General features: G+C 51.6%; 32 protein-coding genes and 1 tRNA gene (1 of these 33 only partly in view). 20 read left to right on the forward strand and 13 right to left on the reverse strand.

Annotated elements, in window-relative coordinates; all coding sequences use genetic code 11:
• The 14 genes from MHN31_RS16520 to MHN31_RS16585 all read left to right on the forward strand — a co-directional run.
• Positions 1-207 carry the 3' end of an IscS subfamily cysteine desulfurase gene (locus tag MHN31_RS16520; RefSeq protein WP_010384016.1) on the forward strand. The gene continues 1,008 nt to the left of window position 1, outside the view, so the window shows 207 of its 1,215 coding nt (coding positions 1,009-1,215); its start codon lies beyond the left edge, outside the window; the stop codon is at positions 205-207.
• 53 nt (positions 208-260) lie between these two features.
• On the forward strand, positions 261-644 hold the full coding sequence (gene iscU, locus MHN31_RS16525; protein ID WP_010384017.1) for a Fe-S cluster assembly scaffold IscU: 384 nt from the start codon (positions 261-263) through the stop codon (positions 642-644).
• A gap of 9 nt (positions 645-653) precedes the next feature.
• Positions 654-977 carry an iron-sulfur cluster assembly protein IscA gene (gene iscA, locus MHN31_RS16530; protein WP_010384020.1) on the forward strand — a complete coding sequence of 108 codons (324 nt, stop codon included), beginning with the start codon at positions 654-656 and terminating at the stop codon, positions 975-977.
• A gap of 63 nt (positions 978-1,040) precedes the next feature.
• The gene (gene hscB / locus MHN31_RS16535; protein WP_138538734.1) at positions 1,041-1,565 is read left to right on the forward strand and encodes a co-chaperone HscB; all 525 of its coding nucleotides are present in this window, start codon (positions 1,041-1,043) and stop codon (positions 1,563-1,565) included.
• Between the two features lie 60 nt (positions 1,566-1,625).
• Positions 1,626-3,488, forward strand: coding sequence for a Fe-S protein assembly chaperone HscA (gene hscA, locus MHN31_RS16540; protein WP_125560733.1), 1,863 nt, complete (start codon positions 1,626-1,628; stop codon positions 3,486-3,488).
• Position 3,489: 1 nt separating this feature from the next.
• Positions 3,490-3,828 carry an ISC system 2Fe-2S type ferredoxin gene (gene fdx / locus MHN31_RS16545; RefSeq protein ID WP_010384025.1) on the forward strand — a complete coding sequence of 113 codons (339 nt, stop codon included), beginning with the start codon at positions 3,490-3,492 and terminating at the stop codon, positions 3,826-3,828.
• A 59-nt stretch (positions 3,829-3,887) separates the two neighbouring features.
• On the forward strand, positions 3,888-5,318 hold the full coding sequence (locus MHN31_RS16550) for an NAD-dependent succinate-semialdehyde dehydrogenase (RefSeq protein WP_239444808.1): 1,431 nt from the start codon (positions 3,888-3,890) through the stop codon (positions 5,316-5,318).
• 245 nt (positions 5,319-5,563) lie between these two features.
• Entirely contained in the window at positions 5,564-6,448 is an 885-nt protein-coding gene (locus tag MHN31_RS16555; RefSeq protein WP_138538737.1) for an NTP transferase domain-containing protein, read from the forward strand.
• Between the two features lie 43 nt (positions 6,449-6,491).
• Positions 6,492-7,565, forward strand: coding sequence for an aminoglycoside phosphotransferase family protein (locus tag MHN31_RS16560; protein ID WP_239444832.1), 1,074 nt, complete (start codon positions 6,492-6,494; stop codon positions 7,563-7,565).
• A 154-nt stretch (positions 7,566-7,719) separates the two neighbouring features.
• A complete protein-coding gene (locus MHN31_RS16565; protein WP_125560728.1) occupies positions 7,720-9,096 on the forward strand; it encodes a Gfo/Idh/MocA family oxidoreductase in 1,377 nt (458 codons plus the stop codon).
• 98 nt (positions 9,097-9,194) lie between these two features.
• Positions 9,195-9,731: a nuclear transport factor 2 family protein gene (locus MHN31_RS16570; protein WP_239444809.1), complete on the forward strand. Its 537-nt coding sequence runs from the start codon at positions 9,195-9,197 to the stop codon at positions 9,729-9,731.
• Between the two features lie 30 nt (positions 9,732-9,761).
• The gene (locus MHN31_RS16575; protein ID WP_125560726.1) at positions 9,762-10,016 is read left to right on the forward strand and encodes a hypothetical protein; all 255 of its coding nucleotides are present in this window, start codon (positions 9,762-9,764) and stop codon (positions 10,014-10,016) included.
• Positions 10,016-10,636 carry a nicotinamide riboside transporter PnuC gene (gene pnuC / locus MHN31_RS16580; RefSeq protein ID WP_239444833.1) on the forward strand — a complete coding sequence of 207 codons (621 nt, stop codon included), beginning with the start codon at positions 10,016-10,018 and terminating at the stop codon, positions 10,634-10,636. The genes MHN31_RS16575 and pnuC overlap by 1 nt, the downstream gene beginning before the upstream one ends.
• Complete coding sequence (locus MHN31_RS16585) at positions 10,623-11,411, forward strand: phosphotransferase (RefSeq protein WP_239444810.1); 789 nt, start codon at positions 10,623-10,625, stop codon at positions 11,409-11,411. The genes pnuC and MHN31_RS16585 overlap by 14 nt, the downstream gene beginning before the upstream one ends.
• A 97-nt stretch (positions 11,412-11,508) precedes the next feature.
• Here the strand turns inward: MHN31_RS16585 and MHN31_RS16590 are convergent, their stop codons facing one another.
• A complete protein-coding gene (locus MHN31_RS16590; RefSeq protein ID WP_010384046.1) occupies positions 11,509-11,691 on the reverse strand; it encodes a helix-turn-helix domain-containing protein in 183 nt (60 codons plus the stop codon).
• A 221-nt stretch (positions 11,692-11,912) separates the two neighbouring features.
• Here MHN31_RS16590 and MHN31_RS16595 point away from each other — a divergent pair.
• Positions 11,913-11,987: transfer RNA gene (locus MHN31_RS16595), tRNA-Arg, on the forward strand.
• 35 nt (positions 11,988-12,022) lie between these two features.
• Here MHN31_RS16595 and MHN31_RS16600 read toward each other — a convergent pair.
• Together MHN31_RS16600 and MHN31_RS16605 are read right to left on the reverse strand one after the other, a co-directional pair.
• Positions 12,023-12,982 carry a zinc transporter ZntB gene (locus MHN31_RS16600; RefSeq protein ID WP_125560722.1) on the reverse strand — a complete coding sequence of 320 codons (960 nt, stop codon included), beginning with the start codon at positions 12,980-12,982 and terminating at the stop codon, positions 12,023-12,025.
• Positions 12,983-13,047: 65 nt separating this feature from the next.
• Positions 13,048-13,788, reverse strand: a complete 741-nt coding sequence (locus MHN31_RS16605) for an alpha/beta fold hydrolase (protein ID WP_239444811.1) — start codon at positions 13,786-13,788, stop codon at positions 13,048-13,050.
• A 294-nt stretch (positions 13,789-14,082) separates the two neighbouring features.
• Here MHN31_RS16605 and prfC point away from each other — a divergent pair, with 294 nt between their 5' ends.
• From prfC to MHN31_RS16625, 4 genes are all read left to right on the forward strand, one after another.
• A complete protein-coding gene (gene prfC, locus MHN31_RS16610) occupies positions 14,083-15,672 on the forward strand; it encodes a peptide chain release factor 3 (protein WP_239444812.1) in 1,590 nt (529 codons plus the stop codon).
• 198 nt (positions 15,673-15,870) lie between these two features.
• Positions 15,871-17,613: an arginine--tRNA ligase gene (argS, locus tag MHN31_RS16615; RefSeq protein WP_125560718.1), complete on the forward strand. Its 1,743-nt coding sequence runs from the start codon at positions 15,871-15,873 to the stop codon at positions 17,611-17,613.
• A gap of 93 nt (positions 17,614-17,706) precedes the next feature.
• Complete coding sequence (gene pdxH / locus MHN31_RS16620) at positions 17,707-18,345, forward strand: pyridoxamine 5'-phosphate oxidase (RefSeq protein ID WP_125560716.1); 639 nt, start codon at positions 17,707-17,709, stop codon at positions 18,343-18,345.
• A gap of 11 nt (positions 18,346-18,356) precedes the next feature.
• Entirely contained in the window at positions 18,357-19,121 is a 765-nt protein-coding gene (locus tag MHN31_RS16625) for a TatD family hydrolase (RefSeq protein ID WP_239444813.1), read from the forward strand.
• Positions 19,122-19,263: 142 nt separating this feature from the next.
• Here MHN31_RS16625 and MHN31_RS16630 read toward each other — a convergent pair whose 3' ends face one another.
• The 9 genes from MHN31_RS16630 to MHN31_RS16670 all read right to left on the reverse strand — a co-directional run bounded on the left by MHN31_RS16630 (position 19,264) and on the right by MHN31_RS16670 (position 36,590).
• A complete protein-coding gene (locus MHN31_RS16630; protein ID WP_125560712.1) occupies positions 19,264-19,509 on the reverse strand; it encodes an acyl carrier protein in 246 nt (81 codons plus the stop codon).
• A gap of 47 nt (positions 19,510-19,556) precedes the next feature.
• Positions 19,557-21,329, reverse strand: a complete 1,773-nt coding sequence (locus MHN31_RS16635) for a fatty acyl-AMP ligase (RefSeq protein WP_239444814.1) — start codon at positions 21,327-21,329, stop codon at positions 19,557-19,559.
• Positions 21,326-21,811: a 3-hydroxyacyl-ACP dehydratase FabZ family protein gene (locus MHN31_RS16640; RefSeq protein WP_125560707.1), complete on the reverse strand. Its 486-nt coding sequence runs from the start codon at positions 21,809-21,811 to the stop codon at positions 21,326-21,328. The genes MHN31_RS16635 and MHN31_RS16640 overlap by 4 nt, the downstream gene beginning before the upstream one ends.
• A gap of 27 nt (positions 21,812-21,838) precedes the next feature.
• Positions 21,839-22,285 (reverse strand): hypothetical protein, encoded by a 447-nt coding sequence (locus tag MHN31_RS16645; RefSeq protein WP_125560705.1) that lies wholly within the window; start codon positions 22,283-22,285, stop codon positions 21,839-21,841.
• Positions 22,282-23,130: an alpha/beta fold hydrolase gene (locus tag MHN31_RS16650; RefSeq protein ID WP_125560703.1), complete on the reverse strand. Its 849-nt coding sequence runs from the start codon at positions 23,128-23,130 to the stop codon at positions 22,282-22,284. The genes MHN31_RS16645 and MHN31_RS16650 overlap by 4 nt, the downstream gene beginning before the upstream one ends.
• On the reverse strand, positions 23,127-24,176 hold the full coding sequence (locus MHN31_RS16655; protein WP_125560701.1) for an NAD-dependent epimerase/dehydratase family protein: 1,050 nt from the start codon (positions 24,174-24,176) through the stop codon (positions 23,127-23,129). The genes MHN31_RS16650 and MHN31_RS16655 overlap by 4 nt, the downstream gene beginning before the upstream one ends.
• A 7-nt stretch (positions 24,177-24,183) precedes the next feature.
• Positions 24,184-30,933, reverse strand: a complete 6,750-nt coding sequence (locus MHN31_RS16660; protein ID WP_239444815.1) for a type I polyketide synthase — start codon at positions 30,931-30,933, stop codon at positions 24,184-24,186.
• A 2-nt stretch (positions 30,934-30,935) separates the two neighbouring features.
• A complete protein-coding gene (locus MHN31_RS16665) occupies positions 30,936-35,273 on the reverse strand; it encodes a hypothetical protein (RefSeq protein ID WP_239444816.1) in 4,338 nt (1,445 codons plus the stop codon).
• 696 nt (positions 35,274-35,969) lie between these two features.
• Entirely contained in the window at positions 35,970-36,590 is a 621-nt protein-coding gene (locus MHN31_RS16670) for an AhpA/YtjB family protein (RefSeq protein WP_125560694.1), read from the reverse strand.
• A 120-nt stretch (positions 36,591-36,710) separates the two neighbouring features.
• On the opposite strand from MHN31_RS16670, the gene serB reads away from it, so the two are divergent.
• A complete protein-coding gene (gene serB / locus MHN31_RS16675; protein ID WP_239444817.1) occupies positions 36,711-37,724 on the forward strand; it encodes a phosphoserine phosphatase SerB in 1,014 nt (337 codons plus the stop codon).
• A 50-nt stretch (positions 37,725-37,774) separates the two neighbouring features.
• Here the strand turns inward: serB and MHN31_RS16680 are convergent, their stop codons facing one another.
• Positions 37,775-57,565, reverse strand: a complete 19,791-nt coding sequence (locus tag MHN31_RS16680; RefSeq protein WP_239444818.1) for a non-ribosomal peptide synthetase — start codon at positions 57,563-57,565, stop codon at positions 37,775-37,777.
• Positions 57,566-57,671 lie beyond the last annotated feature (106 nt).

Genomic DNA, 57,671 nt, shown 5'->3' on the forward strand with positions numbered 1-57,671 from the left:
TACGTGTTGCGCGCACTGGGCCGCAATGATGAACTGGCACACAGTTCAATCCGCTTCAGCATCGGCCGTTTTACCACTGAAGAAGAAATCGATTATACCGTTAAGCTCATCAAAGACTCGATTGGTCGTTTGCGTGAGATGTCACCGCTGTGGGAAATGTTCAAAGATGGCGTTGACTTAGATGCAGTTGAATGGGCACACCATTAAGCAAATCCGTGTATAGCAAGTTAATACTATAGGCAGGTAGTGAGGAAAGAATTATGGCGTACAGTAACAAAGTAATTGATCACGTGGAAAACCCACGTAACGTTGGTTCATTAGACAAGAACGATCCGAGTGTCGCAACGGGTATGGTTGGCGCGCCGGCATGTGGCGACGTGATGAAGCTACAGATCAAAGTATCAGGTGAAGGCATCATCGAAGATGCAAAGTTCAAAACCTACGGCTGTGGTAGTGCTATCGCATCATCATCGCTGGTTACTGAGTGGGTGAAAGGCAAGACACTTGATGAAGCAGGTGAAATCAAGAACACCGACATCAGTGCTGAGTTAGAGTTGCCGCCAGTGAAGATCCACTGCTCAATTCTGGCAGAAGATGCAATTCAGGCTGCAATTGCAGACTACAAGAGTAAACAGGCGAAGTAAGAGATAACTATGGCAGTGACACTGACAGAGTCGGCAGCAGGCCGAGTACAGACTTTTTTGGCCAACCGAGGTAAAGGCATCGGGCTGAGAGTCGGCATTAAAACGACCGGCTGTTCAGGTCTTGCCTATGTACTTGAGTTTGTGGATGAACTGGACGAAGGCGATGAAGTTTTTGAAGAAAGGGGCGTCAAAATCATCGTCGATGCTAAAAGTCTGGTTTATATCGACGGCACTGAGCTGGACTACACGAAAGAAGGTTTGAACGAAGGGTTTAAGTTCATTAACCCGAATCAAAAGGACGAGTGTGGCTGCGGCGAAAGTTTCACCGTATAATCTCTTTTGTGACTAACAACTCTAAAGCCCTGCCTTGGTAGGGCTTTGCTGTATTGGATGCGTATGCGATATTTTGACTTATTCGATTTACCGGTCAGCTATCAGGTTGACCTGGCAGCTTTGAACCAGCGTTATTTGGATCTGCAACGCGCCGTTCACCCCGATAAGTTTGCCCATCTGGGTGAGCGAGAAAAACTGTTGGCGGTGCAAAAAACGGCTGAGATCAATGATGCCCTGGCGGTATTGAAACACCCAGTAAAGCGCGCTGAGTACATGTTGAGCGAGCGTGGTGTTGATATACGTGCTGAGCAACAAACCTTGCAAGATCCGGCATTTTTGATGCAGCAAATGGAGCTGCGCGAGGCACTGGAAGACATAGCACACAGTACCGATCCAGAAGCAGAAATCGAATCCTTTGAAGCGCAGGCCAGACAATTGGAGCGGCAATACAGTGCTGGTCTGGGTGAGCTGTTGGTTAGTCAAGACGAAGCGGCTTTGCAGCGCGCGGCGGATCACATTCGCAAACTCAAGTTTGTTTATAAGTTGAAAGACGAGCTATCTCGGATAGAAGACAGCCTATTCGACTGATTCATGCGTTGTTGCTGCATAGTACAGCGACAACCAGCTTCACCAAAGTGAAAGAGCATTATGGCATTATTGCAAATTGCTGAGCCGGGGCAGAGCGCGGCACCTCATGAACATAAACTGGCCATCGGGATCGACCTGGGCACCACCAACTCTTTGGTTGCTACGGTTCAAAGTGGCGAGGCCAGAACCCTTAGTGACCTCAATGGCGATGCGATGTTGCCATCGGTCGTTCGTTATCATGGTGAGCAGATCAGCGTCGGCAAGACGGCACAGCAGGAAGCTGCACTGGACCCGGAAAACACCCTGATTTCAGTGAAACGCTTTTTGGGTAAAACGGCGCAAGACATAACCAGTAGTTATGGTCAGTTGCCTTACACCTTTGTTGAGCATCAGGGCAGCCTGGCGGTTCAAACTAGTGCAGGGCCAATCAGCCCGGTGCAGGCATCGGCCGAGATACTAAAATCACTTCATCAGCGCGCCGTTGAGAGTTTCGCTGGAGAAGACGTGATGGGGGCAGTGATCACTGTGCCTGCCTACTTCGATGATGCGCAGCGCCAGAGCACCAAAGATGCCGCTGAAATTGCAGGTCTGAAAGTACTGCGTTTGCTTAATGAGCCTACTGCTGCGGCAGTGGCGTATGGTCTGGACTCAGGTCAGGAAGGGATCATTGCGGTTTATGACTTGGGTGGTGGTACCTTTGATATTTCTATTCTGCGTCTGAACAAAGGGGTCTTCGAAGTACTGGCAACGGGTGGTGATTCAAGCCTGGGTGGTGATGACTTTGATGCGCTTTTGGTCGCTGTTTTTCAACAGCAAACCGGGTTAACGGATCTTTCCGCTAAAGAACTACGTTTGTTTATCAATAAAGCGAAGGCCTGCAAAGAAGCGTTGACCAGCTATGAAACGGTGAATGTGAAACTCCCTGTTCGCGAACAGGAATTCACCGTAACCATTACTCGTGATCAGTTTGCCGAATTGGCAGATGCCCTGGTTAAGAAAACTCTGCGTTCATGTCGTCGTGCCTTGAAAGATGCCGGCGTTGAAAAAGAAGAAGTATTGGAAGTGGTGATGGTTGGTGGTTCAACTCGCATGCCGGTGATCCGCGATGCCGTTGAAACCTTCTTTACTAAGCCGCCTTTAACTTCCATTGACCCAGATCGGGTAGTGGCCTTAGGTGCGGCAATCCAGGCGGATATTCTGGTGGGCAACAAGCCCGATTCAGATATGCTATTACTGGATGTTTTGCCATTGTCGTTAGGCCTTGAGACCATGGGCGGTCTGGTTGAGAAGATCATTCCGCGTAATACCACTATCCCGGTTGCCCGTGCGCAGGAGTTTACGACTTTTAAGGATGGTCAGACAGCCATGTCTTTGCATGTGTTGCAGGGTGAGCGTGAGCTGGTTGATGACTGTCGCTCTTTGGCTAAATTTAGCCTCAAAGGCATTCCCCCTATGGCAGCGGGTGCAGCGCATATTCGTGTCACATTTAAAGTGGATGCGGATGGCCTGCTGAGCGTTTCAGCCATGGAAAAATCAACAGAAGTACAGGCTGAGATCCAGGTTAAGCCGTCGTTCGGCCTGAGCGACGATCAGGTTGCACAAATGTTGAAAGATTCAATGAGTAATGCCAAAGAAGACATGCAGGCGCGTATGCTTAAAGAGCAGCAGGTTGAAGCATTGCGTGTACTCGAAGCACTGGAAGCGTCGTTGGCGACCGACAGTAACCTACTTAATGAGCAAGAGCTGAGCGCATTACGCGCTGCGATGGCTGAGCTTGATAAAGCACGACTAACTGCCACCGATCCACAAGCGATCAAAGCGGCAATCGAACAGGTGGATGAGGCAAGCGGTGAGTTTGCATCACGCCGTATGGATGTATCAATTAAACACGCACTGCAAGGTCAGTCGGTAGACGAGGTGTAATATGCCACAGATTATCTTTTTACCACACGAAGAGCTTTGTCCGGAGGGCGCAGCCATTGAAGCTGAATCTGGCAAAACGGTACTGGATGTGGCGCTGAAAAATGGCATCAGTATTCCTCATGCCTGTGAGAAATCATGTGCCTGTACGACCTGTCACGTGGTTATTCGTGAAGGGTTTGATTCGCTTGAAGAGAGTGATGAACTGGAAGATGACATGCTGGATAAGGCCTGGGGTCTGGAAGCGGAGTCCCGACTGGGCTGTCAGGCAGTGATTGCCGACGAAGATCTGGTTGTGGAAATACCCAAGTACAACCTTAATATTGTCAACGAAGAACACTAATCGTTGTTATCACAGGGCCGCATTATGCGGCCCTGTTCAGTTATGTAAGGAGTGCAGGTATGACGCATAACACCGAACAAGCGCATAGCTGGATTAATGGCAGTCCCTGGCAATCACCGCGGCAGTTAACGGTTGTTAACCCCGCAAATGAATTGCCCATTGCTACGGTTTCAATAGCAGATCAGTCAGCGGCCGAGCAAGCGCTGAATGCAGCGCAGGCCTGTTTTGACACCCTTAAGCAGCGCACGTCACAACAGCGCGCAGCGGTCCTGGAACGCTGGTATCAGCTTATTTTAGATAATGAAGCTGCGCTTGCAGAGCTGATGAGCAAAGAGCAGGGTAAACCGCTCAAAGAGGCCGTCGCAGAAGTCAGATATGCCGCAGGGTTTGTTCAGTGGTTTGCTGAGGAAGCTCGGCGCGCTTATGGTGAGGTGATCCCATCACATAGTCCTCATCACCAACTTACAACCATTAAACAACCGATCGGTGTCGTACTGGGGATCACACCCTGGAACTTTCCCCTGGCTATGATCACGCGTAAGGTGGCACCGGCTTATGCTGCGGGTTGTCCATTTATTCTAAAACCTTCTGAAGAAACCCCGTTGAGTGCCATTGCTCTGGCAAAGCTGGCGTTGGAGGCGGGATTTGAAAGCGCGGCATTTCAGGTTCTGGTGACAGACGATGCAGAGACGTTGGTTGCTCCTTTGTTGGCAAGTCCAGAGGTGCGAAAGCTGACCTTTACGGGGTCGACTGCGGTAGGTAAAAAGCTGCTGGCGCTCAGTGCGGATACGGTTAAACGCACGTCAATGGAGCTTGGCGGGAATGCGCCTTTCATTGTTTTTTCCAGCGCTGACGTGCGAGAAGCCGTTGCGGGCTTGATGGTGGCTAAATTCAGAAACGGCGGGCAAACCTGCGTAGCGGCTAATCGAGTTTTCGTCCATCGCGATGTCCAAGAAGCGTTTACAGCAACCTTGGTTGATGAAGTTGCTCAGTTGGTTGTTGGTGACGGCTTAGCGCCGGACACCGATATTGGCCCATTGATCAATCGCAAGGCCAAAGACAAAGCACAGCAATTGGTTGATGATGCGCTCGCTCGAGGTGCTAAACAGATCTATCAGGGGGCACCTTGTGTTGGTCATTTTATGGCTCCAACTGTGCTACAGGGGATCACTGAGGAGATGGATATTTATCATCAGGAAATTTTTGCACCGGTTGTGAGTATCATAGCGTTCTCGGATGAGCACACCGTGGTGCGTCAGGCAAATAGCGTCAATGAAGGGCTGGCTGCTTACTTTTATTCTCAGGATGTGTCGCAAATCCATCGGGTGTCTATGGCACTTGAATATGGCATGGTTGGGGTCAACGAAGGGGCGATTTCAAACCCTGTTGCGCCATTCGGAGGCGTGAAGCAATCCGGGTTGGGAAGAGAGGGAGCCAAAGACGGCTTACAGGAGTTCCTGGAAAGTAAATATCTGTGTCAGAAATTTTAAGATTAATTGTTCCGTTATATGGAACTGTTACCATGCTGATGTGAGTATGATGCGAATAGAGCTTCAGCTTTATTCGCAAAAAAAATTAAATTTATTCACTTATATCAATTTCTTATTGTCCACTCTTTTGGCTGAAATCAGCACAGCCATCAAGTACCTGTTATCTCACTTTTTACAACGGCTTTTAATTTATGTCGAAGCTATGTACACTAGCCGTTTAATTTTTGAGTGGCTGGACATTATCTATGTACCAAAGGAGAAGCCCGACTTTGGTTGTCCTGGCAGCAGGCTTGGGTACCCGGTTTGGTGGTAACAAGCAGATAGCGATACTGCCGGACTTCAACTGTACCATTATGGAGCTGAGCATTCAGGACGCATATGCAGCCGGTGTGCGTCATGTTGTGCTGGTGATTAACCATCAGGTTCGCCCTTTGATAGAGCAACAGATCTTGCCGCGGTTACCTGACGGATTACAAGTCGACTTAATTGAGCAAGCCGTCGATAACGTGCCCCCGCGTTTTGCCGGGAATGCGTTATTGCGAGAAAAACCGTGGGGAACCGGGCATGCGTTATTGTGTGCAAAGTCCGCGATACCAGGTGATGCGATTGTGATTACTGCGGATGACTATTACGGCCCAGATGCTTATAAGCAGCTTGTAGGTCATTTCGCTGAGCCGGCGCAAGAAGATATGGCTATTGTTGGCTATCCGCTTGGGCATACTTTGTCACAACAAGGTGGCGTAAATCGCGGAATATGCCAAACTCATAAAGGCAGGTTGCTCGAAGTCGTTGAATATCTGGATATTCAACATAATAATGAGGTGTTATCCGGGGTAGCACCAGATGGCAAGCGCGCTGCTTTACCAGAAACTGCGCTGGCCTCAATGACGTGTTGGGGCATTACACAGACGCTCTTAACGCAACTAGAGATTGGCTTTTCCCTGTTTCTAGAAAATTATGACAGCGATGTCAAAAGCGAGTATTATTTGCCTGATTGTATTCAAAGTTGTATTCAACAAGGTCTGCTTCAGGTCAGGGTGCATAGTGCATCTGATCGCTGGTTTGGTATCACCTACAAAGAAGAATTAAAGAGTGTCTCAGGATTATTATATGAATTACGTCACGGATGAACCTATCACCTGCCATCGTATTGAGAGCGGCAATGAGGTAACAATGAAAAATCGTGCAATTGCAGAGGTCTTATCGCAGCAATTTGGCTTGCAGGGAGAATCTGTTACGTTACGTCCGATCGGTAATGGACATATTAATACAACGATGTTGCTGAAAAATAAGCAGCGTGCTTTGGTTGTGCAAAAACTCAATACCTGTGTTTTTCCAGAGCCTGAGCAATTAGTCACCAATGCCAGAAAAATCGAGCAGCACTTAGCAAGCAAAGCCAATGACGGTGGCTATGAACTCGCCATTATTCGCCATGTACCGACCATAGAGGGAAAGTATCTTGTTCATGTTGAAGATGAAGTGTGGCGTGCATTGGAATTCATTGGTGGCAGTTATAGTGAAGACGTGGTCGACAGTGAAGCAAAAGCAAAAATTGCGGCCAATGCATTTGGTCAGTTTGCTGCGGCACTGGATGATTTCGATGCGACTCAGCTGCACCATGTGATCCCGAATTTCCACAACCTTGCTATGCGTATTGAGAAGTTTGAAGAAACACTCGAACAGGATCCTCTGGGTCGCGCAGCCTCGTGCCAGGAAGAAATTGCATTTTGCCGGGCACAATTTTCACTTGCTCAGGAAGTGGCAGAAGCTGAAGCACAATTACCGTTGAGAGCCTGCCATAATGATACCAAGATCAATAATATGTTGTTTTGCTCGGAGTCAAATGAAGCACGTGCTGTGATAGATCTGGATACGTGTATGCCTGGCTACTGGTTGTATGACTTTGGTGACATGGTCAGAACGTTCTGCTCTCCTGAGGCGGAAGATTCCACTAACCTGGCAAATGTACGTGTACGTGAAGAAATCTTTGCGGCGTTGGTGAAAGGATATAAGGGACCGCTGTCGGACAGTCTAACAGGCACCGAAAAGCACAGCTTTATACTTGGCGCGAAAGTTATGCCATTTATGATAGGTTTGCGATTTTTGACCGATTATCTCGATGGTGACAATTACTTTGCCATTAAGCATTCAGAGCATAACTTGCAACGAGCGCAAAACCAGTTTGCGCTCTATCAGGACATTGTTGCAAAAGAAGCTCAACTGAATGCCATTATTGCAGAATTGTAATCGTTTTAGATTCACAAGTTAAAGCGCCTTTTGGCGCTTTTTTTGTATCAGAGAACAAATTTGTACCGATTAAATCTCTGTTTATCGCAACGCTTTTGCAACCCAGGATACAATCCGTTAGCGTGCACAGGAAGTATCTTCGAGGACAATAATAATGACAAATTTAAATCGCCGAGATTTTCTTAAGGCGGCGGGGGTTGCCGCGGCTGCCGGAGTCGTTTCAGGCTGCGCACAAAGTAAAGTCGATCCGGTTCAGGCTACGCCTGAGCGACAGGGAAAATCAGTCATTGGATTGATTGCACCAAAGATGGACCTTGTTCGTGTTGGTTTTATTGGTGTGGGTCAACGTGGCTATGGCCATGTGAAGCGTATGAGCCATATTGAAGGCGCTGAAATCGTTGCCTTATGTGATACGCATGAAGAAGTTTTGCTGCGTTCAGCGAATTATCTGACAGAGCGGGGAGAGAAGGCCCCAGCCCTGTATCAGGGGTCAGAGTTTGCTTATCGGGAAATGCTTGCCCGGGATGATATTGACATCGTTATTATTTCGACACCTTGGCGTTGGCATGCGCCGATGGCAGTCGACACCATGGAGAGCGGCAAACACGCCTTTGTTGAAGTGCCACTGGCCCTGACGGTGGAAGAAATGTGGCAATTGGTTGATACCGCAGAACGGACTCAGAAAAACTGTATGATGATGGAAAACGTCAACTACGGTCGTGATGAGTTGATGGTATTGAACATGGTACGGCAGGGCCTGTTTGGGGAACTGTTACACGGTGAAGCTGCGTATATTCATGAGCTGCGCTGGCAGATGAAAGAGCTGGAGCATAAAACCGGCTCCTGGCGCACAGAGTGGCATACTAAGCGTAATGGCAACCTCTATCCCACTCACGGCTTAGGGCCGGTATCTCAGTATATGAATATTAACCGGGGTGATCGATTTGATTTTCTGACTTCCATGAGTTCACCGGCACTGGGCCGGGCTGCCTATGCTCAGCGCGAATTTGCATCGGATCATCAGCGTAATCAATGGCGATATGTTGCCGGTGACATGAATACGACTTTGGTAAAAACGGTCAAAGGGCGTTCTATTATGATCCAGCACGATACCACAACGCCGCGCCCCTACTCCCGACATAATTTGATCCAGGGCACCAACGGGGTGTTTGCCGGGTTCCCGAATCGCATTGCGCTAGAACATGGCGGCACAGGGTCTTTTCATAACTGGGATGAAGATATGAGTACCTGGTATGCCAAATATGATCACCCTCTGTGGCTGAAAATGGGTGCAGAAGCCGAGCGCAATGGGGGTCATGGAGGCATGGACTTTTTGATGTTCTGGCGGATGATTTACTGTCTGAGAAATGGCGAACCGTTAGATCAGGATGTCTATGATGGTGCTGCCTGGTCGGTGATTTCGCCTTTGTCAGCATTGTCTGTGGCAAACCGCAGTGAGTCTGTAACCATTCCTGATTTTACCCGTGGTGCCTGGCAAAGTGCGAAGCCATTAGGCATAGTTGGCGCTTAGTTGTGTGCCGGCACAGATCATCCTATTCGGGTATGATATAATCACTGGGCTCTTACTCGAGGGCCACTTTAGACTGATATTCATACCCGGAGGTAGATTTGCGCGGCACATTCACCACACAGCTCACTCTATGTCTTGTGTTGCTGGTAACCTTCCTGATTGCTGGCTGTGGCCTGACAGATAATACCCGAGCGTCAGCGCGCGAAACGAGTGCGCTCAGACAAGTACTCAATGACTACATAGCGACCTATCAGGCACGTCAGGATTTTGCTTTATTTTTGTCCTTTTATGCCGACGATGTTCAGCTGGAAGACATGATTTATGGCTTTGCTGTCAAGGATAAACAGGCATTGGCCGAGTTTTTTAATTGGTCTGCCGGGAATGTCAAAATTCTGGATGGGAAACAGACATATACCCTCAGCGAGGTGATCTTAGACGAGCAGCAACGTCGTGCCGTTATTCGTGGCACCTATGTGCGCTTTGAGTATGAAGGTCGGGAAATGGGCCCCTGGCGATTCACGACCGTATTACACTTTAACCCGGACAATAAGATCGCCTATCAGCAGGATTGGATCAATTACAGGCCTCGCTCGTTAACGGACGGTGGCAGCAATTTAAATTATCCTGCAAACTAACTCCTTTATAATTCTGACGAGGACACTGTGATGCAACTCTCTGTCGAGATCAGCAAATATCCATTGCATGCTGACTATATCCCTTTTATCAAAGACTTTATCGAGCGCCTGAATCAGCACCCGGAGCTGAAAGTACTCACTAATACCATGTCTACTCAGGTGTTTGGTGACTATGATGTGCTGATGGATACTCTATCTGCAGAAATGAAGCGCTCGTTTGAGCAGTTTGGCAAAATCGTTTTTGTCTGTAAATTCATCAGTGGCGACCTGTCGCCCCAATCATGATGCAGTGGCTAGCTGAAACCTTGGCTGGGTTCACTGCCATGTCAGTGTGGGAGTATCTGGCCGTGATCTTATCAGCCGCTTACCTGTTGCTGGCGATAAGGGAAAACTCATGGTGCTGGCCTGCGGCGTTTGTCAGTACTTTTATCTATACCGTGATGTACTGGAATGGTGCGTTGCTGATGGAGTCCTTGCTGAACTTTTACTATATGTTCATGGCGGTAGTAGGCTGGTGGATGTGGCGCAGTGGCAGACAGGATAAGTCTCTGGAAATCGTTTCCTGGTCCTTGTCTCGACATAGCATTATTATTTTGGGCACATTACTTGTGGCGTTGGGCATTGGTTATGTGATGGATAAGTATACTCATGCTGAGCTGGCTTATCTGGATAGCCTGACGACTTGCTTTGCTGTGGTAACCACTTACCTGGTTGCCCGTAAAGTGTTGGAAAACTGGCTGTATTGGGTAGTGATCGATGCGGCGTCTATGTATCTTTACTATCTCAAAGGCTATTACCCCACCCTGGTGCTGTTTGGTTTTTACACCATAGTGGTCTGTTGGGGGTATGTGCGTTGGTACGAAGTACATCAACAAAAAGAGGGCAAACCGCTTGCCGCGCTTTGATGCTGAGCTGAGTGCACTGATCAGGCAAGCTTTCCCCGCTCTTAGCATCAGTGCACTGCGTCCACTCAACAAAGGGTTAAGTAATAAAAATTACTATCTTGAGCAGGCGCAACAAGGTTATTTGCTTAAGCATTATTCAGGCACAATGCCTGTCCAGGCGCTGGAAGCGCAGGGACAGCTGGCTCTCCTTGGCGTGGCACAGCCTTTGGCAGGTTACCATGTTCAGACCCGGCTGGCGTTGTTTGAATTTTTACCACAACAAGATGAGCCGCTCTGCCTGAGCGATAGCTTGTTAGCAAACCTGCACACGTTACATGGTTTTGTGCGACCCCAGAGCGGGCAACTTGACCTGAGTGCGGCGCTCTGTGAGGCCGCTCTGGTGCTCGAAGGGAAGTTTGATGTGTCTGCTTTAGGTCGAAGGCGGGCGCAGTTTGAGCCTGATATCTGCTTTTGCCACAATGATTTGGTCAAAGACAATCTGCTGGTAACAGCACAGGGACCCGTGTTTATCGATTTTGAATACGCGCAATACAACGACCGATATTTTGATTTGGCGGCCTTATGTGTCTCTTTTTCGCTGTCAGTACGTGAAGGTAATCAGATGCTGAAGCGCTATTTCAGTCTGGCAGAGATCCCGTTGCCAGAGTATGCAGAGGATAAGCTACAATGCTATGTGGAAATTTACCTGCTGCTCTGTCTTGCCTGGTATCAGCAACGCGGGCTGGTCTCGTATGTTGACCCCTTACTGCTCCTGTTGAAGGCGTGGTGTCGTTAGTCGCTTCGCACAGACCATTTTGCCCGAGCATCAGTCGGGCGTTTTATTAGTCTGGTCACGAAGCAATATTGGGAAGGCGGCGTCGCTTCTGTTGCGCTTAAATGCCGCCTAGTCGTTTTGCCAGTTCTTTGTATTTTTCTACGTCATCTTTGTCAAAAATGGGTTCGCCCTGCTCATCCTGTTGTTTGGCAACTAACAGGTTTTCGCGTGCCAGTCGCCTGACGCGCTCCACTTTAACATCTAAAAATTCAGCAACTTGTTCAGTGGTCATTGGAGTCATAATACGGTCCTCTCAGGATGATGTCGTGTTAATACAGGAGACCAATTTTCCGTGTATTAACAGGTCGTCATTATTGTTATTGTTCTAAGCATAGTTAAATATCGTGAATTTCGCTCTGTGTGAAGTCTTTTTTCGAGTTTTAGACCATAAATTAAGCATATAGACAACAATGACTAGTATTTGCGGCTGGATATGATTATTATTGGCACCACTAAGATGTTGCTCTCGTGGTGAAATGGATATCACGTGGCCCTCCGGAGGCCAAGTTCTAGGTTCGATCCCTAGCGAGAGCGCCATTTTACGTCACATCTATGCTTCTAAATTCCGCATTTTATATCCATTTCCGACGTTTAAACAAAACGCCTACAGCAATGGTTAATATCACCAATGCAAGTATGAAAATTGTGAATGCCCAGGGATTCTCTGTGCCTGGAATGCCTCCTATGTTGACCCCCAATAGACCGGTTAAAAAGCCCAACGGTAAAAACAGGGCTGCGACCACAGACATTATGTACATGCGCTGATTCAGCTGCTCATTAAGCTGATTGGTAATGCTTTGTTGCAGGACCTGTGCCCGTTCAATGCTGGCTTCGAGCTCTTCAATATAGCGGCTGAGGGTGTTATTTGCCTCGCCGAGTAAGCGGCGCTGCTCAAGACTCAGAAAGTTCACCTTAGTATCAATCAAATCATAGATAGCTTGACGCTGCGGTTTGATATAGCGCTTTAAGGCGATAACCTGACGCCGTAGCAAGGTAATTTGATGGTAGTCAGGCTGGCATTCCTCTTTGTCCAGTTGCTCTTCAAACTCATCCAGCTGTTCTTCGACCTGCCATAATGTGTCCTGCATACGGTGTGTCAGGCGATCAATCAGGGCGCAGATCAGGTCGCTGATTGACTGAGCCCCCTGACCGTCCAGTAATGCGCTGTGTAGCTCTTCGATAGAAATCAACACGCGCTTACGACAAGTGATCAGCACGTTTTTATTTATAAAGCAGCGCACTGAGACCATATCTTCCGGGTTTTGCCTGGGGTTAAGGTTGACGCCGCGTAAAAACAACAGCAACCCATGACTTGCACGGGTCACACGAGGTCGGGTTTCCTCTGCAAGCAAAGCTTGCCACTCCCATTCCTGCAGAAAATCCAGCTGGCTCAAGAAATGTTGAACTGCGTCGTTTGTGTAGTCAAAGTGCAGCCAAAGCGGCACCTCGTCTTTGAGTGCCTGCGTTAAATCTGATATCGGGGTTGCGCCACCCTGGCCGTCCAGCATGAGCGCATGAAGTAAGCCTTCCATTTTATTACCTGTATACACATGAATGTGTTTATCTTTGGCCAACTTACCCACTTAGGCAAATCAAATTACAGTATTTTGTGTAGTACCTGATTGACCTGACTGATCACTTCATCACTGCATTGATTGATGAAGAAGTGGCCACCATTAAAGTAATGAATGTCAATTTTGTGTTCACTCAAATCCTGCCAGCCGTGCAGCTGCTCGGCACTGATTTCGATGTCATCATAGCCATGAAACACAGTGATAGGGCAGGGCAGGTTGACAGGTTGGGCCTGATAACACTCGGCAATTTGAAAATCAGCTCTCAATAAGGGGAGCAGTAACTCCATCAGCTCTTTGTGTTCCAGCAGCTCTTTGGGTGTGCCATTAAGTTTATAAAGCTCTTCAACAAACTCATCATGGGGCAAGTTGTAAATGCGCTTCTTGTCTGTGCTGGTGTGTGGGGCGCGGCTGCCCGATGCGATTAGGTGGCGTGGTAACGGCGCGTTTTGTTGAACCAGATGTTTCGTGACTTCAAAAATCACTCGGCTACCCAAACTGTGCCCCATGAGTACATAGGGCTTTTCGGTCAAAAAGGCCTGATATGCCAATAGCTCATCCACTTTTTGTTGCATGGTCACATGAGCAGGCTCTGCCATGCGTGCACCACGACCCGGAAATTGCAATAGCACCAGTTCTACATCGGGGTGAAGCGCACTGTTCCATGGCATATATATGGCGGGTGAGCCGCCAGCATAAGGAAAACAAAACAGTCTGAGTTTGGCATTGGGGTTTGGTTTCGGTATTACAAAAAGCTTGCTGTTCATGTTGTTATATCTTTTATCTGAAATTAGGAACTATCCTATCAGACGACCTCCAAGCAAGTCATTTTATTCAAGAAATATTCATATCCCATTTTTGGCATCGAGTGAAGCATGGGAAATTTGACCCGATATTGAACGAAATCATGACGTAACTGACCTTCACTGATTGTTAAAAGCGCCAAGATCGGCGAAAATAGTGCATGATTAAAAATGAACCCGCCGGATGACCCTGCAAAGTGTCATGCGCACACTTTGCGTAGCATGTGTGGATCCGCGTATAACCTAAAGAATTGACTAATGGCAGATCAGACTTTCCTCAATGAAATAAACAAGCGACGTACCTTCGCTATCATCTCGCACCCGGATGCGGGTAAGACCACCATCACAGAAAAAGTACTCTTGTTCGGTAAGGCCCTGCAACAGGCTGGTACAGTAAAAGGCCGTGGTTCTAACCAGCACGCAAAATCAGACTGGATGGACATGGAAAAAGAGCGTGGTATCTCAGTAACCACGTCTGTGATGCAGTTCCCGTTCAACGACAGCCTGGTTAATCTGCTGGATACCCCGGGACACGAGGACTTCTCGGAAGATACTTATCGTACGCTCACTGCCGTGGATTCCTGTCTGATGGTCATCGACGCGGCCAAAGGTGTTGAGGATCGAACCCGTAAGCTAATGGAAGTCACCCGTTTACGCGATACGCCTATCGTGACCTTCATGAACAAGCTGGACCGTGATATCCGCGATCCGATGGAGCTGCTGGACGAAGTTGAGACTGAACTGAACATCATGTGCGCGCCAGTTACCTGGCCGATTGGCTGTGGTAAAGAGTTCAAAGGGGTGTACCACATTCACCGTGATGAGACCATTTTGTATCAAACGGGTCAGGGCCATACCATTCAGGAAGTGCGCACCATTAAGGGGTTAGATAATGCCGACTTGGATGCCGCCGTCGGTGAAAGCCTGGCAGAGCAGCTGCGTGAAGAGCTGGAACTGGTCATTGGTGCCTCACATGAATTCGATAAAGAGCTATTCCTCAGTGGCGAACTGACGCCGGTGTATTTTGGTACCGCCCTTGGTAACTTTGGTGTGGATCACATGCTCGATGGCCTGACTGAGTGGGCGCCGTCACCGCTGCCGCGTCAAACAGATGAGCGCGAAGTGTGTGCAGATGATGATAAATTCACCGGATTCGTATTTAAAATTCAGGCTAACATGGACCCGAAACACCGTGACCGTATCGCCTTTATGCGTATTGTGTCAGGTAAATACACTCAGGGCATGAAGATGAATCATGTTCGCTTGGGTAAGCAAGTGAGCATCTCTGACGCCGTGACCTTTATGGCAGGTGATCGTGAACGCGCACAGGAAGCCTTTGCCGGTGACATCATCGGTTTGCACAACCACGGTACAATCCAGATTGGTGATACTTTCACTCAGGGTGAAAAACTCAAGTTCAGTGGCATTCCGAACTTTGCCCCTGAGCTGTTCCGCCGTATCCGCCTTAAAGATCCACTCAAGCAAAAGCAGCTGCTCAAAGGTCTGGTACAGTTATCAGAAGAAGGTGCCGTACAGGTGTTCCGCCCGCTGATCAACAACGATCTAATCGTAGGCGCGGTCGGTGTGCTGCAGTTTGACGTGGTAGTGGCACGACTGAAGTCTGAGTACAACGTGGATGCGATCTACGAAAGCGTTAACGTTCAGACGGCGCGTTGGGTTAATTGTGAAGACGAGAAAAAACTGGCCGAATTCCGCCGTAAGTGTGAGCAGAACCTGGCACTCGATGGAGGCGATAACCTGACGTATATCGCGCCAAGCCGGGTGAATCTAAACCTGTCGATGGAACGTTATCCGGACGTTCAGTTCCATCAGACGCGCGAACACTAAGTTAACGCGGGCCATCCGGCTTGCCTGATGGTCCCAAAAGTCATGCTTCGGGTTGATTTGGCTCTGGCGCGTCCTATAAGCTAGTGTATTCGATCCGATTGTTCGCTGACTGTTTAAAGCTGCGTTTTATTCCGGCGCCCCAAGGCGCCGATGATGTTTGCTCAGTGCCCAGGCTGGCACTGACCCAAAGGAAACACAATGAACATTAAAAGTATTCTAATTGAAAAAGCTCTGTCTGCGATGGCCGCGGCAGGGATCCCTGAAGGCACCAATCCGGCGGTAACGCAAAGCACCCGTGCGCAGTTTGGTGACTATCAAATTAATGGCGCAATGGGCGCTGCGAAAGCACTAAAAACTAACCCGCGAGAGCTGGCTCAGAAGATCATTGATAATTTGGATGTGAGCGATGTGGCTGCAAAAACTGAAATTGCCGGCCCGGGCTTTATCAATATTCACCTTAAGCCGGAGTTTCTGGCTGCGAGCCTGGAAGCGGCCAATCAGGATGCCAAGCTAGGCGTGGCTGAGCATGCTCAGGCGCAAAACGTGGTTGTCGATTTCTCGTCGCCTAACCTGGCTAAAGAAATGCACGTGGGTCATCTGCGTTCTACCATCATTGGTGATGCGGTGGTACGTGCGCTTGAGTTCCGTGGTGACAAAGTCACGCGTCAGAACCACGTGGGCGACTGGGGCACGCAGTTTGGTATGCTAATCGCACACCTGGAAGATATGCTGGCGCAAGGCATTGACCTGGAAAACGTGGCACTGGCGGATTTGGAAACTTTCTACCGCGATGCTAAGAAGCGCTTCGACGATGAAGAAGGGTTCTCGGATAAGGCCCGTGATTACGTGGTTAAATTACAAGGTGGTGATGCACATTGCCAGAAACTGTGGCAGTTGTTTATCGACACGTCCGTGAAGCACTCTGAAGAAGTGTATAAAAAGCTGAATGTGACGCTCACGCGCGATGACATTATGGCTGAAAGTGCCTACAACGATCGTCTGGCCGGGATCATCGCGCTGTTAAAAGAGAAAAACATTGCGGTTGAAGATCAGGGCGCACAGGTGGTGTTCCTGGATGAGCTGGCAAACAAAGATGGTGAACCGTCGGTGTTTATCGTGCAAAAATCAGGTGGTGGGTTCTTGTATGCCACGACCGATCTGGCAGCGTGTGATTATCGCTCCAACGAGCTGGGCGCTGAGCGCATCCTGATCTTTGTGGATGCCCGCCAGAGCCTGCACTTTAACCAGGTTGAGCTGACTGCACGCAAAGCGGGCCTGCTGCGCGACGAAACCAGCTATGAGTTCTGTCCGTTTGGGACTATGATGGGCAGCGACGGTAAGCCGTTCAAGACCCGTACAGGCGGTACAGTCAAGCTGGCTGAACTGTTGGATGAAGCGGTTAGCCGTGCCAGCGAAAAACTAGCCGACCGTGCGTCTGAGCTGAGTGCAGAAGCACGCGCTGAAATCGCCCGCAAAGTGGGTATTGGCGCGGTGAAATATGCCGATCTGTCGAAGCACCGTACCAGTGATTACATCTTCAACTGGGATACCATGCTGAGCTTCGAAGGCGCAACCGCACCTTACTTACAGTATGCGTATACCCGTGTGCGCAGTATTTTCCGCAAAGCCGGAGTAGACAGCGCGGCGCTCAGTGGCAGCATCAACATTGTAGAGCCACAGGAAAAGGCGCTTGCGCTGAAACTCCTGCAGCTTGAAGAAGTATTGGATCTGATGATCGGCGAAGCTACACCTCACGTACTATGTGGATATCTGTACGAGCTGGCGAGTCTGTACATGACCTTCTACGAAGCTTGTCCAATCCTTAAAGACGATGTGTCTGCTGAAGTACGTGAAAGCCGTCTGTTGTTGTGTAATCTGGTTGCCAGAACACTTCACACAGGTCTGGAACTGCTGGGCATCGAGGTGATGGAGCAGATGTAAGTCCTGCGTGAGATCATGTAATGCATGCATCACGTTATGTTAGACTGAGGCCGCACTAATGCGGCCTTTTGTGTTATGTAAGGAATGACCACCATGAAACTTGATGATATTCGTCGCGAATATACTAAAGATGGCCTCTCCCGCGAGAAGCTCGATGACAATCCCATAGTGCAGTTTGAACACTGGCTGCAACAAGCCGTGGATGCAAACCTCAGCGACCCGACCGCCATGGTGGTGGCCACGGTGGATGAGCAGGGTCAGCCGTCACAGCGGATTGTGTTGCTTAAACAGGTAGACGACAACGGTTTTGTCTTTTTCACCAACACCGGGTCGCGTAAGGCACAAGAGCTCAAAGGTAATAACAAGATTTCATTGCATTTTCCCTGGCACAATCTGGAGCGTCAGGTGATAGTGTATGGTGAAGCCGAACCGCTACCGACAGCTGCGGTGGCTAAGTACTTCCTCTCCCGTCCAAAAGAAAGCCAGCTTGCTGCCTGGGCTTCAGCCCAGTCGCGTCCGGTCTCCTCTCGTCAGGCCCTGATGCAGACCTTCAACAGCATGAAAAGCAAGTTCGCGAAAGGCGATATTCCGTTGCCGGACTTCTGGGGCGGGTACTGTGTTAAACCTCATCAGATTGAATTCTGGCAAGGGGGAGAGCATCGTTTGCATGACCGCTTTATGTATCGTAAAGATGCCAATGGGCAGTGGCAGGTTGAACGCCTTAACCCTTAGTGCCATATCCCATGCGCTTCATTGATACCCATTGCCATCTCGATTTTGAAGAATTCAGAGACAGTTTGTCACACCATCTGACAGAGGCGGAGGCACTGGGTGTTGGGCAGTGGGTGGTGCCTGGGGTAACGTTGAAGCAGTGCCGCACTTTGCCTGCTTTCGCCCAGCTGCACCCGGGCGTGCACATCGCCTTTGGCCTTCATCCTTACTTTATGGCACAACACAGCGCCACGGATATGCTTGACTTAGCGGCGCTTGCCCATTTGCATCGTTCGCAGCTGGTGGCGATTGGTGAGTGTGGTATTGATGCCATGGTCGATGATGTTACTGCGCAGCAGCACTTGTTTCGTGAGCACATAGTGCTGGCCAATGACCTCCGTCTGCCGCTGATTGTCCATCATCGCAAAAGTCATCACCTGCTGGCCAAGGCTTTTAAACAGTGCCCCCCTCAAAACGGAGGTGTTATTCATGCCTTCTCTGGCTCATTGCAAGATGCGCAGAGTTATCTGAAGCTCGGGTTTAAACTCGGTGTGGGTGGCACCATCAGTTATCCGCGAGCGGCGAAAACCCGTACAACCCTGGCGCAAGTTCCGTTGCAAGCATTGGTGTTGGAGACAGATGCACCATCGATGCCGTTAGCGGGTTATCAGGGACAGCCCAATGTGCCAAAACGGGTGGTCGAGGTGTTTGAACAACTCTGTACTATTCGGGATGAATCGCCCGAAAAGATAGCGGAAACTCTATACAATTCGTCGCAATCATTGTTTAGCTGCTGAGCAATGCTCAGTTAAATTGCGCTCCTGTGTTGAGAGCTGAGCTGTTGGCAGGGGGGGGAAAGAATGTAGTGACGTCCATTCTTTCCCTATACCACTTTACATCATTAGGTATGCGATATTGTTAAGTGGCAGTGTGCGCAGACTACACTGCGCTTTCGGTTGTTGTCAGTTCTTCACCGAGTGCTGCCAGGGTTTCGAATTCCATCACCCAGTCCAGCTCAACACTTATGTCTAACTGCTCTTCCAGATATTCACAAAACTCAACCACGTCAATGGAGTCTAAGCCCAGTAATGCGATATCGTTTTCAAGATCCTGCTCAGAGAAGTCACTTTTGACGTTCTCTTTACCCCAACTGATGATCAGTGTACGGATTTGTTGTAATGTCATAGTATGTCCTTTAGTTAAGTCAATGACTTGATATATGGTTGTTTCTATTAATATTCAGTCCAGCTCGCAACGAGGTCCAATTGCTGCTCAATAAACTGAGATTTACAGCTTTGGCGGCGTATTTTGCCACTGGAAGTCATTGGAACGGATGAGGGAGATACCAGCGCAATTGCATGGACCGGGATCGCAAATTCTTTGTAGACGGCAATCCGAATTGCTTCAAACACTTCGTTGTAGTCGCTTTCTCTGGCATGCAAACGGTTGAGCTCATGGACTAAGACCAGTCGCTCTTTGTCATCTTTATAGAGAGATGTAGCGGCACAGCGACCAGGCTTTAATGCAGCATGGGCAAGTTCACTGCACGCTTCTATATCCTGAGGGTAAATATTCCGCCCATTGAAGATCAGCAGATCTTTTGAGCGGCCTGTGATGTAGATATTGCCCTGGTATAAAAAGCCAAGATCACCGGTGTTGAGGAAGTCTCGCTCATCAGAGGAGTTTGCCAGGCGATTTTTGAAAGCTCTGGTCGAGGCGTTTTGATTTGCCCAATATCCCGGTGCATTACACGGACTGGTAAGCCAGATTTCTCCTATGTGCAATTCATCATGTTTTGTCTGGGTATCCGGACAAACAATGGCGATGGAGTTTTCGATGAGTGGTGTGCCGCTGGCGACCAATACGATACTCTCTTCATTTTGCGTTTGAAGTGGCACAATCCGTCCCTGTTCATAGCTACTTCTGTCTGCATGCAACAGAACTGGCTCCGAAGCTTCTATCGCACCACTGATGATCAATGTTGACTCTGCGGTGCCATAGCATGGGTACAGTGCATCGGCTTTGAACCCACAGCGTTTAAACCTCTCTGCAAATTGTTTGAGCGTGCTGGCTCTGACAGGTTCGGCACCATTGAATGCGACCTCCCAACTCGATAAGTCGAGTGTTTCCAGCTCGCTATCAGTGATCTTATCGACGCACAGTTGATAAGCAAAGTTGGGGGCACCAGATACCCGAACTCGATAATCTGAGATGGCTTTAAGCCACCGATAAGGTTTTTGTAAAAATGCATTGGGAGCCATAAAAATAAACGGCTGAGCAATATAAATGGCCTGCATGAAGTTACCGATCAGGCCCATATCATGGAAGAGTGGCAACCAGGACAGGTACACCGAGTTACCATAATTACGGAACCCTTTTTTGAGCAGGAGTTGATTCTCTATCAGATTATCGTGGGTCAACGCCACCCCTTTTGGCGCACCAGTTGAGCCGGACGTATATTGTAAAAAGGCGATGTCGCTACCTTGTGTGACCACCGGAATAAAGTCAGAGCGCTCAGGGTGGGAGGCGAGTGTCTCATAAGACACATATTTACCGAGCGTGCTCTCAAAGTGCGTCGCTTCATGCTTGTGAAGCCTGGGGAGTAGCTTTTCGATGGACACAATGAGCTTGCAGTCTGCATTTTCAACAATGCTTTGCATACGCGTCCACTCACTTTTACGTCGACCGGGGATTGGTAAGGGGATCGAAATCACCCCGGCGTACATACAGCCCAAAAATGCCACCGCGAACTCGTAGGAAGACTGAAAAAGCAGTATGACTCTGTCATCTCTTGCGACCTGTGCACGTAAGCCGCATGCGAATTGCTGGGCCTGATCATGCAACATACGATATGTCATCGGAGTTTGTTGTTGCTCCCCGTCTTGTAAAAAGACCAGTGCGGTATCATCTGCATTTTTGCTAGCTCTTTTAGTTAAAATATCTACGAACGTAGGCAACGCATCGGGTTGATAGGAGGTTGCTGGCATTGTCGTTGAATCAATCATACAGTGTACTCAATATCCGGGTTTGAAGTTAAACATTGGCGTAGTTTGTTGTGGCGCTCTATGAGCAGCTGTTTGGCATTGTCTGTGGGGAAGGACAGTACCTTCATTCTAAGCTCTGCACTTGCACAGAGTTGCTCGTTATTGAATAAACGGACATCGCACAGAGAAAAGCCGCGCTCGCATTTTGTGAGTATCGCTTCACAGCGCAATTTGTCCCCAGGCTGAACAATGCCTATGAACTTACCTTTATTTATCTTTGCCAGAATGGCCATGGCTTCAAAGTTGTTGTTGACCATAGTGAGGTGGCCTGCGGCTTGCGCCATTACCTCGGTCAACAGTACGCCGGGAAAAATAGGGGCGTCTGGAAAGTGTTCTTCAAATAAAGGCGCAGTGCTTGGCACCGCGCTGTACGCAGTTAAGCTGCTGCGATCATCCGAAACAGAGGTTATCTCATCCAGCATCAAGAATTTTTCTATGTTCATTGACGTTTCCTTGTTAGTGTTCGGGACTTATGCGGCCGCGGCAGCTGCAAATCCGTTTGTTTGCTCTTTTTTCGCTTTGTAATATAAAGTCAGCTGTACTGAACTCCAGAAAAACTCAATCAGGATGAATAAGTACAGAATACGGCTGGTATCGAAGGCAAATACATAGAGGCACATTAAGCTGCCGTAATACAGTCTGAGGTAGCCATCGCACATGCCAAAAATGGGCTCCCGTTTGACGATCCTCAACGTCGACCACATGATGGCGAAGCCACCAAATAAATTAGCAAATAGCAAATGAAAGCCTGAAAACTGAGGGTAATCTCCTGTGGCACCAAACAGAGTGTGTGCTTCCTGTAAGGGGCCGGCAAGATACCAGGCCGTGAGTATTGGTAAGGCAAACATACCAGCTGCGAAGTAATCGTAAATGGCGCTGTATAGCTGGGCCTTGGAAAGTTTCTGAGTTGCGTTCATGAATAAGTTTCCTTCGAATTAAAGTGTGTGAATGGCACGACGCGTGTTGAGCTTGCCGGTAATGCCAGTGCTTTTGATAAAATGTGCAGCAAAGCATGCGATGAAGTGTGAAACATAAAAAAATGTCCCCCTTTCAGTCGGTGGTTGATACACGATTGTCGGGTGAGTCGATGCCACATAGCCATGTCGTGCGGCATTGCCAATTGGTCTTCGGTGCCTGCAATGGTGGTTATCGGTATGTTGATCTCCGGATGTGCACCATGTTGCACGAAGTGCTGGCATTGATGTAAATCAGGTCTGAGCACACTCAAGTGCCCCTGCAGTTCCTGTTCAGATACATCAGCCATCCATTTGGGATCGGATCTGCGCAAGATGTTCATCAATTCGCCGTCCGACATTTCCTGCCAGCGAAAAGTGTGTCGTGTTGGTGGACAGCATGCCAAAGCAAAAAAGTGCTGTGGCAAGGCCATGCCGTTTTCAGCCAAGTGGCCAATAACCGCATAGGCCAGCAACGCGCCCATGCTGTAACCGACAAATGCAAAAGGCATGTTTTGCTGTTCGATGAGCTGGGAGAGCGGTGCCAGATACGCATCGAAGCTATCCGCAATTTGCTCTGTTGCCCGTTTGCCTCGGCCAGGTAACTGCACACATACCAATTCTATATGTTCAGGTAACCTGTTTCGCCAATGGTAAAAAGCGCTCACATCACCGCCGGCAAAAGGAAAGGCATATAATCTCAGCGTCGCCGCCGGATTTTGGCCCAACCCGACGAACCATTGGTCAGCCGGTGAGGGCCTCGGCTGGGCTGGCAAGCGGGTTGGCTGTTCGAACAGCAATTGGTTCATAAATAGGCTTCCCGCTTCTGAGTCTCAGGAGCAATACAGGTTTTACCTTCTTCTGAGCGCATCCATTCACGCGTTAACTCCATGCCTGCTTCAAAGCTGACCCAGCTTTCGAACCCCAGTTCTGATTTAGCTTTATGAATTGGAAAGCCTTGATTTCTGCTGAGCAAGTGCACGGCATGGCGCGTTAGCAGCGGGCGAGACTTGATATTGAGCAACGCATAGACTTTCTCCATCAGGTAGCCAAAGCCAAAGGCAAGGCTCGCGGGGACTTTCATACACTTCCAGTGTTGAGGTTTAAAGCATTGCCCCATCCCCTCTACAAAGTCTTTCCAAGAATGCTCACCTTCATCCCGGATATTGTATGCCTGTCCTGCTGCGGCTGGTATATCAGCCGCACGTAGCATTGCCTCGGTAAGGTTGCGCACATACACTAAGCCTGCATGAGAATGTCCCCCATCTAGCAAGACCATTTCTTTATTTAGCATCAGGCGGCTTATTTCTACTACCCATTCCATGGATCTGGGACCGTATACGGATGCGGGACGAAACACCGTCACCGGCACATCACGCTCTTGAACTGCGCGCCAGATCACTTCTTCACCTTCGGCTTTACTGCGGTTATAAGGCAGGCCAATATTTTGCGGACCATAGTCTTCCGACACTGGCGACTTAGGGTAACCGTATACATCAGATGTACTGATGTGGATCAGGCGTTCGGCGTCAGAATGTTCCAGCGCAGCCAGAACGTTTTCTACACCACGGATATTGGCAGCAAAAAATGCGTCATCAGCAGCCCAGTCAGAGGAGAGACCGGCACAGTTATAAATCACTTTGACGTTTTGCGCCGCTGCGATCAGGGTTTCCCGATCTTCCAGTGTGCCATAGACAATATCAACCGGCAGGCCTTCAAGCACTTTGCATTTTGGCGATTGGCGCACAAGAACGCGCACTTTTTTGTTCGCCTCTAGCAAAGTATGCACCATGTGATTGCCGATAAAACCTGTTGCCCCGGTAACCAGGGCGTCATATGTTGTATTTGAATCCATTATTGCCTCATACACTTTCTGTTTCGGGTAATTGTTCTGTTTTAAGTTGGGTTATTTCACTCAGCAGGGATTGCAGCGCAAATTCCAGTTCTTCACGGGTATGCTCAACGTTCATAAAGAAACGCAGTCGACAACGATGCTTTTCTACTGCTGGGTAGCCGATAGGCATAACATTGATGTGTTTCTCGCGCAGCCGGGCAGACAAGAGCATGGCAACTTCCCACTCCCCGACAATGATTGGGATAATGGGAGAATGCGTTGTTGGGCCGCAGTCAAACCCAAGCTCCTGTGCCCTGGCGAGGAACCAGGCTGCGTTGCTCTTAAGTTTTTCCAGACGCTCAGGCTCGCGTCTTAGCACCCGGATTGCTTCCAGGGCCGCGGCAGCATTCGCTGGGGTGATACCTGTGCTAAAAATAAGCAATGGCGTGGTATATTTCAGAAATTGAATGAAGTTTTTGGACGCCGCAATGTAGCCGCCGCAACTGCCGAGTCCTTTACTTAAAGTCCCCATCCAGATGTCGACGTCACTTCGCACTACATCGTAGTATTCACCAGCGCCGGCGCCGGTTTTGCCGAGTACGCCAATGGAGTGAGCCTCGTCTATCATCAGCATACAGTTGTGTTGCTTCTTAATACGGATAAACTCTGGCAGATTACCAATATCACCGTCCTGACTGTAGACTCCCTCAATGACTATCAAGACGCGGCGATAATACTTGCGGATTTTGCTGAGGATCTTGTCTAGTTCGGCCCAGTCATCATGGCCAAATGAACGACGTTGCGCACCAGATAGCATCGCGCCGCGTACCGCACAGTCATGGATCCACTGGTCATGGATCACCAAGTCCTGTTTGTCCATAATGTGTCCAATCACAGCCACACTGGTGCTGTGACCACTGGCAAATACCACAGAGGCCTCACAGCCCAGGTAATCGGCAATTTCGGATTCCAATTCATGATGCAGTGGGGTTTCGCCAAATAACAGAGGCGTTGCAGAAGGAGATGTACCGTAGTGTGCAACGGCCGCCTGAGTAGCTGCGATGACTTCCGGGTGGTTAGATAAACCAGAATAGTTAAATGAGGCAAAGTTCAGCACGTCCACATCATTCAGGGTTGCCCGGCCAGAGTTAAGTCCCTGATGGATCCGTCCATAGGGGTTTTCGCCAATTGCATTGATCATGTTGAGACGTGCGATGTGAGTCTGATACTCCTCCGATTGTTCAAAGTCAGTTTCCGGGACAACGGTATGTGACTCCTCGGTCGCTTTTGCTTGGGCTGGCGCTTGAGCCTGCCAACTCATCGCGGCATTCGGTAGTGACGCTGTTACCTGAGTTGGATGAGGATTTAGCTGCGCATCAACAATTGCCACTAGCTCAGCCACACTTGGGTCCTGTTCTAGTTGTTCCGCTTTGAACTGACTTAGTTCGGGCCACGTTTGTTTCAGTTGTTTAGTGAGCTGTTTCACCATTAATGAATCGAGCCCCAGCTGGCTATGCAATTTATCGTTATCATGAATGTCGCTTGGTGCACAGCCCGCGATAGAGGCAAGCAACGACACCAATGTTGCATGGCTAGACTCACGACTAACTTGCGCAGCAGGAGCCGGCTGCGTTATCGCAGTATTCTGAGAAGAGGCTGCTTGTGCTTGTACCTGCGTGGCAGTCATGGCATGCGCCGTAGATTGAGGCTGACCTGCAAGGCTTTGTAGCACGGCAGACTGAGATTGGAATAAAGATAAAGCAGCCTGCATAAGCGAGCTTTCCTGGCCGGCTGGTGGGGTAGCTGGCCTCGTTTGGGCTACAGGCTCAGCTGTTTCTGGCTGATTCCAATACGAATCTCTGTCAAATTGGTACGATGGCATATTTATACGTTTTCCTGTTGAGTGTGAGTGTGGGGTCGTTGTTACCGGGTATCCGAGTTGCCACAGTTTTCCCAATGAAACCAGCTGCGCTGAATACGCATCCTGACGTTTTACAATGGACGGGAAGCCGTGAATGGATTGACTATTAATTTGTGCTGTTTTTAAGGCGAAATTAAGCAAAGTCCGTCCTGGGCCCAACTCAATAAAAAGTTTGCCCTGGTGCGCTAAGGCCCTTTCCACAGCACGTTTGAACTGAACCGGTTCCCTCATTTGTCTGGCCAAATACGCGCCATCGGGTCGCTGAGTGAGTATCTCAGAGGTGACCGATGAGATAACCGGAATGGCGGGTTTGGCAAACTCGAACTGCTCTGCAAACTGCTGCAATTGCGCCGCAGCATCAGCCATCATCGGGGTATGAAACGCACCGGAGACTGGTAACCACGAGCCTTCTACTGTCATGGGCAGTGATTGCTTCAGGGCCTCCAGTTGGGCACGTGGTCCCGCAAAGACCCGGTTACCTGGGGCGTTATCAGCGGCTAGCCAGAGGTGTTCATTGAGTGTGTGAGTCAGCTTTGTCAGAGCACTTTCTTCACCTAAGCAGGCGAGCATGGCGCCCTCAGTGGGCGCTTGTGCCATCAGGTGGCCACGTTTGATTGCTAGCTGCATGGCATCAGACAGGGATAAACTTTGTGCGCTATACATGGCTGCTATTTCACCCAGGCTGTGACCCAGAACCAAATCCGGAGTGACACCTTGTGCTTTCCAGAGGCTGTCTAAACTGGCTTGAAGCGCGAATATTAAAGGCTGCTGAATAGCAGTGTTGCGCAGCAAGGTTGGATCTGTGTCCTCGTGCAATAGCTCGACCAGTGACAACTCGCATTGCGCATGCTGGGCGAACAGTCTGTTGCATTGTGCAAAGGTTTTTTTAAACACCGGCTGGTTGAGCAGGGTTTTCCCCATCGCAGTAAACTGACTGCCTTGCCCAGAAAAGCAAAAGACAACTTTGTTACTGTCCGATGTTACGGGCTGAGTGACACTGTGAACTGACTGCTCCAGATCGCTCAACGCCTGAGACAAAGCTTGCATTGAGTCGACCACAGTGCTGAAACGATGCTCAAAAGTGTCTCTGGCGCCTGACAGTGTGTGGCAGATATCAGGCAGCGTAATATCCGGGTTTTGGTTGATGAAGTGCCTGATTGCATTCGCCTGAGCGGACACAGAAGCTGGCGTACGTGCAGATAGCTGAAGTAACTGCGGAGTTTCGGGAGCTGTACACTCTCGATGATCATCCGGCGCTTGAGTCACTAGCAGATGTGCGATGGTGCCGCCAAAGCCAAAAGAACTGACCGCTGCGGTTCTGGGGTTGTTATGCGCTTCTGACCAGGCTTGTGTGTGGCTTGGGATCGTCAGTTCAGCATGCTCCCAGTCGATCCGTTCAGTGGGGTTTGCACAGTGTAACTGGCCGGGGACTTTGCCGTGCTGGACACACATAACCGCTTTGATCAAGCCGGCGATGCCCGCAGCAGATTCCAGGTGTCCTATGTTGGCTTTCACTGAGCTAAGCCATCTGGTTGGCGTTTGACGAGTACTGTATATGTTAGCCAGTACTTTAGCCTCAATGGGGTCGCCAAGAGGTGTGCCTGTACCGTGCGCTTCAATCAACCCAACCTGACTCGCACAGAGTCCACTGTTTGTAAGTGCTTGCTCGATGACCTGGTGCTGTGCTTGCGGGTTCGGGGCCGTCAGACCATTGCTTTTACCATCATGTCCTACCGCTGAGCCTGCAATCTGTGCCAGAATTGGATCTCCATCACGTAAGGCATCAGTCAGGCGTTTCAGGACAACTATGCCACACCCCTCACCCCTGACATAGCCATCGGCATGTTGGTCAAATGTGGCACACCGGCCACGCGGTGATAGCATTTGAGCTTCGGTGAAAGCAACGGTGAGATCGGGTTTAAGCATCAAATTAACGCCACCCGCAAGTGCCATGGTTGATTCGCCGCGGCGCAGGCTTTCACAGGCCTGATGCACTGCGACGAGGGAACCGGAACAGGCAGTATCGATTGTCAGCGACGGGCCGGTTAAGTTAAGACAATAGGAAATTCTATTTGCGGCAACGGCTTGAGAGCCGCCGGTACAGCTGTGAATATCCAGATCTGCGAGATTCTGGCTTTGCAGTTGCCAGTATTCCTGAGGCCCACTGGAGACAAATACGCCCGTTTTGCTGCCTGCAATTGACTTAGGAGCAATGCCTGCATGCTCGAGTGCCTGCCAGCTGTTTTCGAGCAATAAGCGGTGCTGGGGATCCATTTTACTGGCTTCACGGTGTGAAATGCCAAAAATTTGGGGTTCGAATCCATCGACCTGGTCGAGGAAACCACCAAGCAAGGGAACACTATAGCCACTTTTGGTTTTCACCATACTCATGTCTGGCCAGCGATCAGGCGACACCTGAGTAATGGCATCGCGCTGAGAGCATAATAACTGCCAAAACTCGCTGAGATCATTGGCCTGTGGAAAGCGACAAGCCATGCCAATGATTGCAATGGCTCCGTTATCTGACTGTGAATGGGAAGTTTGCGTAGCCGCTGCAACTGGAGTCGGGCCAGATAATTGTTGGCTAAGTAGTTCAATAGCCTGCTCGACAGTGGGTGCCTCCCAGACAAATGTGTCTGACAGTGTCAGCCCGAATGTTTCCCCGAGTGCTTTTGCCAGTTTAACACTGTTGCCTGAGTCCAGACCCAGCTCACTAAAGCTAAGGTTTAGGTTAATATGACTAGCAGGCAAGCCTGTGAGCTGAGCTAGCTGGTGTATTAGCTGAGTACGGATCTGCGTTTTTGTAATGCTCTGATGAGGTGAGGATGAGCTCGTGTCGGCTGTTTCCAGCAGGGCAAGCCAATGAGACAAAGTTGGATTTTGCAACAAAGCACAGAGGTGGCTCTGCGTGGCAAAGCGTGTGCTTATCATGTTATCCAGCTGGCAAACCATGTCAAACTGCAGCGCCAGGTCGGCGAATGTGGGGCTCGCCGCCACCTCTACTGGCTCTGCTCTTAGGGCATCCAACTGGCTCAGTAGCAAGTCTTTGGGTAGTTTGTCAGAGCTGTCCTGAGCGACCGTGGTTTCAAGGTCGTGCGCGACAACACTGGCGAACAGGCAAGGCATTGCAAAAGTTAAGAACGACTCTTTGGCCTGAAAGCGTTGTAATTTTCCACTTGATGTTTGTGGTATCGCGCCACTTTTTACTGCTAATACGGCATAAGGTGTCAGGGCCAGAGGCGGCTCAGCAAGGCGTTGGCGGGCTCGCGCAACCAGGTCTATCAGTGCATCCTCATTGGTGGTGTTTGCTTCGAGCAAAACCACCAGCTCTTCTTGCCCTGCCATAGTAATACTGAACGCGATGGCTTTGCCGATGGCACCTTCGTAGCTCTGCTGTGCGATGTTTTCAATGTCATTGGGAAAATAGTTTTTGCCCCGCAGCACAATCAGGTCTTTCTTTCGGCCGGTAATGTGTAGCTCACCGTATTCGTCAATGAATCCCAAATCGCCGGTGCGCAGATAGGGTTTGTCAGCTTCATTGCGAATATGAGCATGAAATGTGGCTTGTGATATGTCGGGTTTTTGCCAGTACCCTTTGGCAACGCCTGGCGCATTCACCCAGATTTCACCTACGCGTTGCCCAGAAACACGCTCACAACTGTCTGGGTTAACGATGGCGATCTCGGTATCCAGTGCTGCTTTGCCACAGGCTACAGATTCAATGGCATTTAAAGGGTGCTGTGCAGTGAGCACCTGTCCGGCTTGCAGCGCTTGGCTGTCGAGGTTGAGTTTTCTCGCGCTGTGTTTTGGCTTACCGCCGGACACGATCAATGTAGCCTCTGCGAGGCCATAACAAGGCTGAAAAGTGGCCTCGGAAAAGCCTGCCGGGGCAAAACGTTTCTGAAATGCCTGGATAGTTGCGAAGCGAACGGGCTCGGCACCGGACAGTGCATGTTGCCAGCAACTCAAATCCAAAGCGTTAACTTGTTCATCAGTAAGCTTATTGACGCAATGCTGATAACCAAAGTTAGGCGCCACAGAGACGCGCGCGCGATGGGTTGAAATGAGCTCTAACCATAACTGTGGGTAACGCAAAAACGTGTTAGGTGCCATAAAGTAGCCCCAGCCACCACCGTATACAACTTGTATGATGTTACCGATCAGGCCCATATCGTGATAAGGCGGTAGCCAGGAGACAAAGGTATTGTCTCCATCTAGTGCCTGAAAAATGGCCTGTGAGTTGTGAATAAGGTTAGCATGGCTGACCTCCACCCCTTTGGGGGTGGAAGTGGAGCCTGATGTATATTGCAAAAAGGCTGTGGCATGGGGAGCAGGTGCCACTGGCTGCCAGTCGGTTTGTGCTTGTTTGGGCTGGGCTGGTTCGCGTACACTCAACCAGTTTAGGGTAGCAAAAACCTCTGATTTTGAAGTGATTTTTGATCGCTTGCTCAACAGCTTGTCTGAAGCCAGCGCATATTTTGGCTGGCAGTCACAAATGATCGCTTCGATCCTGGGCAAGGTCTGTTCCAACCTGGCAATAACTGGCGGGAATGCGGGCACTGCAATAGCCCCCGCCAATACACAGCCCCAAAAGGAGATTATATAATCCAGGCCGGGTTCGCTGAGCAAGATGACTCGCTCATTGCATGCCCCCTGACGCTGTAATTTTACTGCCAGCTGTTGCGCTGCCGTAAAGAGCTCGCCATAGGTGAGCGATTGAACCGGTTTGCCTGGCCCGCTCACAAAATGGTAAGCAGGCTGAGACGCAAACTTATCGCTGCGCCATTGTAGTAATTCAACCAAGTGGGCAGGCGCCTCCTGGCCTGCCAGTTTAGAAAAGCACGGGTGATTTAGCATTCTTAATTCCTATCCATGGACTGATCTAGTGCGTTAGCAATGCCATCTGAATCTCGATCCAGTACTGAGCGACGTGCTTCATCCTGATTCGGTTTCGGCGGGTAACACACAAAGGTTGCAGGTACCCGGTTGGCAAGTAATTGGCTAACGGTGAGAGCAGTCCCCACATCTGTTTCCACAATTGACTCAAGTGGCGCTTCGGCAGCTGCAACCGTCATCACATACCCTCCAAAGCCATTATTACCCGCTAGATCACAATGGCCTTCGGCCGCCGCTGCGGTCATAGCTTTGAAGTCTGCCAGCAACGTTTCTGAGGGGGCGCTGGTTAGCGTTAGCTGGCGCCCAACCATGGGTTTGAGGTTGGTATCAAATGCCATCATAAATGCTTCGCCAGCTTCGCGTTCGAGCAACCCGCTTGGATAGCACACACCGTCTTTCTCGCCATATTCAAGGGTAGAGCCGAGCTGAAAACACAGTGGCATCATCTCTGCACTGGGGGGATTCGGACAAACTAAAGATGCAGTCACTGCTTCTACGATGGGGGCTCCGAGCGCACTGGTAACCGGTTTTTGTTGCTGCAAGGCATGCAATGCGCCACGAGCAATGGTTTGCCAACGTTGATCTGAATGGATAGCAGGACTGCTCAGTACTGTCTCGACGACTTGTTTGGCAGCTGTTTTGTCACCTGAGGATGCAGCCAGAGCCAATGGTAGTAAGGTCGACTTATCTGCGCCTAACTTGGCAAAGAAGTCACTGGCCTGATGGGCGACCTGAGTTAAACACTGTTGTGGGTTGAGTGGCACAAAGGCATCAAATGCATCTGGGTTACCGCGTACATCATCGCCACCCAGTGTCCCGGCTGGACGACGTAAAAAGTCCAGAAGCCCTGCAAAGCGATGCAGTGTGTCGGCGGACCCATCATGAGAATACCCGTAACCACGGATCGAGGCACCTTCGTGCTGCGGGTTTCTATCGAAGAACCCGCCTTTGTATATGCCAAAGACACTCTGGCCCACGAACATATCAAATTCATAGGGCTGACCGAATTTACCCGTCCGCTTATACAAGTTTCTCAGATGTGGCACTTTGAATACCTGAGGGATATTAGAGAATGAGTATTCGCCGCTGGTCCCAAACAGTCCCGGTTTTTCGACACCAAACTCGGCATTGGCATGGGGGTCCAATACGTGACAACCCTGACATGTTGTCAAGCTGTCGGCAATGCGCAGTGCACAACTGTTTTTTGTTTGTCTGACCGCACAGGTACCCAGGATATTTTGTTCCTGACCTGCTGGTAATCTGGCATCAATCACCGGGCGACGACTGATGTTTGCATCTCCCCACAGGGTCTCCAGTGCGCTAACCACCTGAGTTGGATCGGTGAATTGCGCTTGTTGTTCGGTAGGCATATCTGTGAAGCTGAGTTGATCGAGTAAGTCAGCTAACACTGTGGTGTTGTGCTGAGCATCCAGTGTCTGAACAAAATCGATAAACCCTAACAGGCCAACTCGCTCTTCGGGATAAGTGTGACCTGCAAGCCAATTCTGGATTTGATCCAATTGAGTCAGGTTATAAACCTGTGCCTGATAATTGTTAGCAGCCTGGTTGCCCGCAAATGCAAGACTGGATAACGGCTGAGTCTGAAGTTGTCCCACAATCTGGGCTTCCATTTTTAACAGGCTCAGACGTTGTTGTAACTGGGCAACTGCATTGCGGTCATTGAGTGCATTGTCGGCGACTTCAACATCTAACCAAGCCTCAGCCAATTCTCCTACGTAGGAAAAACGATCCATGACGTAACGAACCGGGTTACCGTAGCATTCACACTGGTCTGTTTGTGGGTCTATATCAACCAACTGACCATTGGTGCCAATACACTGTCGGTTCGCAAACTGTTCATCCGTCATGCTGACACAGCCGAAAAACGCAGCACGGCCAGCCTGTTGTAATTCAGTGAGAGAGTTGTCTAGATTACGGATTGGGTTAGGTGGATAGCTGATCTTTAACAGGTAATCGGCCAGATATTCAAACTTATTGGTTTCAAGTGGTTGCTCAGAACCCAGCAACCCTACAACGGCTTCGTCAAATTCAATGATCGAGCTGCGTTCGTCAAATGCACCCGTATCTGGCTGTTCACCATAGGTGAACTGAACGCGGCGAACCCGGTCCCCACGCCAATGCGTTGCACCGTGGTTGGCGATGCCTCTCAGAGGTTGGGTGATCATGGGGCCTTTAATTGCTCTAAAATCTGGGTTAACAGCGGCGCGTTTAGGATCGGTTTGCCATGGATCAACCGCCAGATCAGAGACAAAGCCTATCTGAGGTGGAGAGACAAATGGGCCATAGTTGTTAATTGTGGTGGCATCCGGATTACTCAAATCCCAGGCCAGGCTATCGCTGTCACCAAAAATATGGCAGCTGGCACATGCCTGTGCACCATTGGTCGACATTTCAGTTGCATTGTAGAGGGTTGATCTGCCCTTTTGTACCAGGAAAGGTTCTGGGTTGTGCAAAGCGTGACGAGCAATTATTTTTGGCTTTTTACGCCTGATATCGACTTCAATCAGTTCATTGCTGAAGCGCGCCATAACGTAGAGACGTTGCCGTTTATGATCAATGGTAAGTCCAACTGGTCCGGCCATGATAGCGCTGTCATAATTTTGCCTTTTATTTGTCAAATTCAACGATTTGATATGCCGGTTAAAAGTACCGTCCCGGTCGAGATCTTGGGTATCTACATAGGCTAGCTTGTCAGAACCCAGCGCGGCTATGAATAGCGTTTGATTATCTGCTAAGCGACCTCTCTGGTCTTTTTTATGAGTAATATCAATTGCAACGGGAAAGGCCAGTGAGCGCTTCCAGCTATTGCCATGCACCTCTTTCTGTAAGTGGTCGTTGAGATCCTTCACCATGACTGAGTCTTGATCCAGAATACTCAATTGGCTAATTGCAAGACGGCCACGCACTGTTGAGTTTGCGAAGTGGCCAAACCCTTCAAATCGCGTCATGTTATTTGCGTCTTGGTTAACCACGTAGACAGCCCCTGATTTGGGGTGAGTCGCCATGTCGTATAAAATATGGCCAACTCCCGAGAAGGCATGCTCTTCGGTGAGCTGTCCTTGTTCATTGAAAGTGAGAGCAAAGACATCCTCGTCTGGCAAAGTGAACTTCATTAAATCGTTCCAAGCCATAACCGGAGTTTGTTCCTGACTGTATGCCGGATCCTGATCCAGCCAGCAGCCGTTAATGCTGGTATCGAAGTACTCGCCGCATACCTTTGGATCGTCAAAGTACTTCACCATTTGACTGATCACGGGCTGGATTTGTCCTGAAGAGTCTGTGCATGAACATTCCGGCGTCACGCGACCAGTGTCCTGAGGCAAAAACGCGATCAGATTGTGGTTTTGATCGGTCTGGGCGCAAAGCTGCAACTCATGTCGACGTTGCATCGCAGGTCTGGGATCTGGCATACAGCGTCCAATCCCTTTAACGGCAGGCGTACCGCCATACATTTTGATGTCAGGCTTAGTAACAACCAGCAAGCCATTGGCATCCTCAGTAACGTCCCCATGTTCCATCAGATGGTGCAGGTGTTCGATGGCGGCGCCTCGAGTTGTTTCTGCGGCAACCACCGATGTTCGGTTACCTGTGTGATAGCCTGCTACGTACACTTGATGGTGCACTCCCTGGGCATCTGCAGGTGCCAAAGTGATCGCGCGTGGTGCGGTTGTTGTTAAATTAATGACCTGTTCTGCTTCACGCGTTTGGGGGTGGTAAATAACCACATCTGCAAGACCGGCGGGACGGTCAAGCTGTGCATTTTGTGTCGGTGTTCTGACTAAATCAAAGCCATCTCTGGCACCTGGATCCGGGTGATTTTGTCCGCGGTGGGCCATGGTAACGAGTAGCCGTTTACCGGCTGGTGTGTTGGCGAGTATAATATCCTTTGGCTCGTCGCCCGTTGCGATGGTGTCAACAACCCGGCCAGAACAATCGGAGAGTGCGACATCAACGATGTTGATACTGTCGGACAGTTGATTGACGACCCACAGGGAGGCGCTGTGTTTGGTTTCTGATACCAAAGCGAGTGACACGGGACGCATACCCACTTTGATGGAGCCACATTGCGTTAGTTTGCCGTCCTTAGGTTGAAAAATTTCTAGATGGTCGTCTGGAATGTTTAAGGCAAAAACAAGCCCGCTTTTTTGCGATACCGAGATTGGATTGACGGGATCGGCTTCTAGCAAGGTATAGTCGTTTGATGCTGATGTTGCCGCCGATACAAAGGAGGAGGCGAGTGTCGCTATACCAAGCAGAGTCTTTTTCAATGTCATTTTCATATTTTTGACCCAGTTTAATACACCGGTGAGGTGCAGAATTTGAACGTACAAGGTTGCAGCTGTGCGTAAGGTCAAGTCGACTTTACTGGCGCAACTGGTCACGTTTTTTTTGTCTATTTACTTGCAGTTTGAGAGTTAAATTTGGGTGATCGAAGTGCTCCGTTTTCTCGTACCTTTATTGGTATCATGTTCCTAGATTGAGACGGATAGTAATATGATAGCTTTCTTTTTTTCAAATGTATTTTTTCTTAAAGTTAAACTATTTAACATTTTGATTTACAAAAACGGTATATTGGGTGATTTTATGCTCAATTTGTTTGTGCGAGATTTAAGCAACTAATCGGGTGTTATGAGCGTAAAATTTTGCTTTTTTACGAAATTACTTTAAAAGATAAAGAGCATTTGATTCTGAATAATTTCTAATCACGAAATAATTAAATTTGACTTTTTCGTTTTTTGGGATGCTGATCAGATGAGTATTTTGGTGTTTATGTAATGGCATTATTTGGCAGACCCTCACTTGCACACTGCTGAGGACATTTAAGCGCACCGGCGTTATCTGGTTTAAGGAAGGAGAGAACAATGCGCCGTGTCAGGAGTATAGAAAGTAGATGAAATAAGGCGGTAGTGGTTAGCGCACGCTGGCAATCTACCCGGCATATTTAGACGTACGTACCTCTAAGTTTTTCGCGAGATTTATTTTTGATCCTCAGTGTTATTGCGGATCTGACGTTTCACTTCCCAGCGTTTCAGTGCGCGTCCTACCTGCCAGGTAAAAATACAGGCAATGCCCAGCATCAGCAGTACCACGCGACCCAGTTCATGAAAATGTCTATGGCTTTGTGCCATCGCAGCTTCTGTTAAGTATTCGACGCTGACAAAGCCTATGGGTTGCTGCTCTGCGTCATAAATGGGTTCAACAATGGGCTGTTTTGACTGAGCCAGCCCGGGTAGGTGGCGAGGTAAATCGGTTATCTGAGGCGGCGCACTCTGGCCATCATTACCAATAATAAACTGGCCCTGATGGTTATAGAGTCTGACAGACAGCACATAGTCGTCACTGGCGAGGTGGTTGCTCAGGGCTCTGAGCTGGGGCGTATCCATGCGGCTCATTGGCAGGGCGGCATTCAGAGCTAATTGCTTAGTCAGGCTGCGGCCAGCGTGGTCGGCATTGCTGTGTAACAGCTGATGGGAGCGAAAACTGGTGTTAAATGCCAGCCAGGTAATGGTTAAAAAGCACATCGCAGCGATGAGCAGACGCAGTAGTCGCCGATTGCGTGAAGAAGAAAGGGTTTCAAGGGCTTGTGTATTTTTCATAGATCTTGTTTGCCTGCTGACATGCCACGATTAAGATGTTAAAAAGGGCGCATACCGTTACCAAGCAAGTATTCACACATCGGCTCAATGAGCCGGATATGACCCCAATCAGGAGTATCCATGTCAAAGTCACTCGCGTCAATCCAGTTGCGTGCCACGGCTGAGCCTGCTCAGCAGTGCCTCACTGTAGCAAATTGGTACCACATTGAAAACGATGATCAACTGAGACCTGGCAGCAGCCCGCTGTCCGAAGATGGCCAGTACCTATGTTTTTTTGGCGCTGAGCTCAATGAGGCGGATGTATTGGAGGTTCTGCGCTTGTGTCAGCAGGCGGATATTGAGGTCACCAGACTGGTACTGTATCAGCCAACAGCAACGATGACGCCTGGCCTGGTTGTTTACACGCATTCGGCACGCGATGTGCGTGCACCCATTCGCGCTTTAGCGGCTCAGCGTGGCCTGCAAGGTGCGGCTATCAGCCAGCCGCCCAGTTTGCTTAAGCCCGGGTTACTGGTGATGGATATGGACTCCACGGCAATCACCATCGAGTGTATTGATGAAATTGCCAGACTGGCCGGGGTGTATGATGAGGTTGCTGCGGTGACCGCACAGGCCATGGCTGGGCAACTGGCGTTTAACGACAGTTTGTATCAGCGTGTTGCTAAGCTGTCTGGCGTCGAGTTGCCGCTCATTCAGCAGCTCAAAGACAACCTGCCGCTGATGGAGGGCGTTGCCCAGCTGTGTGCGGTACTCAAAGCACATCACTGGCATCTGGCGATTGCCTCTGGTGGCTTTACCTGGTTTGCCGAGGCGCTAAAAGCGCCGTTGCAGCTGGATGCGGTCTTTGCTAACACATTGGAAATTGCCGACGATAAGCTGACTGGTAAAGTACTGGGCGAGGTCGTTGATGGCAGCAAAAAAGCCGAGGTGCTTAAATCTCTGGCTGAACAGTTTGGTATTGCACCTAAACAAACCGTGGCCATGGGCGACGGCGCCAATGATTTAATCATGATGGCTGCTGCCGGGCTAGGCGTCGCAGTTCATGGCAAACCTAAGGTGGTCGAGCAGGCCGATGCCGCGATAACCCAAGGGTCGTTGACTCAGCTGCTTTATCTGCTGAGTGTCCCGGTCTAGTTATGAATTACTAAATGCAAAGCGGGCATAAAGCCCGCTTTGTTATTCACTTAATTCTCCTGCCAGATCTCCCGATAGTGTCTGTCTTCCAGCCACTGGGTAAAGTAAGTATCAAACAAACTCTCCCAGTCGCCCAGCGTGATGTCATAGCGCTCGGTCAGTGCGATGAAGTTGTCCTTATCGTAGGGGTCCATCGGCATAAAATACGCTTCAAACAGATATTCGTCGTAACCGGGGCGTGATGACAATAAGCCCTGCATAATGACCTGATCTTTGCCTTCCCGCTGGGCCGCGTAGGCTTCACAGGCACGAATGAACCCCGCTTTATCCGTGTGGGTAAAGCGCAGACCCCGCTCAGCGGCAAAGTCATAGAAGGTTGCGATGCTCAGTGGCGCTGGGTTTGCCACGTGATAGACCTGATTGCGTTTTTGCGGGTCACTCATGCCTGCAACGATACATGTGGCCGCGCGGTCAACCGGAATGATATCCAGCATGTAGGGGCTTTCAGTTGGGCGTACCTCTATGCTGAGCATCATTTTCAGGATGCGGTGGAAGACATCATCCGTGTTGCCAATGCCACTTGTTGATGAGCCTGAGATTTCCGAAAAGCGGTAAACCGTGTAGGGCACACCTATGAGTGATGCCTGACGAATGTTTTCTTCCTGCACCCATTTCGACTGTCCGTACCCACTACACAGCAAGGCCGCTTCGTCAGTTGGAATAAAGGACTCTCGCGGGTTGACTGAAAAGTGCGAGTCTTTTATCTGGGTGCTGGCGGTGGTGCTGGAGACAAAGTGGATCATCTTCAGCGTGTCCGTGCAGCACAGTTTGAGCAGGGCATTGGTACCAGCCACCGACTTTTTAAAGGCAAAGTAGGGCTGGATATGGTTCACATATGACGCCGTATGCACCACATGCTGGATGTCCCGGCACAGTCGTGTCCAGTGCTCGTCGGATACGCCTAAGCGGGATTGCTCCATATCACCCGGGACAGGCACAATACGATCCAGATCCAGAGTCAGCGCATACTGTTTGGCATTATCGGCAATCCGGCTGCGTGCCTGCTCAACGGAGCTGGCACGCACCAGGCAGTATATCTTTGCTTCGGTGGTGGTCAGCAGCTCTGCCAGCAGGTGACCGCCTAAAAAGCCCGTTGCACCAGTGAGCAGCACATGGCGAACATCGCCCTCATAGGCATGCGTGATTTCATCGGGCAGTGTCGGCAGATCAATGCCCGCATCGACGATAAACTCAGGCAATGACGCATCGTCATCAGGTTGAGTCTGGCCATGGGCCTTGTCGATTTCGTCGATCAGCGCCTGGATGGTATTCATGTTCTTAAAGGCGTCGGCCTGAATATCAATATTGAGCCGGGTTTTGAGCTGCTGGAAGGTTTTCAGCAATGAGATGGAGTCGAAGCCATAATCATACAGATCGCAATTCAGATCCAGCTCATCGGGGGCGATCCCCAGTACCTGGCCAACAATGCTCACCACGGTAGCGGCGATATCCCCAGACGCGTCAGTTACCTCATCTGTTCCGTGCTCAAGGCGGGGTTGCGTCAGGCGTTTACGCTGTAACAGTGCCGCAGTGTTGTGCATGATACGCTCCGGCTCTGTGGTGCAGATGGTAGCCAGGGTACTGCGCCCGGCGCTAAGTAATTTAGGCAGCTGCGCAAAGGCATCCGACATCTGGATCAACTGGTAGCCTTTTTTCTCGGCAAAGCTGTTCTCGATGCTTTTTAGCGGGTCATCTGAATGCCAGTAGCCCCAGTTAATTGCCAGGGTCTGACCATGGCGCTGCTGCACCTCAACCATTTGGTTCCGGGCTCGGGCAAAGGCGTTCTGAAAGCCATTGGCGTATGAATACGACAGATGATTCAGGCTGCCAAACACGGCCATGGAAGAGAACAGCACAAAAAAGTCCAGCTCGTAGCTGCTCAACAGGGCATCCAGTTGCTGAGTGCCTTGCACTTTGACCTGCATCGAGCGGGCGAAGTCGGCCCAGTCGTTTTCTTCTTCCGTGTAGGTGGTGCCCAGGTGGAACACGCCGTTGAGCTGCAATGCCTTGTCGCTCAGTAAGGCACTGAGCTGTTCCAGTTGTTGACCGTCGGCAATATCACACGCCAGGTAATGCACTGTGCCATTGCCCACGTCTCTGAGTTGGGTTAGTTGTGGCTGCACTGCTTGCTCATCGCGTCTGCCCAGTAAAATGAGGGTCGCATCAAAGTCTTCCAGCAAACGCTGGCTCAGCGCCATGCCCAGTTCGCCCAGCGCACCGGCGAGCAGATAGGTGCCACCGCGACGTATTTCATACTCAGATTGTGCCGTGTCGTTTGCGTCTGGCAGTTGCGTCAGTTGTAGCGCAAATCGCGTTCCATCGCGGTATTGCACCTGATTCGGTTGGTGCTCAGCGGTGCTCAGTAGTGTGCAGGCAAACTCTTGTAGCAACATGTCGCTCAGGCAATCAGTCTCACCAAGCTGCTCTAGCAAAGTCCAGCTATGTTGTGGATTGCGCAGGTTGTAGCAACGCAGCAGGGCACTCAGGTCGTCCCGGGTTTCTGTTTGCGGATCGGTCTGGGTGCCATAAAACAGCTGCATTGCGTGATTGTCATAACGGGCGGTCAGTTGCATCAGCTCGAACAGAGGTTTTATTTGTTGCTCAGGTTCAGACAACGAGCCTGAGCCCAGCACAAAAGTGGTATCCGGCAGATTTTCCGGATCCAGCGCTGAGTTGTCTAGCTGATCAAAGCACAGCGAAGTTATCTTACTGCCTGTTGCTTGCAGCTGTGCACGGAGTGTTGCCTGTTGCGCCTGAGTGTCTGATACCAGCAAAATATGCCTGTGTGCCAGCTGTGCATTCAGCGATGCCTGCCAGTCCTCAGGCAGATTGAGTGCCGCTGGTTGAAATTGGTTGTCGAGCAGCAGCCAGGGATTTGTTTGTTCAGTCTCAACCGCTTTTTTGCTGATAAAAGACGTCCCTGGTAGGTGCAGTTTTGGCAAAGCAGTTGGGTAAAGCGGTTGCCAGCCCGCGACTTTGCCGGATTGCCACAGACGCACTATGGCTGCATATTCTTTGGTTTGATGCAAAGTCAGCAACTGCTCTGCTGTTAGCTGCTCGCTGATGTTATGGCTAACTTTTTGGGCTTGTTTAGGCACGGCCTCACCCAGGGCTGTGCACAGCTCGCTCAGTGAGGACACCACCCAGCCGAGTCTGTACGCCTGAGCGGTGCGGCCCTGTGCTAAGGTCGCGGCCAGTTGTGCCAGTACCTCAGGCGTGTCAGGTAAAGTCGCGATGTGGTTGGCAAGCTCCGCAACTTTTTGTCCCAGCGCCGCTTTGCTGGTGGCTGAGAGCACCACCATCGCCGGGGTGTCTGGCTGAGCTGAGTGTGGCGCTGTGATGTTCGGCTGATACTCTTCGAGTACCACATGGGCATTCACGCCACTTATCCCAAAGGCACTGACGGCTGCCCGGCGGGGTGTATCGCCGTGCTCCCAGGGCTGCGCCTGAGTTTGTACCGTGAGCGGCGTCCCCTCGAGCGCCAGATAGGGGTTAAGTGCCTGCACATGGAGCGACGGCACCAGAGTCTGATGCTTAAGTTGCAAAACAACCTTGATGAGACCTGCGATACCGGCGGCAATTTCGGTATGGCCTATGTTACTTTTCACTGAGCCCAGCGCACACTGCGTCGGCCACTGATGCGCATTAAAGGCTGCTTTGAGCGCATCGAGTTCAACCGGATCGCCGAGCGTGGTGCCGGTGCCATGGCATTCGATGTAGCTGAGTGTAGCCGGGTCGATGTTGGCGTTGCGCCAGGCTTTGTCCAGCAGCTGAGTTTGTGCCCGGGCGTTTGGCACGGTAAAGCCCTGTGATTTTCCGCCATGATTAACCGCCGACCCCAGCAAAGTGGCGTAAATGGCGTCCTGATCGCGCTCGGCTGCCGAGCGCTTTTTCAGCATGATCATGCCAACGCCCTCACCCCGAACGATACCATCTGCATCGGCTGCAAAGGTTTTGCATCGCCCGTCCGGCGACAGTGCACCTATCTCCTGCATGGCCACAGAGGCGGTGGGTGTGTCTATGATATTGACGCCGCCAACAATGGCTTGCTCACACTCACCCATACGAATGGCTGCCATGGCCTTGTGTACGGCAACCAGCGATGATGAACAGGTGGTATCTACCCCTTCGCTCGGGCCGTGCAGGTCGAGGAAGTAGCTCATGCGGTTCGGCGCGAATGCGGGGGAGGTGATCAGCCCTTCATGATACCCGGACTGACAGCCAATAAATAACCCGGTGCTGGTCCCTGCCAGCGATTTGGGATCGTATCCGGCATTTTCAATACACTGCCAGACATGCATCATCAGCAGGCTTTCTTGTAACTGAATGCGTTCGCACTCTGCCGGGGCAATATTGAAGAATAAGGGATCGAACTCGGTGTCGCGTCGCAGGCGGCCCAGCCAGTTAATTTCGCCGGGCCAGCTGAGCTCGCTGTCTTGCGGCTGTGGCCAGTCGTGGCGGGTCACACAGTCTTTGCCTGTGCTCAGATTGTGCCAGAATTCGTCGAGGTCACTCGCTTCGGGGAAAGCGGCACTGATCCCAACAATGGCGATTGCTTCATCGTTTGTCGCATTTACAGGAGCTCGTTCTGCTTCTGTATCCGTTGAGCTTGTTTGCGACTCGTTATTCGTGGCGATCAGCGTATCGCCATATTCGGCGATAATATGGGCTCTGAGGCTGTTCAGGGTCGAGTGCATAAACAGCACACTGGGTGACAGCTCAAGCTGATAGCGACTATTGAGCTGATTGATAAAGGTAATGAAGGCGATGGAATCCGCGCCAAATTCGCCCAGATCGGTATCTCCGTCCAGTGTATCCGGTTGCACGCCGAGTAAAGCCGCCACCATAGTGTTCAGCTGCTCTGTCAGCGCAGCGTCAAGTGCTGCTTCACTGGTAAACTGGGCTGCTGGTGTTGCAATGGCGGAAGCGTTTTGCTGCTCAATGGCTGGCTCTGTTGGGATGTATTGCACCAACGTCTGAGGCTGTTGTAGTGTCCGGTAAAATGCATCGATGCCACTGTTAGTAGGCATCGCAGTATCTGTGTGGGTAAACTGCGCATTGCGCTGCATACCGCCGTCTTGCCAGAAAGGCCAGTCAATACTGGCGCTCAGGCCGTGACGCTCACCACGGGCAACCCGGATATGACGTTGCTGCATATAGCTGTCGAGAAACGCATTGGCCGTGGCATAGTCACACTGAGAGGCTGCGCCGTGTACACCACTGAGCCCGGCAAAGCAGGCAAAGAAGTTTAGCGGCAGATCCGCTGTGGCTTCATCCAGCGCCACCACGCCCGTGACTTTAGGAGCCAGCACTTGCGCAAAGGAGGTCGAAGTTTTGTTGCACAGCAGGGTATCCTGCACGATGCCGGCCGCATGGATCACACCATGGAGTGTGCCAAATTCGCGTACTATGTCCCGTACCAGCAGCAGGGCATTCATCTTCTGTGCAACATCCAGTTGTCGATAAACCAGTTTAATCTGATCTTGTCTGAGGTTGCGCAGTTGTGCCTGTACCTGAGCGTCGTCAGCGGCTCTGCGACCTGTGATTATCACGGTGGTGGCAAACGGCAAAGTGGCAAGTTCGGCGATAAAGTGACGGCCAATGCCCCCGAGCCCCCCGGTGATCAGATACACGCCATCAGGTTGCCACGGACTGATCGGACTGGCATCGCACAGTGGCTGGTAGTCCAGTACTGTGCGGGTGCTACCCTCATAGGCGATGATAGAGTCAGGCGCGTTGCGGTTATCGCTCAGCAGGGTTTGCAACGCATCAATGGTCAGCGTTGGATCGACCAGCAGCAGTTGTGTGCGCAGCATCGGGTGTTCAATGCTGGCGGTTTTTAGTAAGCCATGCAGGCAGCTGTTGAGGTTAGCTAACGGCTCAGCCTGGGTGTTGCCTATCACCAGCTGTAGCAGGGTAGGCTGCCTGGTTTTAGCGAGTGGCTGCACTATGTTGAGCAGCTGAGTCGCATAATCATTGAGCTGCTGCTCTGGTGCGTAATGACTTGAGCTAAGTGATTGAGTGATGGCGCCTGCGACCTCAAAGTCAGGCAGGTCACACAACACCACACAGTGTGACGCCGTGCTGTCTGGCGCTGCGGTACTACTGTCTGTGTTCACCGGTTGAGTGTGCCACTTGGGTACACTTAGTGTGCACGCGACCGGGTCTTCTGTTTGAGTCTGACTCAGGCCGAGCGTATAAGGTTTCAGATCAAAAGGATAAGTCGGCAGACTCAGCTTGCTTACCTGCTCTCCCTGATACAGAAAGTCCCAGTCTTGAAAGCCAGTGTCCAGCCAGTGGCTCAGAATAGCCTGATAGTTGCCCTGTGCCAGCCAACTGGCCGGTGTGCCAGCGGAAACTGGGTCCAAAGGTACTTGTTCACTCCTTGTCAGGTAGTTCGTCAACTGGGTTTTTAGCTCGTTCAGAGAAGACGTCACAAAACCTGCGCGATGCGCCATGACCTGACGACCCGTCTGCAGGGTGTAGGCCAGGCTTACTCTCAATACGTCGTCGCACAGGGTACCGTCAAGCCAGTTCAGTAGCTCACTAATCTGACGTTTCAGTACCTCAGGGGTCGCAGCTGATAGCACGACGATGGAAGGCAAGTTGCTCAACGTGCTGTGACTAGGTTGCACCGGTGCTTCTTCCAAAATGGCGTGGGCATTGGTGCCACCAATACCGAATGAGCTGACCGCAGCCCGCCTTGGCAACAAAGGCGTTTCCCACAGGCGTGTGCTGTCAACAATGTAGAATGGTGAGCTGGCCAGGTCGAGGTGTGGATTCGGTTCGTTGTAGTGCAAGGTGCCGGGTAGCAGCTTGTGGTGCAGTGACAAGCTGGTTTTCACTAGCCCAGTGAGCCCTGCCAGGGTGTCTGTGTGGCCCAGATTCGATTTTACGGCACCCAGCCCACAGTATTGTTTTTCCTCGCTATGCTGCTGATAAACCTGTTGCAGCGCAGCAAATTCAATGGGGTCACCCAGTGCGGTGCCGGTGCCATGGGCTTCGACATAACTGATACTCGCCGGTGAGACATCGGCGCTTTGTAGTGCCTGGGTGATCACCTGCATCTGGCCTTCCGTGCCCGGGGCAAAGAAGCCAGCCTTGTTTTTGCCATCGTTGTTCACTTTTACCGCCTTAATCAGGCTGTATATGTGGTCCCTATCCTGGGTCGCTTGATCGGCACGTTTGAGCACCACCACAGAGACGCCATTGCCGCCTATCATGCCATCGGCTTGGGCATCAAAGACCTTACAGCGCGCATCGGGGGCAAAGTTGAGGCCTTTTTCTATTTTGTATCCTGTGGTGCGCTGCGGGAATAAGCAGGCTGCGCCGACAATGGCGTAGTCAATGTCACCGGCTTTAAGTGCCGAGCAGGCCAGTGCCAGTGCGCTCAGTGATGAGGAACAATTGGAATGCACAAACAGGCTCGGGCCAGTCAGACCGAGATGATAGGAAATACTGGTTGGTAGTGTACCTGGCTGATTCAGCGTCGATGCAACATAGTCTTCGGCGTTGAGGACAAATTCCCCGTTGCTGAACTTGTCATGCAGGTTAAGCTCGGTCAGATCGCCGCCAGAGGCGGAAATATACACGCCGGTATTGGGGATCTGATCGTTGCGATAACCAGCATCTTCCACCGCTTTCCAGGCATGCAGCAATAGCTGTCGCTGTGCATAGCTCATGGTACGAGCTTGTTTTTCTGAGAGATTAAAAAAGCCAGGATCGAATGCATCCTGACCCTCTACCCAGGTATCGAGCCAGATCATAGCTGCGTCTGACTCGGCGCGTTGACTATGGCGAACAAAGTTTTTGCCTTCAATGAGGTTTTGCCAGAATGTCTGCGCGTCCTGAGAGTCCGGGTAATGACAGGATAAACCTATCATAGCAATGGCCTGATTGGCGGTTGTCGGCTTTGCAGGATGGACCGGCTCCGGCGCTCGTACAGGCGCTGCAATTGGACTGGTGACTTTGGTCGATAAATAATCGCGCTGGGCGTTGATGGTGCTGTACTGAAACACTTCCGTCAGCGGCAGATCGATATTGAACCTGGTGCTCAGTTTGGTAGCCAGTACATTGGCCAGCAGGGAATTGCCACCGACGGTGAAGAAGGGCGCATCCGGCGCAACCTTATCCACTTCCAGCACATCACACCAGACGGCTGAGATCTCAGCCTGCAAATCTTGCCCTGATACGCCAGCTGTGGGGGCCGCTGCACTGAGGTTTACCTCCATGGCTGAGCGCCCGGCCTGCGCCGTGTGTGAGTTAAAGGGCAACTGGCTGAGCAGCGCCTGTTTGTCGACTTTGCCATTGTTGGTCAGAGGCAGCGTGGGCACTGAGACAAAGTACGCCGGCACCATGTACTCGGGCACAACCTTTAACAACTCGGCACGAATGGCTTCATCGGAAAGCGGCACCTGGGTAACCAGATAGGCCACCAGCACCTCACCATGACGCTTGCAGGCAGCCAGCACACAGGCATCCTCAATAGCCGGGTTGCTCAGCAGGGCATGCTGTACTTCGCCCAGCTCAATACGGTGTCCGCGGATCTGAACCTGATCGTCGCAGCGGCCCAGATATTCATACTGGCCCTGCGCATTAAGGCGCGCCAGATCGCCGGTACGATAGAGGCGCTCCTTGCTTTGCCCGGCGAGCGGATTAGGGATAAAGCGCTCTGCGGTCAGCACTGCTCTTTGATGATAACCCCGACTGACGCCACAGCCTCCAACATACAATTCGCCGGGCTGACCCGCAGCGACAGGGTTGTGTTGTTCATCTAGCAAGTAAAGGCGGTAACCCGGCAGTGGCTGGCCTATGATGCTTTTCCCCGGGTTTTGCTCGACCAACTCGCGGGTAATTTCTATCTCGGTGACATGCACTGTGGTTTCCGTGATGCCATACATGTTAACCAGTCTGGGTAACGGTTGCGCTGCCTCAAACCAGGGGGTGAGCTTACTCAGTTCCAGTGCTTCACCGCCAAAGATCACGGTACGCAGAGAATGTGTCAGCGCCGGTTGCGCCAGCAAATGTGTCATCAGCGGATAAAACGCCGATGGTGTCTGATTTAAGATGCTTACCTGGTTATCGTAAATAAAGCGCGCGAACGCAGCACTGTCTTTTTTGCAGGCGTCATCCACTATCACCAGTTTGCCGCCATGGGCCAGCGCGCCCCAGATCTCCCACACAGAGAAATCAAACGCAAACGAGTGGAACAGACACCAGGTATCCTGGGCATTAAACCCAAACCCTGGCTGGGTGTTGTTAAGCAATGCGGTAATGTTGTGATGTTCAACCAGCACGCCTTTGGGCTGACCCGTAGAGCCCGAGGTATAAATAATATAGGCCAGCGCCTGAGGCGCCAGGGGTATCCCCGGGGGGGTGACGGGTGCCATAGTGCTGCTTTGCAGGCAGTCACTGAGGCGGTACGCCTGAGTGTGCGCGACAGGCAGCGCCAGATCGTCGCTTGTCAGGACTAATGCCGGATCGGCATCGGCCAGAATAAAGCGCGCTCTGTCCTCTGGTGAGTTAGGGTCTACTGGCACGTAGGCGCTACCGGTTTTCAGCACCGCCAGCATGGCAACTATCATCTCCACACCCGGGCGCAATACCAGGGCAATTCGGCTGCCGGGCCGCGCACCTCTGGCAATTAAAGTATGGGCCAGCTGGTTGGCCTGCTGCTCCAGTGCCTGATAACTCAGCGTGGCACCGGCAAACGAGACCGCCGTCTGGGTCGGGTGCTGCGCGGCCTGTAAGGTGAAGCTGTCAACTAAAGTAGCGGATTTTGCGCTCGGTGTTTGTGGCTGACGCTGGCCGCCAGGTGGCAAGTCACCGCGCAGCAGTACGTCTTCCAGCAGCTGCAGATAGTTATCTGCCAGGGTTTGTACGGTATGGCGCTCATAGGCGCGGGTCGCAAATTTAAAGGCCAGCTGATGGGTATCACCCAACGGGGTAACCTCCAGGCTTAGGTCCAGTTCGGCATCTTGCTGGAATTCCTGCCACAGTGCGCCCAGTAGCGCCTGATTGTCTTCTATCCAGTCGGCCTGAATAAAATTATGACAGGCATAGCCAATCTGAAACAGCGGGTGAACACCCGGTATACGCGGGGCATTGACGGCACTGAGTAGCTCAGACAAGGGCAGGGCGCTGTGACTGATCACAGCGTCCAGTTGTGTCTGGTTAGCCCGAGCCTGGCTGACAAAGTCTATGCTGTTAGTACGTGTCAGTGGCAGTGGCAATTGATTGACAAACAGGCCCAGTGACTGCGCCATACTGGCTTTGGGTCGTTGCATCACCGGCGTACCCAGTATCAGCTCACTGCGACCAGTGAGACGGCTCAGTAATGCCTGAAACACGGTTAAGAAAAACACTGGGGTGCTAAGCTTGTGACGGGTTAAAAACTGCACGAGTTGCTGCTCTGTGCTGGCTGGCAAGCTGAGCGTCACGCGCGCACTGTTTGGCTCGCCCGGGTTTACTTGCGCTGTGAGTTTTCCGGGTAAGGTCAGCGGTGCGTGCGTAGGGTTCAGAGACTGCTGCCAGAATTGTTTCAGCGTCTCAGCACTTGGGCTGGCTAGCAGCTGTTGCTCCCAGTCAAGGTAGTCGAAAAAGCCCTGGTCGGGCGCTGCCGCTGGGATGCCTTCATGATAGGCCTGCCACAGCTGAGACAACAGCTGGGTGGCGGAGACCCCGTCGATGATCAGGTGGTGCAGCACAATCACCATCACATGCCGTGACTGAGCGCCCGACGCTACTTGCCACGCGCTTGCGCGCAGCAGTGGGCCTGACAGATCAAAAGGCGTCGCAATGGTTTGTTGTATTGCATCAATCAGGGCAGCCTTAGAGGTCGGTGCCAAAGACGTTTGTTCAATCCGGATTGCATCTGGGTGGATCTGTTGAGTGGGTCGACCGTCTGTTTCGTGAATACGCAGACGCAGCACAGGATGGCGCTGGCAGAGGCTGTCTAGTGCTTGCTGCATACGGGCAACGTCCAGGCTGGCAAGCTCGAAAACCAACGGGATATTGTAGCTGCACAGCGCCGGGTTTTGCTTGTGCAGCAGCCACAGACCCTGCTGGGCTTTTGACAGCGGCAGTGATCCTAAAGGCGTTTGTCGGGTTACCGGCTCCTCGTGTGTAACCTGTACTGCGGCGATATTGGGTTGCTGTTTAACAAGGTAAGCATGCAGCTGGTTGAGGGTTTTCACCTCAAATAACAATGCTGGTGGCAGGGCGTCCAGGCCAAGTTGAGGATCGGCCTCAAGCTGCTGTACCACGGACATCAGCATAATGGAATCAAAGCCCATATCCCTGAAGTCGAGGTCGCTGTCGAGCTCTTCCACCGGCAGTTTACTGACTTGCGCCACCACGGCTTTAAGGTGGTCCATTAAAGCGCTATCACTCAGCGTGGTTGCGCCCTGTGGCGGGGTGCTCGAAGTTTGAGTCCTGGCTTGTGGGGTTATCCAGCGTGTGAGCTTGTCCGGGTTACCGTATAAAAAGCACTGCTGTGTATGCGGCTCGCTAAACAACTGGTAGAAGGCCTTCAGGCCTAGCGCATCAGGCATAGCAGCAAGGCCCTGCGAGCGCAGCAAACTTTGCTTAACAGCGTCCATTTGCATGCCGCCTTGTGCCCACAGCGGCCAGTTTACGGATAGGCTCAAACCATGGCGCTGACCTTGTTCACCCCATTGCTGGCGCTTGATCATATAGGCATCCAGGAAGGCATTGGCAGTGGCATAATCGGCCTGACCCGGGTTACCAAAGCACGCAGCAATGGATGAAAAGCAGATAAAGAAATCCAGCGGTAATGCTTTGCTGGCCTCATCCAGTGCCATCACTCCGGATACTTTGGGTGCCAGCACGCGCTGGACCGCCTGCGGAGTTTTGCTCGCAATCAGTTGATCGTCAATCACACCGGCGCTGTGCAAAACCCCGGTCAGAGCGCCGTGTTGCGCTGCAATATAGTTAAGCAGCTCAGTGCACTGGGTTTGAGTGCTGATATCAGTTTGGTAATAATGAATTCGACTTGTATCTCCCAGGTCGCTGAGCGACTCAGGTGCGGTGCGACGGCCCGTGATAATAACCTGAGCATGGCGAGTATGGGCCAGGATCTCTTTGACGAAGCTCTGGCCGAGCTGGCCAAGGCCACCCGTGATTAGATACAGGCCATTTTCTTTCCATGGCATCAAAGTGGGCACATCGCTGTGTTGTGGCGTCAGTGTTTGTATCTCGCACTGACCCTGAGTAAAACGCAGCACTTTGTGCTGGGTATACTGGCTTACCTGCGCAAGTTGCGCTGCATATTGTGCAGGTGTATCGCTTTGTACCAGCTGGACATTCAGTAAATGATGCTCCAATGCGGCGGTTTTCAGCACCCCAGTCAGCGCCATCAGCAGAGGTTCACTCGCAGGCACGAGCAGCTGGATAAGCAAAGGCTCGGTGGTGCTGGCAAGCTGTTTGATGTGCGCTATCAGGGCGAGGGTTAGTGCCTCAATACGCTGTGCTGTGTCACCCAATGTATCTTGCAGCACAATGGCATCTGGCATGTCGTTGTGTGGTGCCACAGCGATGACCTGGCGTTTACCAGACCAGCTTGCCTTTGAAGTCACATCCAGTGGTTGCCATTGTGGGATGAGGTGCAACAGCGAATCTTCTGTGATCACTATTGGGGCCGGTTTTGGATTCACTTGTGTGAGTTTGGGTGCCCCGCTGAGCCAGTATGGAGTGCTGGCAAACGGATACGTCGGCAGGCGCAGTAAGGTCGGCTGAGCTGGGTAAAATGCAGACCAGTCGAGTTCGGCACCGACCACCCATAAAGCGAGTAGCTTGCTGAGCTCACCGGCTTGCGTCCAGCGGTTAAAATCGTCTTTATCCAGCGCCGCTAAAATGGCTTTGCCTTGTTTACTGTTGCCCTGTTTATAGGTGCCAGCTTGTTGATTAGCAAAGTCACTTAGTTGGGTGTGCACCTGTGTCAGCGAGTGGGCAACAAAAGCCATACGACAGTCCATGGCTTCGCGCGCGCTTTGCAGCGTATAAGCCAGCGCCTCCAGTGCGCTGTCATCCAGTTGCGCCTGCGCGAGCCAGTCCGTTAGTTTGCGGGCTTTGTCGCGCAGCACCTCGGGTGATTTGGCTGATAAGGCAATGATCACAGGCTGTGCACTGGCGACTTGCACAGTGGTTTCTGCCGGCTGATATTCTTCGAGGATCAGGTGGGCATTGGTACCACTGAAACCAAATGAGCTGACACCAGCGCGACGTGGCTGGCCATCCGGCACAGTCCAGGGTTGTGTATCCTGGGAGACATAAAACGGCGTATCCTGCCAGTCGATATGGCTGTTGCCCTGCTGATAATGCAGCGAAGCAGGAATAGTTTTGTGTTGCATGGCCAGCACGATTTTGATCACACCGGCGACGCCTGCGGCGGTCAGGCAGTGGCCGATGTTGGTTTTGACCGAGCCCAGTGCACAGAACTGGCTGCGCTGGGTCGCTGCACGAAATGCCCGGGTCAGGGCCTGAAATTCAATGGGGTCACCGAGCTTAGTCCCGGTGCCATGGGCCTCAATCAGGCTAAGAGAGTCCGGGGCGATATCAAATTGCTCATATATACGGCTATGTAACTGCTGCTGCGAAACCGAACTGGGTGCCGTGATCCCGCTGGTGGTGCCGTCCTGGTTGGTGGCTGAAGCTAAAATGACCCCCAGAATATGATCGCCATCACGCTCGGCATCGCTCAGGCGTTTTAATACCACCACACCGACACCTTCTCCTGGCACAAAGCCATTGGCTCTGTCATCAAAAGTATAGCAAGTACCGTCGGCACTGAGCATGCCCGCCTTGCCGGCATGTTGTGAAAACTGCGACGTGCATAAGGTGGTAACGCCCCCGGCCAATGCTGCGTCTATTTCGCCGTTTTTCAGCGCCTGACAGGCACTGTGCATGGCTACCAGTGACGACGAGCAGGCTGTGTCTATGGCCAGCGCTGGCCCTTTCAGGTTCAGATAATAAGAAACCCGTGCCGGGATCACTGAACCAGCATTGCCCCAGAACAATTGCGCGGGGGCATCCTGGGGTGCCAGCGAGGCGTAGTCGCCCTGTGCACAGCCCAGATAAACGCCGGTATTGCTGCCCGCAGCCCGGGTGATCATATTAGCGTCTTCCAGCGCCCGGTAGGCCTCTTGTAAAAACAGTCGCTGCTGCGGATCCATCACCTCAGCTTCTTGTGGTGTGATGGAGAAAAACGGCGCGTCAAAGCTGGCAATGTCATCCAGCAAGCTGGCGTAGCGACACCAATTTTGTGCTTCGGGTGATAAGTCGCTCAGATCCCAGCGCTGCTGTGCACGCACCGAGGTGCGCTTGTTGCTCAGCAGTTCCCAGAACTCGTCGACATTGATGGCATCACCAAACTGACCACTCATGCCCACAATGGCAATTTTGTCTGCGTTGTTATGACTGGTTTTGTGAGCCGGTTTTACTTCATCTGTAGCGGGTTGAATCGACTTTGGCGCAGCTTGTTGCACAGTCGCCATGGCTGGCTTCACTTTGTGCATCAGGGCCATTGCCTTGTCGCTGTGCTCAGCCACTATGTGCGCGCTCAGCGTCGCGATGGACGGAAAATCGAACAATAAGGTTGGCGGCAGGCTCAGGGTAAAGCGAGCGTTGATCTCATCGAGGATCTGAATGGCCAGGATCGAATCCACGCCGTAATCGGCAAATGAGTCATCCGGGTCTAATTCATCCGCTGTCATGCTCAGCGCCTGGCTGGCGATCCCCGAGAGGGTTTGGGCAACGAAGTCACTCAAGGTTGCGCTGTCTGCTGCAGGCTGCGAGTCGGTCTGTGTTTGTTCGGGCTGTTGCATCGCTGTATTGTGGTTTGAAATTTGTGTTTCTTGCTGAACCGGTTTTGGACGTTGCTGTACTAAACGACCATTACTTTGCGCGCACAGCACTTGCTGCGGCGATTGCGCGTCTGTGGCAGAGGCTGCAAGAGTAAAGCCATTGCTGCTTAATAACTGCTGCCAGCGCGGCTGCGACAATAAAGGTGAGCCTGGCAAGCGCAGCGTGGTGTCTTTGCTCAGCCACCAGCCTTCGAGCAGGCCAAAGGTCAGCTGAGTAAACAGCGATGGCTGAGTGACTTCGTTGATCAACAGCAGGCCACCGCGCTTCAGGCAGGCCTTGGCGTTATTCAGTGTACTCAGCATGTCGGCGGTGGCGTGCAGTACATTGGTGGCAATCACCACGTCATAGCTGGCTAAGTCAATTTGTTGTTCCGAAAGTGGCTTGCTGACGTCAAAATAGGCGGTCTGTACAAAAGGATAGTCTGGCTGAAATTGTGCTTTGGCATGGCTGAAAAAGGCCTGCGATAAGTCGGTGTAAGCGTATTCAGTGACATTAAAATTGCGTAATTCGGGCAGCACTGTGCGCGTGGTGCCGCCGGTACCGGCGCCAATCTCCAGGATCCGCACGGGTTGTTCACCCAGGCTGCTCAGGTAGTGGGTAAGCTGAGTAACCAGTGCCTGGTTGGCGTGCATGGCCACCGGGTTATCCCGGTATACTGATTCAACCAGAGCCAGTGAGCCGCCGGGAAACAGCACATCAGTGGCTTTACGCTGGCCGGATAAAATTTCGGGCAGTGCCGCCAGTGCGGCGTTGAGCAGTGCATAATCTTCCTGAGCCAGCACAGTCTGCTCGGCTGGAGGCCCCGGCAGAGTAAGCTCGTCGTCTTGTAGTAAACCGGCCTCGCTCAGGTAGCGTGCGGTTTCCTGCCACCATAATGCAAAATAGTCTGGCAAGTCTGATAGCGCCTCGGTGCGCTCAGCCGGATGTTGCCAGCCTGCACTAATCAGAGCCTGACACAGCGTATAAAGTATCTCGGTGTCAGCGGATTGAGTACCGAGCGCCAGCGCCGGCGCGGCCAGTTCAGGCTGGAATGCGTTATAGCGACATTCTGAAGAATAACTGCTGCGTACCAGCGCCGCTTGAGCTCGCTCTGGTGTCATTTTCACCACGCCCACCTGCGTCAGCGAAGAGGACATGAACTTTGCCAGCGCCGTCATGCCTGCTTGCGCGTCGATAGAGCCAATCCCGGCCTGGCGCATCTTACGCTGATAAAACGGGTCACTGACCCGGCCAACGTCGCCCCAGTAACCCCAGTTAACCACCTTAATGGGCAGTTCAGCACTGGCCGAGCGGGCCAGACTATCCAGGTACTGACAGCCCGCAGCGTAATTACTTTGGCCAGGAGCAGGCGAGAAAGATTGCATTGAAGAGAACAGCAGTACAAAGTCGAGCGACTGATCTTTACACACGCTAAGCAGGGTTTCACCACTGGTCTGTTTGGCCTGATAAGCTCTCAGGAACTGAGCGTCGTCCATGTTGGCCAGGCTCTGATCTTCCAGGTGTAAGACGGAATGCACCACGCCATGGAGTTGCCCATAGTCTTGCTTAATGGTGTACATTACGTCTCTCATGGCCGCTTCATCGCAGGCATCGGCCTGAATATAATGCGGTGCAGGGCCTAATTCCCCCAGTCGGTTGATAGCCTGCTCAATGTTTTCATTCAGCGCGCGGCGACCAACCCAGACAATTTGTGCCTGATGCTGGCGGATCATCCATTCACTCCAGACCTGACCCAGACCCCCTGCGCCGCCCAGCACCAGATAGACGCCATCCTGGCGATAGGCTGACTTACCTGAATCCAGGTAGGTGTGTTCGCAGGCGCTGAAGTGATGCCAAATATCGTCGCGGTGCGCATAGAAGCCCGCTGGCAAGCGCGTCGCCTGTTGCCAGTGGTTTGTCTCTTCTTTGCATTCAGCACTCAAATCGACAATGCGAACTTGCCAGCGCGGGTATTCCTGGGCCACGCTTTGCAGCAACCCAATCAGCCCGGCGCCGCGTGCATCGACGGTTTCGTCATGCACTTGCTGTGTCTGGAAGGTGAGCAAAGTGATGGCCAGCGGCTCTGTGCCTTGACCTTGTTCGATCAGGGTTTTGAGGTGAGTAAACAGTGTAAGTGGATCTGTGTACTCGTCTTTGGCGACCCACAACAGGTGATCAGCAGGTTGCGCCGAGTCCGTACACCAGGCTGGCTTAAGTGACGCAGGCCCCTGATAATCAAAGTTGCTTTGAGTCGTTTCAGCTGACGGCGGTGCTGTCAGGTGCTGCCAGCCAGGGAGTACCGTAAACAGCTGGGTCGCATCGGCATCGTGTGCCATTGAGCGGGTCGAAAAGCCACGCAGATGCACATACACCACACCTTGTTCATCGCACAGAACCACATCAAATCTCTGGCTGCTGGCATCTGCATGGGTATGTTGGGTCGCACAGACTTTCAAGGTTTTATCAGACGGGAGTGGCGCGAGTAATTCAGCCTGCTCCAGTGCAAAGGGTAGTCCCGGCTGGGCTTTCTCTGCAAAGCCCAACAATGTATGCAGGGCACTGTCGAGTTGCTCTGGCGCAAAGGCAAAATCCGGGGCGTTTATCGGGGCCAGTGTGCCTTGTGCCTTTTGACCCGCAACACATAATGTCGTCAGGCGCTGAAACGCCGGGCCATAGTTCACGCCTGCTGCGCTAAATTGTTGATATAACTCAGTGGTCGCGACTGTGTGGGAGTCAGACAGCGCGGTAATGTCTTGTGTTGTGAAGCTGTGCTCAGTGACCTCTGCCTGACCGCTGGCATATACCTGACGAACATCGTTTGCTTCGCGCCATAACTCAAATGTCACCCGGTCACCGGTTTGTTTTAGCGACAAATAAACGGGGCTGCTCTGCGCGTCGATGGTCACAGGTCTGAGCCAGCTCACCTGGCTCATGCGCAGTGACTGACTATCCGTTAGCTGGCCAGATAAGGTCATGGCCGCATGCACCATTTCAAGCGTACAGACACCGGGTAGCACGGCCTGCCCCTGCACCTGATGGTCACGTAAAAAGGGCTCATTCCCCGTAAAGTCACTGGCAAAGAGCAGCTCGCCCAGTGCCGGCAAACTGCGATGCAGCAGTGGGTGTAAATGTGAGGGCTGTGCTTCGTCTTCTGCAGCGAGCCAGTAAGGTTTATGCTCAAATGGATAGGCAGGCAAACTGATCCGTTGCGGGTAGAGGTCGCTATAGCTGGTTTGCCAGTCGATGACATCGCCCTGTACCCAGCCGGTTATGCGTGCATCGAGTGTATCGTGTGTGACTTCGACCTGCTCTGTAGTGGCGGCAACTTTGCTATAGTGCCAGTCGCCAGCCTCACCTGAAACAAACTTGCTCAGTTGCGCTTTGAGGGAGGCCAGCGAGTCCGCTGCAAATCCCATTCGATGTTTCATCGACTCCCGGCCCACTGTGAGCGTATAACTTAAATCCTGCAGCTCAACCGAGTTATCCGACTCAAGGTAGGCAAGCAAATCTGCGGTACGTTGCGTGAGGGCGGTTCGGGTCCTGGCCGACAGCACGATCGGCAGGGCGGTGTCTAACGCTGGGCGCTCTGGGTTGAGGCGTTTTGGTGATTCTAAGATCACATGGGCATTTACCCCGGCAAAGCCAAATGAAGATATCCCGGCAAGGCGCTGCTCGCCCGGCCAGGGCATACATTCGGTCGCTAACTTAAACGGCGATTTCTCCAGAGAGATTTTCGGATTCAGCGTCGCAAAGTTTTGCAGCGGCGGCACCTGTTCATGCTCAAAGGCCAGCAAGGTTTTGATCACTCCGGCAATACCAGCAGCCGACTCTAAATGGCCGATATTGGTTTTCACTGTGCTGAGATAGCAAGGTGCACCGGGCGTTTTCTGTTTACTGGCGCGAAAGGCGCGTTTCAGGCCCTGGATCTCTAGTGGGTCGCCGAGTACGGTGCCGGTGCCATGTAATTCGACAAAGCCAATCTGATCAGAGCCAAGCTGGGCATTGTCGATGGCCTGCTGGATCACCCGCGACTGCGAAAACGGACTAGGTGAGGTCAGAGTATTGGTTTTACCTGAGTGTCCCACAGCGCTGCCTTTGATGATGCCATAGATGGTCGCATTTAGCGTTTTGGCAGTCTCTACCGGCAGCAACAACACCATGCCCACGCCTTCGCCACGAACATAGCCATCGGCCTCGGCATCCAGGGTTTTGCAGCGCCCCTGAGGTGACAGCACGCCCAGCTTACTAAAGCTGACATAGCGGTTTTTGGTGATCAGTAAGTTGACGCCACCAACCAGCGCCGCACTGATCTCGCCGGAGCGAAAGTCATTCATGGCTTTGTGAATGGCCACCAAAGACGAAGAGCAGGCAGTATCGACGGTTTCACTCGGCCCCTGGAAATTAAAATAGTGCGAGATGCGGTTGGCAAACACGCCGGTCGACATACCGGTCAGAAAGTGCGGGTCGATATTACCGGTCGAAAACTCCTGGTAGTCGGTATTGCTGCACCCCAGATAGACACCTGTTGCGGTATTTTTAAACTGCGATGGCCTGAGGCCCGCATCTTCAAAGCAGGCCCAGGCCAGCTCCATGCTCAGGCGCTGCTGGGGATCCATACTCTGCGCTTCTTTGGGTGAGATAGCAAAAAAACCGGCATCAAACCCGGCGATATCGCCAATAAATCCGCCCCATTTGCTGATGCTCTTTTGTGCGTTTTTACCAGGCTTTGGGTCGTAGTATTTTTTCCAGTCCCAACGTTCAACGGGCACTTCGCTGATACTGCTGATTTTATGACTGAGGTTGTGCCAGAACTGATGTTTGTTATCGGCGCCCGGAAAACGCAGAGACAGGCCGACGATGGCAATATCCGGTGTCTTGTCTGGCTGAGTGGGAGTCTGCGGGTTGTGTTTGCTTGTCATGGTCTGTCTCGATAAACGTCTAGTCGGGCTGCGCGGACGCTGTTGCTTGAGCGTCGCGCGGGTCTTTCTCAATCGGGCAGCCACCTGGATACCGTGGCTGCCACTG

It is taken from the genome of Pseudoalteromonas sp. McH1-42, from assembly GCF_022347845.1.
Taxonomy (GTDB): domain Bacteria; phylum Pseudomonadota; class Gammaproteobacteria; order Enterobacterales; family Alteromonadaceae; genus Pseudoalteromonas; species Pseudoalteromonas rubra_D.

Excerpts from the sequence above, each read along its gene's own strand:
- hscA (WP_125560733.1), top strand. The coding sequence starts at position 1,626 with ATGGCATTATTGCAAATTGCTGAGCCGGGGCAGAGCGCGGCACCTCAT.
- MHN31_RS16565 (WP_125560728.1), top strand. The coding sequence starts at position 7,720 with ATGACAAATTTAAATCGCCGAGATTTTCTTAAGGCGGCGGGGGTTGCC.
- hscB (WP_138538734.1), top strand. The coding sequence starts at position 1,041 with ATGCGATATTTTGACTTATTCGATTTACCGGTCAGCTATCAGGTTGAC.
- MHN31_RS16625 (WP_239444813.1), top strand. The coding sequence starts at position 18,357 with ATGCGCTTCATTGATACCCATTGCCATCTCGATTTTGAAGAATTCAGA.
- MHN31_RS16640 (WP_125560707.1), bottom strand. The coding sequence starts at position 21,811 with ATGAACATAGAAAAATTCTTGATGCTGGATGAGATAACCTCTGTTTCG.
- MHN31_RS16670 (WP_125560694.1), bottom strand. The coding sequence starts at position 36,590 with ATGAAAAATACACAAGCCCTTGAAACCCTTTCTTCTTCACGCAATCGG.
- iscU (WP_010384017.1), top strand. The coding sequence starts at position 261 with ATGGCGTACAGTAACAAAGTAATTGATCACGTGGAAAACCCACGTAAC.
- MHN31_RS16605 (WP_239444811.1), bottom strand. The coding sequence starts at position 13,788 with ATGAACAGCAAGCTTTTTGTAATACCGAAACCAAACCCCAATGCCAAA.
- fdx (WP_010384025.1), top strand. The coding sequence starts at position 3,490 with ATGCCACAGATTATCTTTTTACCACACGAAGAGCTTTGTCCGGAGGGC.
- MHN31_RS16555 (WP_138538737.1), top strand. The coding sequence starts at position 5,564 with ATGTACCAAAGGAGAAGCCCGACTTTGGTTGTCCTGGCAGCAGGCTTG.
- iscA (WP_010384020.1), top strand. The coding sequence starts at position 654 with ATGGCAGTGACACTGACAGAGTCGGCAGCAGGCCGAGTACAGACTTTT.
- prfC (WP_239444812.1), top strand. The coding sequence starts at position 14,083 with ATGGCAGATCAGACTTTCCTCAATGAAATAAACAAGCGACGTACCTTC.
- MHN31_RS16630 (WP_125560712.1), bottom strand. The coding sequence starts at position 19,509 with ATGACATTACAACAAATCCGTACACTGATCATCAGTTGGGGTAAAGAG.
- MHN31_RS16680 (WP_239444818.1), bottom strand. The coding sequence starts at position 57,565 with ATGACAAGCAAACACAACCCGCAGACTCCCACTCAGCCAGACAAGACA.
- MHN31_RS16635 (WP_239444814.1), bottom strand. The coding sequence starts at position 21,329 with ATGATTGATTCAACGACAATGCCAGCAACCTCCTATCAACCCGATGCG.
- MHN31_RS16575 (WP_125560726.1), top strand. The coding sequence starts at position 9,762 with ATGCAACTCTCTGTCGAGATCAGCAAATATCCATTGCATGCTGACTAT.
- serB (WP_239444817.1), top strand. The coding sequence starts at position 36,711 with ATGTCAAAGTCACTCGCGTCAATCCAGTTGCGTGCCACGGCTGAGCCT.
- MHN31_RS16665 (WP_239444816.1), bottom strand. The coding sequence starts at position 35,273 with ATGAAAATGACATTGAAAAAGACTCTGCTTGGTATAGCGACACTCGCC.
- pnuC (WP_239444833.1), top strand. The coding sequence starts at position 10,016 with ATGCAGTGGCTAGCTGAAACCTTGGCTGGGTTCACTGCCATGTCAGTG.
- MHN31_RS16600 (WP_125560722.1), bottom strand. The coding sequence starts at position 12,982 with ATGGAAGGCTTACTTCATGCGCTCATGCTGGACGGCCAGGGTGGCGCA.
- MHN31_RS16590 (WP_010384046.1), bottom strand. The coding sequence starts at position 11,691 with ATGACTCCAATGACCACTGAACAAGTTGCTGAATTTTTAGATGTTAAA.
- MHN31_RS16655 (WP_125560701.1), bottom strand. The coding sequence starts at position 24,176 with ATGGATTCAAATACAACATATGACGCCCTGGTTACCGGGGCAACAGGT.
- MHN31_RS16650 (WP_125560703.1), bottom strand. The coding sequence starts at position 23,130 with ATGAACCAATTGCTGTTCGAACAGCCAACCCGCTTGCCAGCCCAGCCG.
- pdxH (WP_125560716.1), top strand. The coding sequence starts at position 17,707 with ATGAAACTTGATGATATTCGTCGCGAATATACTAAAGATGGCCTCTCC.
- MHN31_RS16560 (WP_239444832.1), top strand. The coding sequence starts at position 6,492 with ATGAAAAATCGTGCAATTGCAGAGGTCTTATCGCAGCAATTTGGCTTG.
- MHN31_RS16660 (WP_239444815.1), bottom strand. The coding sequence starts at position 30,933 with ATGCTAAATCACCCGTGCTTTTCTAAACTGGCAGGCCAGGAGGCGCCT.
- MHN31_RS16550 (WP_239444808.1), top strand. The coding sequence starts at position 3,888 with ATGACGCATAACACCGAACAAGCGCATAGCTGGATTAATGGCAGTCCC.
- argS (WP_125560718.1), top strand. The coding sequence starts at position 15,871 with ATGAACATTAAAAGTATTCTAATTGAAAAAGCTCTGTCTGCGATGGCC.
- MHN31_RS16645 (WP_125560705.1), bottom strand. The coding sequence starts at position 22,285 with ATGAACGCAACTCAGAAACTTTCCAAGGCCCAGCTATACAGCGCCATT.